The sequence below is a fragment of the Streptomyces sp. NPDC003248 genome, assembly GCF_055563235.1.
On record NZ_JBVHDT010000006.1, the window covers coordinates 227,143 to 283,942 of the forward strand.

The window sequence follows — 56,800 nt, forward strand, 5'->3', positions numbered from 1 at the left end:
CGGTCCGGACCGGCGTGTAGCCCTTCACGACCTGGAGGTAGTAGGTGAGGAAGAGGAAGAGGCCGAACATCGCGATGATCGCGAGGCCGAGCGAGAGGTAGACGCCGCCGCGGTTGCGTTCGGTGACCACCCGCAGGGGCAGCAGCGGGGCCTTCACCTTCGCCTCGACCAGCACGAAGGCGGCGAGCAGCACGGCCGACGCCACGAACATGCCGACGGTCACGGCGTCGCCCCAGCCCTCGGACTCGGCGCGGGTGAAGCCGTAGACCAGGGCGACCAGGCCGAGGGTGGACAGGACGACGCCCGGGATGTCGAGCGGGGAGCGGTTGCGGCCGCCCTCGGGCTCACGGATGACGAAGTAGGCGCCGGCCGCGGCGACGACGGCGAAGGGGATGTTCACGAAGAACGTCCAGCGCCAGTCCAGGTACTCGGTGAGGAACCCGCCCAGGATCAGACCGACGGCGCCACCGCCGCCGGCGATCGCACCGTAGATGCCGAACGCCTTGGCGCGCTCCTTGGCATCGGTGAACATCACGGCGAGCAGGGAGAGCGCGGCGGGGGCGAGGAGGGCCCCGAAGACACCCTGGAGGGCGCGGGCGCCGAACATCATCGCCTCGTTGGTGGCCGCGCCGCCCAGCGCGGAGGCCGCGGCGAAACCGGCCAGGCCGACGACGAAGGCGCGCTTGCGGCCCCACAGGTCGGCGATCCGCCCGCCGAAGAGCAGCAGCCCGCCGAAGGCGAGCGCGTAGGCGGTGACCACCCACTGGCGGTTGCCGTCGGATATGCCCAGGTCCTGCTGGGCGGAGGGCAACGCGATGTTCACGATGGTCGCGTCGAGGACGACCATCAGCTGGGCGAGCGCGATGAACACGAGCGCTTTCCAGCGGCCCGGATCCGCCTCGCGGACACCGGGCGACGACGCCTTGGTGGTGACTGTTTCAGACATGGGTGTACCCACTTCGGGACTTCGTGACGGAAAAAAGTGTGAGGAGCGTGCTGAGGAGCGCGGGAGCAGAGAAAAGGGACTCAGGGAGCGATAGGAAGCGATAGGAACGATAGGGAGCGATCAGCCGGACCCGCCGCCCCCGGATGCGATCACCACGGGGACTGAAGTGCCGGAAGCCGCCCAGTAATTGACCGGGGGTTGCTGGAACTGCCGTCGAGCTGTCGTCAAGCTGTCGTCGAACTGCCTCTGAACTGCTGCTGATACGGCCGCTGAACTGCTGCTGTTACGGCCGCTGAACTGCTGCTGCCGGTGCGGCGGCTGACTGCCGGGATTCACTCAGGCCTTACGCAGGTCCTCCATGGTCACGGCCGCACCCGGCAGGGCGGAGCGGGCGGGAGCCCGCAGCCCGTCCAGGAACAGCTGGAGATGACGGTGGACGAAGCGGTCGGCGCTGAGGCAGCCGGTGCCGGCCGGGGGCCGGCTGAGCTGGGCCACGGCGACCATCAGGTCACCGATGCCCACGTCGTCGCGGAGCTGACCGGCCTGCCGGGCACGCTCCATGACCTCGTCGACGAGGTGCTCGGCGCGCAGCCGGGCGGCCACGAGATCCGGATGGTTCTCGTCGAACGTGCTGGCGACCATCGGGCACAGGGCGCCGACGCGTTCGTCGGCGGCGACGTGCACGAAGCGCTCCAGCGCGGCGAAGGCGTCGCCCGTCTGCGCGAGCGCCTGCCGGGCCGCCTCGGCCGTCCGGTCCATGACGGAGCAGACGACCTCGCGGACCAGCGCGTCGCGGTCGGGGAAGTTGCGGTACACCGTGGCGTTGCCGACGCCGGCCCGGCGGGCGATGTCGTCGAGCGGCACGTCGGGGCCGAGCTCTACGAACATCTCGCGGGCGGCGTTGACGATCCGCTCCCGGTTGCGCAGCGCGTCGGCGCGCGGCCGGGCCGTCCTGCGCTGCACGGAAGCTGCGGTCTGCACGGCGTACTCCTTGCGTGTCGAGTCGGTCGGATCTGTCGGGTCGGAGGGGCGATCCACTGCGAAGCGGACCACGGAGGCAAAGGCATCTGAGGCGGAAGCGGCGGAACCGATCCGGGGAAGCTCTCCCCGTTTCAGCCGGACACCTGACTAAACGGGGAAACGATCCCCGGTTATTTCCCGCCTCCGAACTCTTTTCATGTGACCTGAGTCACTCACCTACGGGGAAGTAACCCACGATCGGCCGCCCCGGCGAGCGCCCCCGCCGCCCCGGACGGAGGGTGATCGCAAGGGTGCAGTCGGTGACGACGGCTGCCCGGAGTGAGAGGTTCCCGCATGCAGCCGCAGTCCGAGCGCACCCGGGAGGCCCGGCCGGGCCCGCCCCGGGAGCCGCTCCGCCGCCGCATACGCACGCGCCCGCGCCGCGCGGCCGCCCTCACGGCCGTCACCGCGCTGACGCTCGCGGTCAGCACCTCGGCCGGCACCGGACACTTCGGCCCGGGCCCGGCACGGGCCGGAGCGGGGCCCGTCCCCCTGGCCCGCTCGGCCGCCCTCTCCCCCTGCATGATCAACGGCAGCACGGCCGTGCAGATGTCCGAGGGCGTGCCGACCTCCGCCGGCTACGCCCGCTCCACCGGCACCGTCCGCGCCCTCAACCTCATGATCGACTTCTCGGACGCCCCCGGCCGGGGCGACGCACGCGCCCGCCTCCGCGAGTTCTTCCCGAAGACCCAGCGGTGGTTCCGCACCGCCTCCTACGGCCGCCTCGACTACCGCCCCGAATCACCGGTCGGCCGCTGGCTGCGCATGCCCAAGCCGTTCAAGGAGTACGGGATAGAGCGTGGCGCACCCTTCGACCCCGGCTACCGGGACCTCGTCCAGGACATCGTGGCCGCCGCCGACCGTACCGTCGACTTCCGGGCGTACGACCTGCTGAACGTGCTGGTCACCCCCAACGCCGGACCGTCCGCGCTCGACACGGTCCTGTCGGTGACGTTCGCCGGCAACACCGAGGCGCCGGTGGCCGACGGCGTCCTCGTCGCGAACGCCTCCTTCGTCTACTCCCGCCAGGACGACGGCTCCGGCTCCTACGCCGAGACCGGCTACCGCGTCCTGCCGCACGAGAACGGCCACGTCTTCGGCCTGCCCGACCTCTACACCCAGGAGGGCGGCGGCGCGGTCGGCCACTGGGACATCATGAGCGAGGACTGGGGCGCCAACAACGACCTGCTCGGCTGGCACAAGTGGAAGCTCGGCTGGCTGGACGCCAAACAGATCAACTGCGCGGCGACCCACGGCACCCGGGAGTACACCCTCACCCCCCTCTCCCGGCCCGGCGGCCCCAAACTGGTCTTCGTCCCGCTCGACCACCGCAGCGGCTACGCCGTCGAACTGCGCACCCGCGGCGGCAACGACGAGGCCGTGTGCCGCCCCGGCATCCTCATCTACCGGGTCGACGCGGACATCGACACCGGCATGGGCCCGGTGACGGTCTACGACTCCCGGCGCGACAGCGGCGGCTGCACCCGCAGCCCCAACGTCCACGCGGAACTCTCCGACGCCCCCTTCGCCCCCGGCCAATCCTTCGAGGACCCGAAACGGGGCGTACGGATCGCGGTGACGGCGGCCGACCTCAAGGGCGACTACCGGGTACGGGTGACCCGACGGTAGACCGCGGCACGACACCGGTCCGCACCACCGCGGGCCCGCACGACCGACACACCGACGCACCGACGCACCGACGCACCGACGCACCGACGCACCGACGCGGGGATGCCCTCCGAGACGCCCACGGCCTCCCCCACCGCGAACAGCCCCACACCGCCTCCCTCACCACCCGCTCCGCTGTGCCCTGACCCCCACACCCCACCCAGGAGATCCGGTACGCTGACGCCTGTGGCCCACCCGGCCACCACCTCGCCTTCGTAGCTCAGGGGATAGAGCACCGCTCTCCTAAAGCGGGTGTCGCAGGTTCGAATCCTGCCGGGGGCACAGGAAAAGGGCCAGCTCAGGAGGGTTTCCTCCCAGGCTGGCCCTTCGTCGTGTTCGAGGCCGTGCCACTCTCGTGCCAGTTAGTCCACTATCAGTCCACATCCCCTGGCCGGAGAGCCTCTCCCCCACCCTCACGGATCGTGGCCCCGAGCCGATCGGCGATGGCCCGGTCACGGTCGCTGGTCATGTGCTGATAGATCAGCGCGGCGTGCGAGCTGCTGTGGCCCCTGCGGGTCATCAGCTCTCGGGTGCTGGCGCCGGCGGTCGAGGCCAGGGGTGTTGCCGGTGTGGCGAAGGTCGTGGAAGTGCAGCTCTGTCGTGACCCCTGCCGCCTCCCTGGCCGCCACCCGGTCGTCGCGGAAGTTGCTCCGCCGGAGCCGGCCGCCCCGTGAGCCGACGAAGACGTGGCCGTCGCGGCCAGTGCCGCGAACTGTTCCAGGTGGCGTGTCACGTCGTCGAGCAGCTCGGCGGGGAACGAGATGGCACGGACACCGGCAGCGGACTTCGGCGCCTTGTCGAAGAGCCGAGGCTCCTCTGGTCCGCCGGGACGGGGATCACTTCCCGATGCCGCGCTTGCGCAGTGTTCGAAACGCGATCGCATCGATCCGACTCACCCGGCACTGCTTTCCCTGGGCTCACCCGTCCCGGTGTCCACCTGCCTGGATGCACGGGGCAACTTCACGGTGTCCTTTCCGGTCGGCTCGGTCAGCGTGGTATCTGACGGCCTGACCTGAAGACGTGCTCTCATGAGCATCAGGGCGAAGCGCCGGCTCAATGCGATGTCCGCGCCGGCCACGCACGCAGGTTGCCACAACTGTGAAGAAGGGCTGTTGAAGTGAGTCGATGGCTGTTGAGCCATATGCCCGGGCCGACACTCGTCTTGCTGATCGTCGGAGTCTTCGCCCTGACCGGGGCCATTTTGCTCGCCGTCGTACGCCGATTCGTGAAGCCATATCTCCCTAAGCTGAACGAAGGGCTGCCGGTTGCTCTGGGTTTATATGGAGCTATTTACGGCGTGATTCTGGCTTTCAGTATTGTTGTGCTATGGCAGGAACTTCAGACGGCACGGACAGATGTGGCCGGGGAGGCAACAGCACTTTCACAGCTGGTCCGGAACGCGCAAGTTTTCGACGGTGAGGCACGCACGGCCATCGACGGTGCCGTGGATTACTATGTTCATGATGTCGTGGAGGGCGAGTGGCCAACCATGAAGGCTGGGAAGAAAGTGGCCGTAGCCAGCCAGCCGCTCGAGAATCTCATCTCCACAATTCAACGGCAGACACCTGACTCAGCCAAGGAATCCGTATTCTACGGAGACATGGTAAAGAATCTGGACGAGGTAATCCTCAACCGGCGCCAACGGATCGAGCGGAGCAACCATAGCCTGCCTCCCATCTTTTACGCCCTAGTTCTCGGCGGCGGCCTGGCGGTCACACTCCTCGTCTGCATGCTCGAAATTGAAAGTCTCGTCGCCCACCTTTTTCTGGCGATGGCAGTGAGCACACTGCTCGGTTTCTGCGCGGCCCTCATTGTAACGCTGGATCACCCGTTCATGGGTGACTTGGCGGTGAGTCCGCATGTATTCAAGGAAGGAGTTCTCCAGCGTTTCTGGTAATGCTTGGTGGAGATGCCTTCAAGCACCTTTACTGCCCTCATGCGTGTGCTGATCGAGCCAATTTTTCGGTTAAGAAGACTGTCGCAAGCGCACTTTCGCTGACCGCCCTAACTGGTTGGCAGGGGCGCTACCGGACGGACCGCGGTGAGGTTCTGGAACTCATAGCGGGTGGCGGAGAGCAACAGCAGCCACTCGTCGCAGCCCTGCCACGAGAGAGGTCGCCGGCGCCTCCACGCACCACCCGCGGTCCGTCCCCCGTGCGGGGATACGCATCCACCGGCCTCAAGGAGCCGTCGATCACCGGACAGGGCGCCCGCGTCGGGAGTTTCGCCCGACGTCACCTCGGACGGAACGTAAAGCTGGGGAACGTCAGCCAGTAGCCCAATCCGGGCATGGTCCTTTACTTCCCTTACTTTTAACGGTCTCGCCATTTTCATCGAACCAGTCCATCGCCCTGACCTGGTCTTCGAGATCTGTTCGCTCTTGGAATAGTTTGGGAGGCCAGCATGTTTTCTTGTTCGCCTGCGTACGATGCATTGCCTTGACGCTCCTCATCTCCGCACGGCTGAGATTTGCGCTGAGCAGCAGGGCGTCGGAAAGGTCGGCCCTTCGAAAGCTGGCAGTTTCAAGGTTGGCGCCCGTGAAGTCAGCTCCACGTAAGTCGGCGTTGTCGAAGTCGGCACCCAGAAGTTCGGCGTCACGGAAGCTCATACCCCTCAGATCTAGACCAGTAAAATTAGCTCCATTCAACTTCTTGGCAGTGAAGTGCATCCCCTCCAGCGAACGCCGCCCAGGGGTAAATCCGGGAATACTTTCGGCGATCTCGACGTTGGCGCGCCAAACTGCTCGTTCCTGTGCCGCCACAAACCCACGTTCCAAAAACAACACACTCAGTCCAACGGCGAAGCCCGTGATCAGGCCACCTCCCATACCGGAGAGGACCTCCACTCGTGCTGTCGTCCCTTCTGGCCCTTTGGCCATGCGCCACCCGTAGATCGCCAGTGCGACTCCGATGCTGATCAAGGCGAGTACAGCGGCCAATTGCGCCGGGCCAACACCACCCATGATCTTCCCTTCAGCGAGACGGTCAGGCACCTTGATCCATCACCGGGCACTTCCTTCTTGCAACGAGCCAATCGGATGAAGGGGTGGGCTCGCGCCGCCGACTGGTGATGCTCGCCAAGACGTGCCGACTCCTGACGGGAACCACCGGGAGCGCAACAGCAGCGGATCTTGTCAAGTGCGCCTGTGGCGGCTGACACCACCGCCTGACAGTGAGGAGATTGGCCATGGCATCGCTCGGAGGTCTGACTCTCCGCCTGACTGACGCTTCGGTTGTCCTTTTGGTGCATCGTCGGCCTGCCGGGCGGTGTCGTGGCGCGTGGCCGGTCGGACTTCCGTGACTACATAGGAGCCTGGCCAGAGGTCCCATCACTGTCTTGTCCGTCTGCCCGACCGGCCCGTGCCCTCCCGCTGGTGCGTTGGAAGGGCAGCACACAACGCCCGGCTCCGGCGGGCGCCACCGGGTCAGCTCATTTCTCGCGCGCCTCCGACGCCCCGCTCGCACTCGTCTGGAATTCGCGTTCGGGTCCACGCACGTTGTTCAGGACATCCTTTCCCTGACGGTCCACCAGTCGCGTGACGCTCTCCTGCAATATGCCGAAGATGATGGCCCACGCGATGATCTGAGGCCCGCTGTCCAGGTTCGAAAGGCCTGGGATGAATCCGCCGTGTATCAGGACGAGGCCCATCAGGGCGGCCAGGGCGCCCACCGGGATCCGGAGGAGCACCAGCAGCAAGGGGACCGAATACGGGGTGGAGGTCCCCTGGATTCCCTTCAGGGACACCGCCGCCGCGAAAGCCGCCGCGGCCGAACCGAACACCATCACGATCAGCATGTCCTGGCCGGTTTCCGTGGTGCCGATCGGGCACACCTGCGGCTTGGCCGGATCCGGGGTGAAGCAGATGTTCGACGCGATCGACGACGGGGACAAGAAGCCCCATAAAATGAATGTTCCGGCGATCACCGCCGTGGCGACCACGGACGCCATCAGGATGTTCCTGAAGCTCCGGGCCCTCGCCCGCTCCTGCTCCTCTGCCGTCTGAGCGGCCAGCAACGTCGTGACGGCGAGTTCGCGCATGTCCTTGCTGAGCCTGTGACCGTTGGCCTGGAGCAGCTCTTCCAGTTTGACGCGCCGAGGGTCCTCGTCGCCCAGGTGCTGCCGGGCGTTCGCCAGCACGAACGGCCCCAGTTCACCCAGCTCGTCCTCAGGCGTGAGGCGAAGAATCTTCGCTTCGGCCCGGTGAATGTTGGCCAATGCGCGATCGATGTCCGACCCGGAGATCATGGACCAGGGGTTCCTCTTGCGATCGGCCGCCTGCCGTGCCGCGTTGAGGTGAGTTTCGATCTTGGTCGCGATCTCTTCCTCGTGCGGCTCGAAACCGTGAGGTCTGAGCGACTTGATGCGGTTGAGTTGACACTGGAGTTCCGCCACGTGCGCAACGGTGCGCTGCCACCATGACGACCTGGAGTATCCGGCCACGTCCTTGTCCGCATCCAGAAATGTGTTCCTGGTGGACGGCATGGCTTCCGCCTCCCCTCGACGCCGCGCTGACGGGCCGTCCGGTCCGGACCGGCGGACGCGCGTACTACGCGCCGTCGCCGGCCTCCCTGTGCATCCCCGCGCACAGTGCCCGGATGACGAAGACGTTGACGGCCACCGGCGTCAAGGCCCACAGACGACGAAGATCATCAGTGCTGCCGCGAAGACGGTGGTACCGGACGTGGGCCCGTGCCACGGGCGCGGATCGGCGTCGGCCCATCCGGGGCGGGTGGCGTCACTGGACACGTCGGCCTCCCTGGGGTGGCAGGGCCGTCCGGTCGGCAGAGCGTCCCGGACCGGATCGCACTCTCGTCCCAGCGTGGCACGACGGCACTCCGTCGGCACTCCGAAGCCGCGCCGCGCCGGGCGCCACGGCCGGAGCGTTCCGGCTCCGGCCGCTCCGGCCGCTCCGGCCGCCGCGACCGGAGCGCCGCACTCAGGGACGCCTCGGTCAACGACACAGCGGTCAACGACACAGCGGTCAACGGCACAGCGGTCGACTCGGCACCCGCACCGGAAAGCCGGCTCTCTCCTCGGCGGTGAACGGCTGGTCGCCGATCAGGTCGCACAGTTCGCGCCGCCACTGCGCGGGGTCGAGGCGCAGGGGTCCGCCGCCGTTGTTCGCGTCCTGGTAGATCACGTTCTTGCCGTCCGGGGTCATGTCGCGGAAGACGTACGAGCCGTCCGACAGGATGCCGTCGGAGGGCGCGCGCCCGAAGTCGTACGACTCGCGGGAGACGCTGCTGCCGACCTCGTAGATCCGCACGGAGCTGTTCGCGGCCACGGCGAAGCCGCCCTCTGCGTCGATGAATCCGGCCACGTACGGCGTCGCGGAGGTCTCGGACACGCTGCGCAGCGGGCCCAGTTCCTTGCGCAGCGGGTCGCGTCGCCACAGTTCCACGATGCCGCCGCTGCGCAGGACGGCGAAGTAGCGTCCGCTGGGGTCGAACTGCGTGGCGACGGCGTCCTCGGGCACCTTCACGGTCGTCGTCGTGCGTCCCGTCCCGAGGTCGACGACACGGACCGTGCGGTCGCCCCAGAGGAGCACGGCCACCTGGTCGTCCCCGGGGTAGAGGGCGACGTGCGTCGACGCCGGGGTCTCCGCGCCGGGGCTCTTGGCGATGAGCGTCTTGATGTCGAACTGGGCCAGTTCCTCGCCGGTGCGCGCGTTCCACTGCTGCACCGTCGTCCCGGAGACGGTCACGAGGTGTCCGTTCCGGTCGAAGAAGTAGTGGAAGTCGGAGGTGGACGGCGGTTTGGGGACGGTGATCCGGGCCGTCCTCGCCAGTGTGGACACCTTCCGGACGGAGAGGGTGTTCTCCGCGTCCCAGTCGGCCAGGAGGGTCCGGTCCGGGTTGAGCACGAGCTGGTAGCCCTCGGGGTACCAGTACGGTCGCGGGCGGCTCGCCTCGGCCAGCGGCGGGTCGACGGCGGTGGCCTTCACGGAGTGGACCTGGAGGCTCGCGCCGTCGTCCACGAGACTGATCATCTCGCCGCCGTCCGCGCTGAGCTTCTGTTCGCTCACGTGGAGGACGTTGGGCTCGGTGGGCAGTTCGACGAAGTTGATCAGTGAGTCGCCGTGTCCGGCGACGTACAGTGAGCCGCCGCTGGACACGAGGTCCCACGCGGTCGCCGTGACCTCGCCGAGCTGGGTGGCCTGGCTGATCAGCTCGCCCTGGGAGAGGTCCACCAGCGACAGGGTCTCCCCGTCGGCCGTGGCGATGCGACGCCCGGTCGGGTCGACTCCCTCGGTCTGGCAACTGCCGTAGTCCTCCTCGTCGTAGCGACGCCCCTGCTGGGCGCCGTCGGAGATCCGCCGCAGGGTGTACGACGCGGCGGAGTCGCCTCTGTGGCAGACGACGACGGACGACCGGTCGCCCGAGACCAGGACCTCGTCGGCGTCGCGCACGACGGTCCGGCTCCTGCCGGTGGCCATGTCGACCTCGGCCAGGCCGATGCGGTAGTCGTCCCCTTCGAAGGCGGAGGTCTCCACCAGCAGGCTCCGGTCGTCCTGGCCGATCCACAGTTTGCCGCTCGTGTCCGCCGGCGCGGGAACCGTGCCGCCGACGGTGCCGCGGTCCAGGTCCCACCAGACCAGGCCGTCCTCCGTGCGGGCGGCGACGATCCGTCCGTCCGTGGACATCGCGAACCCGTTCCTGCTCTCGAAGGTGTAGACGAGCAGGTCCTCCACCGGGGGCAGTTCGTGCACCGTGCCGATGAGCCGGTCGGCTTCCGGGTCCACCTCGAACCAGCCGGCCGTCTCGTCGTCGCAGATGAAGGCGACACGGCTGCCGTCCGCCGACACCATGACTCTGATCACCGCCTTGCGGGAGAACTGTTCGCTGCGCACGGTGCCGGTGAGGGAACGCACGAAGAGCGTCGCGCGGCCCAGCGTCGACCGGGCGAAGACGACGTTGCCGTCCCGGCTGGTCTGGAACTGCTCGACCGTCCCGAGCAGGCCGGAGAGCACACGGGTAGAGCTCGAGAAGGCCAGGTACTGCCGCAGCAGCTGACTGCGCGCCTCCTGCGTGGGCGCGGTCTCGTACGCCGCGAGCGCCAGCTTCACCGACAGCACCGGGTCGAAGTCCGCCTGGTCCTGGGAGAACTGGGTCAGGGAGCGGGAGTCGGCGAGCGCCCGGCGTTCCTCGCTCTCCTGCCGCGTGTACGCGAACAGCGTGCCGAGCAGCAGCGCGAGCACGGCGAGGATGCCGAAGCCGGACCTGAGCGCCCGGCGCCTGCGGGTGCGGGTGCGGTGATGTGCGCGGCCGAGTTCCAGGTACTCGTGCTCGGCGGCGGTGAGTTCGGCTCCCCGGTCGTCCAGCCAGGGCCGGGCGCTCGCCAGGGCGGCGGCGGTGGGCAGCAGTTCGGGTGAGCGTCCGCCGTCGTCCCAGCGGCGCCGGTCGTGGTGCAGGGACTCCCGCCAGATCAGGAAGGAACGGTCCTCCGCGGCCCAGTCCGCCAGTTTGTCCCAGCTGGAGATGAGGGCCTCGTGGGCCAGTTCGACGGTCTCGGTGCCGTCGGCGTCGCGGCCGGTGACCAGCAGGCGGGTGGTGGCGAGCCGTTGCGCGACGCGCCATTCCGCGTCGTCCAGTTCGGTGCGCGTGACGACCCGCCGGGTGACACCGGCCGATTCCAGGGGGACGCGGATGAGCTGGGTGAACAGCCGGCGCGCCGCCTCCTCGTCGGACTCCGGGACACGGGTGGCCCAGACCTTGACGAGGTGGTCGTGCAGGGCGCCGGCGACGCCGCCGATCTTCTCGTAGGCCGCGTGGGTGAGCCGTCCGTGGGTCTGCTGCTGCTCCCGCCAGAGCTGGTCGAGGGCGAAGCCGAGCAGGGGCAGCGCACCGGGTTCGGCTCCGGTGTCCTCCAGGATGCGGTCGACCAGGTGGGGCTCGTAGTGCACGCCGGGGACGGCGTCCACCGGCAGGGTGACGATGTCACGGAGCTGGTCGGCGTGCATCGGGCCGAGGGCGTACGCCCGCCGCCCGTCGAACGCGTGCCCGAGGCGCGGGTGGGCGAGGACCGCGCCCAGGAAGTCGGCCCGCAGGGTGGTCAGGACGCGGACCGTGTCCGGCAGGGTCTCGTCGAACAGCACCCCGGCCAGATCGTCGACGGCCGCCGCGTCACGCGCGAGCAGTTCCTCGAACTGGTCGATCACGACCAGCAGCCGCCGGCTGCCCTGCCGCTTCAGCAGCCGTGGGACGGCATCGGCCAGGCCGTGCTCCCGGGCCAGGACCCGGGTGAGCGTGGGGACGCGGTCGAGCCGTTCCGTCTCGGACAGGCCGGGCTCCAGCAGCGACAGCAGTTCCAGGGCCAGGCCGGCCGTCGGGGTGCTGCCCGCCGAGGGCCGCAGCACGATCACCGAGGTGCCGTCCGGCCGCAGCCTCGGTACGACCCCGGCCCGGGCCAGGGAGGACTTGCCCGAGCCGGAGGGGCCCACGATCGCGGTCCAGCGCTCGGCGGCGACCATCCGGGCGACCGCGTCGGACTCCGCCACGCGGCCGTGGAAGACCGCGGCGTCGGCCTCCTCGAACGCCGACAGCCGTCGGAACGGCGACGGCGGCAGCACCAGGGGCCGCAGTGCGGGCCAGGCGTCCAGCAGACCGGCCGCCGGGATCAGATAGCTCGCCGGGGGCTCGCCCTCCTCGGCCAGCGCCATCATGCCGACGACGCCCTTGAGTTCCTCGTCCCACACCGGGCTGCCGCTGAAGCCGCCTGACACCCGGTAGCCGCCCTCCGCCAGATCGGCCTGGACCCATCCGTCGGCCTGCCGCGCGCGGAGCAGGGCCGAGTGCCACACACCGCCGGGGCGACCCACGGGGAAACCGAAGACCCGGGCGGGGTGCTGCCACACATCCGGTTCGTCCACCAGACGGACGGGCCGGCTGCCCGGCACCACGGCGCTCAGGCGCAGCACGGCCACGTCTCCGGCGCCGGACGGCTGCGGGGGAACCCGGTGCTCGACCCTCGCCGTGACGTGCGGCGCGCCGGCCCCGGCACCGTCCGGCGTGCTTCCGGCCGGGGCCCGGAGCAGGGGGAACGTCACCTCGATCCGGGCGTGGTCGGCGGGCTCGGTCCCCGGGGCCGTGCCGAGCGCGGCGTCGATGACGTGCGCGCAGGTCAGGGCCAGCTCGTCGGTGACCAGGAAGCCGAGCCCCACCGGCTCGCCCCGCTGGTCCCGGATCCGGAGCACGGCCGCGTCCAGGGCGTGGATGCCCGCGTCGGCGGGGGCGGAGGCGGAGGCGGAGGCGTGGACGGGAGCCGCAGGCGCCGGGGAAACGGCAGCCGCAGGCGCCGGGGAAGCGACAGCCTCGGTCGCCGCAGAAGCGACGGCCTCGGGGCCCGTAGAAGGAACGGCCTCAGGCTCCGCGGGAGCAACGGCCTCGGGCTCCGCGGAAGCAGAGGCCTCGGGCCCCGCGGAAGGAACGGCCTCGGGCCCCGTAGAAGCAGCAACCTCGGGCCCCGCAGAAGGAACGGCCTCAGGCCCCGCAGAAGCAGCAACCTCGGGCCCCGCAGAAGCAGCGGCCTCAGGCCCCGGGGACTCGACAACCTCGAACCCCGGAGACTCGACACCTCCAGGCCCCGGGGAAGAAGCCGCCTCAAGCCCCAGAGACGGAGCCGCCTCAGGCCCCGGAAACGAAGCCGCCTCAGGCCGCAGGGAATCAGCCGCCGAAGCATCGAACCCGGAGGGGTCGGGCGTCGCCCGGCCCGGCCCGATCGCCGTCACGGCGTGGGCTCGTCTCTCGTCGGGGCGCCCGCGGGTTCAGCGGCGGGCTTGTGCCAGACGAGAGCCACCTTGAAGTTGGCCTGCGCCGCGGTGCTCGAGATCACCACATCGGCTTCGGCCGACAGGGCCAGACCGAACTCGACGCTGATCTCGTCGGGCGTGCGGGCCATGTCCCGGAAGCCGTCGACGAAGTTCTGGGCGACCGGTCTGACCGCGGCCACCATCTCGCCCAACGAGCGAGTGGCCCGCGCGACGACCTGCCCCGGTCTCGCGACCCTGACCAGGCCGTCACCGTTCGCCTCGATCTGGACCTTCACCACCTCCGACGCCCCGTCCGCCCCGCTGACCGGCACTTCCACGAGATAGGCCACCGCTTCCCCCCTTCGTTCGCGCCCGCACACTGTCGGTCCGCTGTCCCGCACTGTCCATCCTGTACCTCAACTCCGCGTGAGTCAGCGGGTGTTCACCCATCCTGTGTGGCGATCCCGTGGAGGTGTGCCGACCACCGGGGTTCACCGGGTCGCCGGAGCGAACACCGAAGATCACGTTGTTCGAGGTTGTGCAGGTTGTGCGATGTCGTGTCCGTCACCATGGCCGGGGGTGCTGCAATGCTGATGAAATTCCGCTGATGTACGGGACCGGGGGCCGAAACGAGAACGAGAACGAGAACGGGAACGGGAACGGGAACGGGAACAGCAACAGGAACGGGAACGGGAGCGGAGGCTTCACGGTGGATGGGGGAACACCTTCGCTGCTTCGGATCGCGCTGCTCGGACCCTTACGGGCCTGGCGTGGTGGCACGCCGCTGGACCTGGGGCCGGTCCGGCGGCAGGCCGTACTCGCCGCGCTGGTGCTGCGCGCGGACACACAGGTGAGCCACGAGCAGTTGCTCGACGACCTGTGGGACGGACGGCCGCCGGGATCGGGCCACAAGGTGCTGCCGAGCCATGTCCACCCCCTGCGCAAGGCACTCGACGTGGCGGGCGCCGGGCCGGCGGAGTCGGTGATCCGCAGCGGCAAGGGGTGGTACCGCTTCGTCGGCCACGGGGTGCGGCTCGATGTGACCGAACTGGACGAACGAGCCGCCGAGGCACGGCACGCGAGGACGTCCGGCGACGTGACCACCGCGATGGACCGGTTCTCCGAGGCGCTCTCCCTGTTCGACGGCGAGCCCCTGACCGGCCTGCCGGGACAGCGCGCCCGGGCGGACCGGCGGCGGCTGCTGGAACGCCGGCTCTCGCTCCGGCTGGGGAGACTCGAGTGCCTGGTACTGCTCGGCCGGTCCGCCGACACCCTGGACGAGCTCGCCGCCCTGTCCGCGTCCGATCCCCTCGACGAGTCGGTACTGGCGCTGCGGATGCGCGCGCTGTACGGCAGCGGACGCCAGGCGGAGGCCCTGAACTCCTACCAGGACATGAGGGCGCGCCTGCGCGAGGAGCTCGGCATCGATCCCGGCGAGGAACTGCGCCGGACGTACGACGCGGTGCTGCGCCAGGACGACGTACGCCTCCTCGGTCCGGCCGCCGTACGGCTCCGCACCCCACGCGCCACGGCGCATTCCACCGCTCCCCCCGCTACCGCCCCTGCCCCCGCCCGGCCGCGGCGCGCGGTCAACGACCTGCCGGGCGACGCCGGCCGTCTGATCGGGCGGGAGGCCGAACTGGCCCGGCTGACCGCGCCGTCGGATCCCGCAGCCGTGTCGATCGTGACCGTGGACGGTACGGCCGGGGTCGGCAAGACCGCGCTCGTCGTCCGCGCGGCCCGTGAGCTCAGTGCCCAGTACCCGGACGGCTGCCTGTTCATGGACCTGCGCGCGCACAGCACGCAGCGGCGCCAGTCGCCGGAGCAGGCGCTGCAACGGCTGCTGCGGTCGCTCGACCCGGCCATCGGCGAGTTGCCGGGCGATCTGGAGGAACTCACCGCCGTCTGGCGCGCGACGACCAGCCCGCTACGGCTGCTGCTCGTGCTGGACGACGCCCTCGACGCCGATCAGATACGGCCGCTGCTGCCCGCCGGGGCGGGCAGCCGGGTGCTGGTGGCCGGGCGGCGGCGGCTGGCCGGACTGGACGCCGACCGACGGGTCACCCTGGAGCCCCTGGCCGGCGGGGACGCGGTGTCCCTGCTCCGGCACATCATCGGGGAGGAGCGCGCGGGCCGGGAGCCGGAGGCGACGCGCCGGCTGGTCGGGCTGTGCGACGGGCTGCCCCTGGCGCTGCGCATCGCCGGGTCGCGGTTGCAGAACCGCGCGACCTGGACGGTGGAGTACCTGGTGGGCCGTATGGCGGGCGACGAGCACCGGCTCGGCGAACTGAGCGCCGGGGACCGCAGCGTGGAGGCGGCCTTCCGGCTGTCGTACGACCAGCTCGCACCCGAGCAGCGGCGCGCGTTCCGCGTCCTGGGTCTGGCGCCGACGGTCGAGTTCGACGTGCTGACGCCGGCGGCCATGCTCGGCCGGCCGTCGTACGACACCGAACGGCTCCTGGAGAGCCTGGTCGACACGAGTCTGGTGCAGGAGCCGCGGCCGGGCCGTTACCGGCTGCACGATCTGGTCCGGGTGCACGCACGGCGCGTCGCGGAGGCCGCGCCCGCCGAAGCCGCCGCCGCCCGCCGGGCCGCGTTCCGCCTCTTCCTGGACGCGGGGCGGACCGCCAGCGACTGGGGCGCCGCCGGTTTCCCCACCGGGCCCGGGCCCACGGCGACGCCGTTCACGGACTGGCGGGACGCGGAGGGCTGGCTGGAGGCGTACGGCAACGAGCTGTCCGACGTCGTCGGACACGCCGCGGCCCTGGGCGAAGCCGACCACGCCTGCTGGCTCGCCGAGGCGTTGTGCGACCACCTCGTACGGCAGGGCCGCTACCAGGAGAGCCAGACGGCCCTGGAGATCGCGCTCGCGCACGTGGACGAGGCCACCGACCAGCGGATGGCCGCCGCCCTGCGGAACTGCATGGCGTACACCGCCATCCACCAGCGCCGGTACAGGCAGGCCGGCGTCCACGCCGCCGAGGCGCTGGACCTCAGCCGGCGCCGTGGCGACCCGGGGGAAGAGGCGCGGGCCCTCCTCGGCCAGGGGGCCCTCAGCCTGAGCGTGGGTGAGGGCGACCGGGCGATCCTCCACTGCTCCATGGCGGCGGACCTGGCCGGCCGGCTGCGCAACGGCTGGGTCGCCTGGATGGCGTACGTCATCCTCGGCCTCACCCACCAGTTCCAGGGGCGGGACGAGGAGGCGCTGGCCTGCTTCGCCGACGCCCTCGCCCACGCCCAGGAGGGCGGCAGACCCCACATGCTCGGCAGGGTCCTGAGCTGCGCCGCCGACGCCCACCTCCGCCTCGGCCACTACGGTGAGGCCAGGAGCCGGTTCCGGGAGGCGATCGACCTGGCGGAAGAGGTCGGGGACGTCTTCCTCCGCGCCCGCAGCCTGACCCGGCTGGGTACGGCCGAGCAGGGCGCCGGGGACACGAGCGCGGCCATCGCCCTCCACCACCAGGCCCTCCTCCAGCACCGGCTGCTGTCGCCGCTCACCGAACCGAGCTACGACTGGCTGGAGATGGACATCCGCAGCCGACTGGGCCACGCCTACGTCGCGGCGGGCCGCGTCCGCGAGGCGAGCGCGCAGTTCCAGGCCGTGCTCGACACGCGCGCCCGCGCGCGCCCCGCCGGCCGTGGGCCGAGGTCGGGCGAGCGGCGGTGAGACCGGCCGGGGCCCGGGCGGCGGGCCCCCTGTCAGGCACCCCTACGGCGCTCCGGGCCCGTCGGGCGTCATGGACCGGAGCCAGCGCGTGAAGGCGGCGAAGGCGGCGAAGTCGGCGTCCGTGAGGCCTTCGGCCGGGTCGACGCGGTGCAGCAGTGACCGGCCTTCGTGTTGGCCGGAGACCCAGAGGCAATCCACGGGGCCGATCTCGTCGTCGGCCCAGATGAACGGGCGGCCGCCGGCCCACTCGACGATGCGGCGGGTCTTCCAGTGCAGGCCGCGCGGGGCCGGGTCGGCGGGCGTCTCCAGCCACCTGACGACGGGCAGGGGCGGCAGGCCGATGCGCGGGGCGACGGCCTCGTTCGCGTCGTCCATCCAGGTCGTGGCCCACACCAGGTCGCACCCCAGCGCCAGCAGGCGTGGGCCGACGGCGGGGTCGAGGCGCTCCAGCAGGGGGTTCCGCGGGCCGGGGGACGCCGTGGGAGGGGCGGCGGCGGGGGCCCTGCACGGTCGGCCGGACGGCGGGCCGAACGGGATGAGCGGTCCGTCGACGTCGAGGAAGAGAAGGGGGCGCTCCGTGCCGGCCGAGCGGGTCACCGCGTGCCGCGCCCCGGCGGAGCCGGTCACCGCGCGCCGCGCCCCGGCCGAGCCGGTCACCGCGCGCCGCGCCCCGGCAGGGTCCCGCGCCGGGTCCCGTCCGTGGTCGCTCACGTCCGTCCGCTCCTTCCGGCCTCGGTGGCCGGCAGCCTAGTGCGAGGTGCCGGCCGTGGGGCGGTCGAGGTGGTCGAGGGTCACGGCCCGGGCGATCAGGCCCGCGAGCAGGCGGGTGCGGGGGATCATCCGCGTGGTGTCGACGTGCTCGGTGTCCGCGTGGGCGCCTCCGCCGACGGCGCCCAGGCCGTCCAGGGTGAGGCAGCCCGCCGCGGCGGTGTCGTTGCCGTCGGAGGCGCCGCCGACCGCGGTGTCCCCCGGGGGTTCCTGGCCGAGGTCCTCGGCCACGCGGCGGGCGAGGGCGAAGAGGGCGGCGGAGGCGCGCGGTGACAGGGGCGGCCGTCCGGCGCCGCCGCGGATCTCCAGGCGCGCTCCGGGCGTGCGGGGGGCGAGGGCCCGTACGAGCTCGTCGACGCGGTGCTGCGCCGCCTCCGTCGGTACGCGGACGTCCACCGACACCCGCGCCAGGGCGGGCACCGTGTTGCGGGAGCTGCCGGCCGACAGCAGGGTCGGGGTGACCGTCGCCGCACCCAGTACGGGGTGGGTGGCGGCCGCGCCCACCGCCGACCCCAGGTCGGTCAGGGCCAGCACCTGGTGGGCGGCCTCGACGGCGGCGTTCACGCCCTTGTCGGGTTCCTGGCCGGCGTGTGCGGCCCTGCCGTGGACCACCACCTCGTACCGCGAGGTGCCCTTGCGTGCCGTCTTGAGGGTGCCCTCGGCGTCGGCCGCCGCCTCCAGCACGAAGGCGGCGGCGCAGCGCCGCGCGGTCTCCTCGACGAGGTGCCGGGAGGTCGGGGAGCCGACCTCCTCGTCCCCGTTGACCAGGACGCACACCCCGTCCGGGGAGGGCAGCGAGGCCAGGGCGTGGAACATCTGCACCAGGCCCGCCTTCATGTCCAGGACCCCGGGTCCGCGGGCGATCCCGTCGGTCACCGACCAGGGGCGGGAGCGGAGCGAGCCGAGGGGCCACACCGTGTCGTGGTGACCGATCAGCAGCACGCGCGGGGTGCCGAAGGTCCACCGCAGGTGGGTGACCCCGTCGACGACGATCGTCTCCGGTTCGGCGCCCAGGAGTCTCGCGCTGAGGGCACCGACCACCTCGGCGCTGCGCGCCACCGCCGCGTGGTCGGCCGAGAAGGATTCGCAACGGACCAGTTCCCCCAGGTCCGCGAGCATCGTCGGCAACAGCATGAGGTCCTCGTCTCCCTTCCCCGCCCCTGGCGTCCGGGGATGCCGGGTCCCGTGGCCGGCGGGAGGCGGAGCCCGCTTCCCCGCGCCGGGCACCACCGCCCCGCTTCCGACGCTAGGCCCTGTCCTCAAGATCCCGCCCGCCTGGCCGGTCGGGGGGCTGCTGTCCGGGTCGAGCGGAGGGGAAAGGCCCGCAGCCGTGTGCCCGGCCTCACCTGACCTCCCCGGACCTCCCCTCACTCCCGCACACGCGTGTACGGGACCGGCACACGCGCCCGGTTACGCTTCCCGTATGGGCAGAGCCGCAGGTGAGCAGATGGGGGTCGTGACCGCGCTGGTGCGGTCGACGTTCCTGGTGAACGCCGTGTACGCCGAGTCGAGTCGGGCGTTCGGCATCACCCCCCAGCAGGGCCAGCTGCTGTGCGTCCTCATGCCCCAGCCGTACGGCATGAGTGACCTCGGGGAACTGCTGGGGCTCGCCAAGTCCAGTCTGACCGGGCTGGTGGACCGGACCGTGCAGCGCGGTCTGGTGCGGCGCGAGGGCGACCCGCGGGACGGGCGGGCGGTGCGCGTCGGGCTCACGGAGGAAGGGGCCCGGCTGGCCCGGGAGTTCTACGACGCGACGCGCCGGCGGATCGCGGCCCTGCCCGAGGGACTCACCGGCACCGAACGCGAACGGCTCGCCGCGCTGCTCTCCCGCGTCGTCCTCGACAACAAGGTGCCCGAGGTGTTCACGGACCCCACGAACCCCACCAGCCCCGAGATCACCCCTTCGGGCCCGTAGGGCCCGTAGGGCCCGTACGACCCGTACGACCCGTACGACCCGTAGGGCCCGTAGGGCCCGTACGACCCGTAGGGCTCGCAGGACCCGTAGGGGCCGTAGGGGCCGTAGGGGCCGTAGGGGCCGTAGGGGCCGTACGTTGCGCAGGTTCCATAGGGGCCGTAGGGCTCGGATCGCCCGTGCCGTCCGGGGCGTGAGGTCGGCCGTTGTCGCAGCCGCCCCGGCCATCACGGCCACCCCTGCCATCGCGGCCATCGCGGCCATCGCGGCCGGCGAACGCCAGTGTCAGCGTCACCGTGATCGAGGCGAGCGCCATCAGGCTCATCGCGGTCGCCGGTGAGGTGAGTTGGGCCGCCCCGCCCGCCAGGGCCGCGCCGATCCCTTGCAGGGTGAGCATGCCGGCGGAGTGCAGGCCCAGGGCGTGGCCGCCGAGGGCGGGCGGGGTGAGGGCCATCAGGCGCTCCTGCTGCACCAGGCCCGCTCCGAAGCCGGCGGAGGCCAGGGCGGCGCACGCCGCCGCGAGCGGCGGGGCCGGGCGCAGGGCGAAGAAGGCGTACGGGGTGGCCAGGAGCAGCAGCAGGGGGGTGGTCAGGCGGGCGCGTACGGCGGGCGGGAGCAGGCGGCCGACGGTGAGGTCGCCGGCCAGCATGCCCAGCGCCGCGCACGCGAACAGGGTGCCCGCGGCGCCGGGGGCGTACGGCACGAAGAGGGCCTCGCAGCCGACGACCAGGCCGTTGGGGAGCCACAGGCCCAGGTAGAGCAGGCGGCGCGGGCGGGAGGACCACAGGAGGGCGTTGGTGCGCCGGGTCGCCGCGACCGAGGGGCGGCCGGCGGCCCGGGGCGGACGGGCGGTCAGGCCCAGGCGGGCGGTGGCGCCGGCGGTCACGTACAGGAGGGCGGCCAGGAGGAGGACGCGGTGCGGGGAGAGGGCGGTGAGCAGGGCGCCGCCGGTGGCGTAGCCGGCGATCTGCGTGAGGCCGCTCATCATGTTGAACACCGCCCGGCCGGGCAGGTAGCCGTCCGCGGGCAGGATCTCGTTCAGCAGGCCCCAGCGGACACCGCCGCCGAGGGCCGCGACCAGGCCCTGGGCGAGGACCACGGCGAAGACGGCGGCGACCGGGAGGCCGGGGACGGCCAGGACGGCCGTGGCGGCGGCGAAGGCGACGGAGAGACCGGCGAGGGCGGTCCTCGGGGGCAGCCGGTCGGCGCCCGAGAGGAGGAGCGTGGCGCCGAGGACCTGGGCGAGGGACGGGCCGAACATGCTGACCGCCGCGAGGAGCGGGGAGTCCGTCGCCCGGTAGACCAGCGTGGCGAGGGCGAGGCCCGCGGCCGTCTGGGCGGCGGTGTGCGCGGCGGAGGAGAGGAGGAGAGGCCTGAACTCCGGTGTCGTGAAGAGCTGTCGGTAGCTGGTCATGCGCGGAGTCTCGGGCGGGGACGCGGCCGGTCGTTATTGTTTCGCGGGCGCGCGAAAGGTCAGCGCGAACGGTCCGGGCAAGGAGTCAGACCGGAGGACCAGGGCCGGGGCAAGGGGTAAGGGCGAAGGGCCGGGGCAAGGGGTCGGGGCGAGAGGCCGGGGCGGCGGGCGGGTCGTACGGGCGGGAGGGGGCCGGTTCATGGGCTGGTGGCAGGTGAACGCGGACACGCTGGCGGGCAGCCGGTTCGTGGTCTCCGCGTTCGCCGAGACCTTCGCGGCTGTGAAACTGCTGCACGCGGGGGTGGCCGCGCATCCCGGGGAGGACGCGTGGCTGCGGGCGCATCTGCCGGGGTACCGGGAGCGGCTGGCCGCCGATCCCGTGACCGCGTCCCTGATCCGGGCCGGGCTCGGGCGGCACTGGATCGCGGACTTCCTCACCCCCACTCCGCGCGACGGCGAGCGGTTCGACGAGGCCGTCGCCCGGGTGCGCGCGGCCCGCCCCGCCGACGTGCGGGCGCATCTGCGGGTCTCCCTCGCCGGGGAGCTGCCGCCGGCCCTGGACCGGGACGACCTGGCCGAACGGGCGGCCCGGCTCCTGGAGTACGTCTGGGACGCCGCCGTACGGCCTTCCTGGGAACGGCGGCGCCGGGTGCTGGAGGCCGATGTGGTCGCGCGGACCGCACGGGTCGGCCGGGGCGGGTGGGCGGCGGTCCTGGACTCGTTGCGGCCGGGGACGCGGTGGCTCGGGGAGAACCGGTTCCAGGTCAACCCGCACGCGTATCCGCCGCGGGAGGTCGCCGGGGCCGAGCTGCTGTTCGTGCCGGTGACCCCGCGGACGGGGTGGGTGTCGTGGGAGGAGGGGAGGGAGCGGTACGCCGTCGTCTACCCCTGTACCGGCGTCCTCGCCGAGGACCACCGGGAGCGGGCCGCGCCGGCCGCCCTGAGCGCTCTCCTCGGGCCGGCCAGGGCGGGTGTCCTGACCCTCCTCGGCGAGGGCCCGCTGAGCACGACCCAGCTCGTCGCCCTGACCGGGCAGGGGCTCGGCTCGGTGGGACGGCACCTGCGGGTCCTGCTGGACGCCGGCCTGGTGGAACGGCGGCGGGCGGGCCGCTCGGTGCTGTACTCGCGGACGGCGGCGGGCGAGGCGCTGGCGGGGGCCAGCCGAAGAACCTCGTGAGCCCCCGAGCCCCCGGTTCCCCGCTCCCCCGGTCCCCCGAGGCCCCGGTTCCCCGCTCCCCCGAGCCCCCGGTCCCGTGGCCCCGGCCCGTCCGGCCATCCCGGCTCGCCGCTCCCGTCCGGCTGCCCCGGCCCGCCACCCCCGGCCGTCCGGCCTCCGGGGCTAGAGTCCGGGCATGACTACGAACACCGGTACTTCCCCCCTGGACGTCGAGATCGGTGCGCTCACGGGCGGTTCCGCCGGGCTCGCGCAGTACGCGGGCCGGGCCGTCCTCATCGTGAACGTCGCGTCCAAGTGCGGCCTGACCCCGCAGTACACGGGCCTGGAGCGGCTCCAGGAGCGGTACGCGGACCGCGGCTTCACCGTGCTCGGGGTGCCCTGCAACCAGTTCCTCGGGCAGGAGCCGGGGACCGCCGAGGAGATCGCGGAGTTCTGTTCGGCCACGTACGGCGTGACCTTCCCGCTGACCGAGAAGGTCGAGGTGAACGGGGAGGGGCGGCACGCGCTGTACGAGCGCCTCGTCGGTTTCGCGGACGCGGCCGGTCACGCGGGTGACATCCGCTGGAACTTCGAGAAGTTCCTCATCGGGCGGGACGGCGGCGTCGTCGCCCGGTTCTCGCCGCAGACCGAGCCGGAGTCCGCGGAGGTCGTCGCCGCCGTCGAGGGCCAGCTGGGCTGAGCGCGGTGCGCGCGCCGCTGTCGACGAGGGCGGCGGCGACCTGGAACAGCCGGGCCCCCTCGGCAAGGACGGCGAGCTCGTCGAGAGGGCTCCGGTGGTGTCGGTGAGGTGGTGCCGGCCCGACGGGGCCCTGAGGCGCCCGTGGGGACCCGCCGTGGGGCGGGGTCCGGGAGGATCCCCGCCCTACGCCTTGACCGAGGCGACGAAGAGGTTCCACGCGTCGGCGGGGAAGTCCAGCACGGGCCCGTCCTGGACCTTGGAGTCCCGTACGGCCATGGCCGCGACGACCGGCGACTTGACCTCGACGCACGCGCCGTTGCCGGTCGAGTAGGAGGACTTGGTCCAGGTGTCCGTGCTGCCCTGACGAATTGCCATTTTTTTCGCTCCGCTTTGCCAGTGAGATGAGTTGCTGTCGCCGTACGCAGGGCACGACTGCGGGCCCACGGCACGGTTCGCGCCAACGGTGGTGTCCGGTGGCGTGATCGACGCTACTGGCTGACATCGACTTCCGAAGCGACTATTCACTCGACCGGTTGGCATATTCCAGGTGGGCCTTCCATACCGGCCGGGTGACGTGTATGGTGCGGCGCTTTTGCGCCGAGAACGCCCTAACGGGCGTAGTCCTTCGCGATGTCGGCGATGAACTGGCGGGACTGGTCCACGTTCAGGGCCTGGGCCCGCAGGTGCTCGTACATCACGCTGTACTTCTGCACGTCGTTCGGCTTCTCCAGGTAGAGGTCGCTGGTGACGCCCTCGATGTAGACGACACTGGAGTCGGACGCGTCGGGGAACTCCAGGATCGCGTACTGGCCGTTCAGACCCGGGTGCGCGCCCATCTCGAAAGGGATCACCTGGACGGTGACGTGCGGCAGCTGGGACTGCTCGACGAGGTACTCCAACTGGTCGCGCATGAGGGAGCGGTTGCCGACGACGCGGCGCAGCGCGGCCTCGTCCATCACCGTCCACAGGCGCAGCGGGTTCTCCTCGGCGCTGATTCGTTCCTGCCGCCGCATCCGTACCTGCACCCGCTTCTCGATCTCCGTGGGCACGGTCTCCGGCAAGGCTCCCGAGATCAGCGTCTCGGCGTACTGGCGGGTCTGCAACAGGCCGGGCACGACCTGCGGGTCGTACACGCGCAGGCTCGCCGCGTCCGTCTCCAGGCCGATGTAGACGCTGTAGGGGACGTCCCCGAAGGCGTGCCACCAGCCCTGCTGGCGCGAGTCCTTGGCCATCTGCATCAGCGAATCGACGATCCGCTGGTCCTCGACCTCGTAGACCCCGCACAGATCGCGGACGTCGCGCTGGCTGATGCTGCGGCGGCCGTTCTCCAGGCGGCTGATCTTCGACTGGGACACGAGCAGGCGGTCGGCGACCTGTTCGGCCGTCATGCCCTTGTCCTCGCGGAGCTTGCGCAGCTCCTGGCCCAGCCGGCGCCGCCGGACGGTGGGATTGACATTGGACGCCACGGGACGTGCACCTCCGGCTGCATGCCTGTCATTGACACTTTGCGTATCTGCTGTTGAGCAGACTGCCACCAAGGTGCTCACTACCGCTGGAAAACGGTGGATATGCGGCCGGTACACGTCACTTGGGCGTTTCCGCGGTTCCGCTCCCACCGCTTCCCGCCCCCGCCGCTCCCCGCCCCCGCCCTCACTTCCGCCACTTCCGCCGGACATGCGTCCGCGCGGGGCGGTGGCGCCGGGTGTCCCGGAGGACGTACGGCTTCACCGCCCCGCGCGGCCGCGCGGCTCCCGAACGGGTTCTGCGGGTCTTGCGGGGGCGCAGGGGACCGGCGCCTGCGCACCGGGTCCCTTACGGGTCGTACGGGTCATGCGGGTCGTACGGGTCATGCGGGCGGCCGTGCGTCCACACGGCCCGCGCCCGTACGGGCCTTACGGGTCCTACGAGCCTTACGGACCCTAAGGGCCTTACGGGTCTTGCAGGCGGTACCGGCGGTACGGGCTGTGTGCACCGTACCGGCTGTGCGGGCCGTACGGGTACGGCGTGGGACGGCGGCTCAGTGGGCCACGACGCGCGCCATGGGGCCTCGGCCCGGCTGCGCCGGAACGCCACGAGCGGGTTCCGGAGCGGACCTGCCTCCCGGTCCGGCCTGGCGGCCGGGCGCCTGGGCCGGGTTGCGGCGCGGCTGGGCCCCGGCACCGTTCTGAACGTCCATCACGGCGTGTGCCACGAGGCCGCCCATGGGGTCGTGCCGGATCAGGTCCCGCAACCGGGACCGGGACGAGCGCCCCTCGTTGCCCGGGTACAGGTGCTTGCCGAGACCCACCGCGTGCGCCAGCGCGGCGAGCGCCGCGGTCCGCGGGTCCGGCGGCACGCCGGTGCGGATCGCGGAGTCCAGCCGGGTCCTGATCTCCCGGCTGATCGCCGTGTCCGTCGCCTGGTAGCGAGTCGTCGGCAGCACTCCGCACATCTGGCCCGCGACGGCATGCACCATGCCGCACCGCTCCAGATGCGAGAGGTAGGTCTGGCGTAGCCCGAGACGCGGCCCGCCGATCCAGTGGACGGCCCGCACCGGTGCGCCGCGCCTTCGCAGCAACTCCAACGCGCAGTCCAGTGTCGGATCTCCAGTCGGCCGTGGGGACACCACGGCGATACGATCCCCGTCTGGGGCTATCCGTCCGGCCAGCGCCAGCTCCACTAGCTGTGCTCCGGCCAGACCAAGGTCGAGCGACTGCGGCTGTGCAGTGGTACCCGTGGTCGGGTCCAGTGCCAGCAACAGAAGCTCCTCCGGAAGTGTTCTGCGGCTCCTGCCCATCCATGCCTCCCCGCGTGGATGAATGACAGGGTGACCCCTCTCACATTCATCTGTCGAGGGTGCGTGACCTGTTCGTAGTGGAACCAGTAGGTATGTCGTTCTCGTCTACCGCTGGAGCCGAGCCCTCGACACAGGACACTGGTACATGGTTCGGACAGCCCGTGAGGCGGTGTCCCGGGCGGGCGGTTCATGGTTCGACAGGCGCGCGGTGGCGTGCGGCACATGGAGGAGGCATCGGTGGCGGGCGAGTCCCCCGACAGGTCGAAGCAGCGTGAGTCGTCGGAGGAACCGACGTCGGGGAGCGCGGGAACGGTTCCCGAGGCCCGGGATCCGCGGATCCCGGTGACGCGGGAGAACGAGGCGTCGGCTTCGGCGCCGGGCTCGTCCCGGGGCGGAGTGGACACGGCGACCCGGGTGTTCTCCGTGCGCGACCTGAAGACCGAGGGCGAGGGCGAGGACACGGCGGAGGACTCCGCGGGCGGCGCCGACCCCGCCGAGGGCGCGTCGGCGGACACCGGGGGCCGGGAGAAGCCCGAGGGCACCGGGAAGGCCTCCACGGACCCCGAGGCCGCCGAGACGGCCGGAGAGGCGCGCGAGGGGGCGCACGGGGCGGACACAGCGGCCTCCGGCGGCTCCGGCGCCCCCGAAGGCGGCGACGCGCGCCTGAAGGCCGCCGTGGCCCAGTGGGTGACCTCGGCGGACGACAGGGGCGAGAAGGGCGGCGCCGGCGCCGGAGAAGCCGACGGGTCCGACGACACCGACAAGTCCGGCAAGTCCGGTGATGACACCGCCGCCGACGACGACGCGGACGCCGGTGCCGACGCCGGGCCGGAGCCCGAGGCCAAGTCCGCGCCGAAGGCCGCCCCCAAGTGGGCCACGGGCCCCGACGGGAACGCCGAAGCCGAGTCCGGGTCCAAGACCGACGCCAAGGCCAAGACCGACGCCAAGGCCGAGGCCGACGCCAAAACCGAGGCCGACGAACCGAAGTCGGGCGAGCCGAAGCCCGCCGCGGCCGACGCCTCCAAGTCCGGCACCCCCAAGCCCGAGGGCGCCAAGTCCGAGGACCCCGCCTCCCCCGTCGACCAGCCCACCGCCGTCTTCAAGGCCGTACGGCCCCCCGCGGCCGCCGTCGACCAGCCGACCACCATGCTGAAGCTGGGCGATGCAGCGAAGCCGGGCTCGAAGACCGACGCGAAGCCGGGCTCGAAGACCGACGCGAAGCCCGACGCGAAGTCCGGCGCCGACGCGAAGCCCGGCGCCGGCAAGCAGGGCAGCCGGAAGGACGAGCCCGAAGCCGAGGCCGAGCGGACCAGCAAGTTCGTCGCGCTCAAGCCGCTCGACGACCCGTCCACCCGCAAGCCGAAGCCGGCGGAGCCCGCCACACCCGGACAGGCACCCGGAAAGGCCCCCGGCAAGGCTCCGGGCAAGGCACCCGGAACCGCTCCCGCCGAAGCCACCGCCGTCGTCCCGCAGATCGGCCCCGAGCGGACCACGCAGCAGCCGCTGCCGCCGAAGCCGCCGCTGGACCTGCTGGCCGAGCTGACGAACACCCCGCCGCCCCCGCCGACTCCGCTGCGGACGTTCGCCCGCCGGGTCAAGATCTGGACGCCGCTGGTCATCCTGCTGGTCATCGTCTTTGCGATCGTGCAGGCGGTGCGGCCGCTGCCGGCGACCGCGCTGACGCTCACCGCGAAGGACTCGTACACGTTCGAGGGCGGCGAGCTGTCGCTGCCGTGGCCGGACGAGGGCCAGGGCTGGATGGACGTCGACGGCATCGGCACGATGGACGGCTTCGGCGACCAGGAGCCGGTCGCCATCGGCTCCGTCGCCAAGGCCATGACGGCGTACGTCGTCCTCAAGGACCACGCGCTGAAGTCGGGCGAGGAGGGGCCGAGCGTCCCGGTCGACGCCACCGCCGAGAAGGAGGGCGGCTACGACGCGGACGGCGAGTCCACCCTCAACACCGTCAAGGAGGGCGACAAGCTGACCCTGCGCCAGGCGCTCTCCGCGATCATGATCCCGTCGGCGAACAACATCGCGCGGCTGCTGGCCCGCTGGGACGCGGGCACCGAGGCGGAGTTCATCGAGAAGATGAACGCCACCGCCCAGGAGCTCGGGATGAAGAACACGACGTACACCGACGCCTCCGGGCTGAAGGAGACCACCGTCTCCACCGCCGAGGACCAGGTGAAGCTGGGCAACGAGCTGGTGAAGATCCCCGCGCTGATGGAGATCACCAGGCTGCCGGAGTGGACCGACCCGTCCGGCCAGAAGTGGCGCAACTACAACACGCTCGTCCCCTACAACGGCGCCATCGGCATCAAGACCGGCTCCACCACCAAGGCCGGCGGCAACCTGCTGTTCGCGGCCACCAAGGAGGTCGGCGGGGAGACGGTCACCCTGGTCGGCGCGGTCCTCGGCCAGCACAAGCCGTCGATCATCGACACGGTCAACGCGGTCAGCAAGACCGCGCTGCTCGCCGCGCAGGACGCGCTGGTCTCGTCGAAGATCCTGACCAAGGGCGACGTCGTCGGGTACGTGGACGACAAGCTGGGCCACCACACCCCGGTCGTGGTCACGAAGGACGTCGCGGCGGTCGGCTGGGCCGGGCTGACGACGAAGCTGTCGTTCGCCGCCGGGGAGGTGCCGCACACCGCGAAGGCGGGCACCCAGGTGGGCACGCTCACCGTGGGCGACGGCTCCGGCGGCGCGGTCGAGGTGCCGGTCGCCCTCCAGACGGACCTGGTCGAGCCCGGCTTCACGGACAAGTTGACCCGCGTCGGCTGACCCGCCGGCCGCGCGCGGCCCCTCTCCCACCCCTACCGCACCCCGCCAGGGCCACCGCCCGGCGGGGTGCGTGCTAGCGTCACGAAACGGACAGGTCGGCGGTCGCGGCGACGCGGCCGTGAAACGGGCGCGAACGGGACGCGGCCGAGAAGAGAAGACGGGACACGGGGAGTTGCCTTCAGGTGGCCACTGCGGAGCCGACACGCGCCGACGACACCGATCCGGGCCCGGACACCGGCCCGCGGCTGCACCTGCCCGCACCTCAGGCCGGTGACCACGACCGCGACACCGGCGACCGTCACGTCGACGACCGCGGTCCCGGTGACGGCGGCCCCGTCGGCCCCGGCGACCGCGATGAGGGCGACCGCACCCCCGGCGACAGCGACGGCTACGGCGCCGGCGGCCCCGGCGACGGCGACAGCGGCCCCGGTGACCGCCGCACCGGCGAGCGGGAGCCCGCTGCCGGGGCATCCCGCGTGAGGGGGCTCCTCGGCCGCACCGCCGCCTGGCTGCGGCGGCATCTCGTGTTCTCCGTGACGGTCCTGTCCGGCGTCCTGCACGTCGTCTGGTTCTTCGCGTTCGCGAACAGCGGTGGGGATCTGGCGGCGCAGGACGCGTGGGCCGAGTTCGTCGGCCGTCACCCCGACTCCGCGTACAACCTCGCCTGGTACGGCGGGATGCACCCGGTCTCGTACAGCGTGGTGTCGCCGTATCTGATGTCCGTCCTCGGCGTCCGGACGACGATGATGATCGCCGGGACGCTCTCGGCGGGGCTGCTGACGCTGATCCTGCTGCGCTGCCGGCCGGTGCGGAACCCCCTGTGGCCGGCGCTGGCGGGGGTCTTCGCCCTGCTGTGCAACGCGGTCTCGGGACGGGTGACGTTCGGGCTCGGCAACATGTTCGCGCTGGCGGCGGTCGCCGTCGTGTTCTGCTGGCCGTACCGCTGGCGCTACAAGCGGTGGGCGAAGGCGCTGTGCGCGGCGCCGCTGGCCGCGCTCGCCACCATGGGGTCGCCGGTGGCGGGCCTGTTCGTGGGGCTGGTGGCGGCCGCGCTGTTCCTCCAGAAGCGGCGGCCGGGCGCGTGGGCGCTGGGCCTGGCGCCGAGCGCGGTCGTCGCGGTCTCCGCCTGGCTGTTCCCCTTCTCCGGCACCCAGCCGATGTCGTTCGGCTCGGCGTCCCTGCCGCTGCTGTTCTCGGTGGTCGTCTTCGCGGTCGTGCCGCGCGACTGGAAGACGGTACGGATCACGGCGGCGGTGTACGGGCTCGCGGTGCTGCTGGTGTGGGTCATCAGCTCGCAGATCGGGTCGAACATCACGCGTCTGTCGATGCTGTTCGCGGGCGTGGTGCTGATGGCGGCGCTGCCGTTCGCGGTGCCGCGCAGCCGCAAGTGGTACGTGATCGTCCTGTCGTCGGTGCTCTTCGTCGGCTGGATCGGCTACAAGTCGGTCGACGACATCGTCCGCACGACACCGGCCGCGTCCTGGGCGCGTGAGCTGGCGCCGCTGGTCAACGAGTTGCAGGAGGTCGGCGCGGAGAAGGGCCGGGTGGAGGTCGTCCCGGCCCGCTCGCACCGCGAGGCCTCCGCGCTGGCGCCGTACGTCAACCTGGCGCGCGGCTGGAACCGGCAGGCGGACATGGAGCGCAACCCGCTCTTCTACGACGACACGCTCAACTCGGCGAACTACCACGAGTGGCTCCAGCGGTGGGCCGTGCACTTCGTGGTCGTCCCCAAGGACGAGCCGGACGGGGACGGCGGGCAGCGGGAGCGGGAGCTGGTGCAGCGGGGGCTGCCGTATCTGGAGCAGATCTGGGGCGACGCCAACTGGCAGCTCTTCCGGGTCACCGACCCCGCGCCGCTCGCCGAGCCGAACGCGGTGGTGGAGCTGGCGGCGCAGGGCGAGATGAGGATCGACGTGCGCAAGGCGGGGCGGATCCTGATCCGGATCCCGTACTCGCCGTGGCTGGGCCTGGTCGACGCGGAGGGCGAGGGCCTGGAGCCGCCGCAGGAGACGGAGGCGTCCAAGAACCGGGCCGAGGGCGAGCCGAAGACGTACGAGAACGTGAACGGCTGCCTGTTCGAGACGGAGGAGGACGCGGACGGCGACCGGTGGACCATGCTGGTCGCCCCGTCGGCGGGGACGTACCGGCTGGCGGCGCCGTATCAGCTGCGCCGGGGGACCCCGTGCCCCGACGAGCTGAAGTGACCCTGAATCGCCCCTGAGCCGACCGCTCGGCCGCGCCCCTGAGCCGACCGCTCGTTTTCGGCCAACTCCCGCACCTCACACAGCCGTTCAGATCCATGAATCCAGGTCACCACGGAGAACTATTTTACCCGCTCTTGACCTACCGTGCGCTTGCCGCGGCCATGTCACCGAACCCAGAGTTCACATGCCTGACCCTGGCGTGCGAACCCTGGAAGGGGGCACATGAACGGTCTCGACTGGGCCGTGCTCATCGGCTACTTCGGTGTGATGGTCGCCATCGGAGTCTGGTCCCACAAACGGGTCGACAACGTCAGCGACTTCTTCACCGCGGGCGGCAAGATGCCCTGGTGGCTGTCCGGCATCTCGCACCACATGTCGGGCTACAGCGCGGTGATGTTCACCGGCTACGCCGGCATCGCCTACACCTACGGCGTCACGTCCTTCGTCACCTGGTCCTTCCCCATCGCCCTCGGCATCGCCATCGGCTCCAAGCTGTTCGCGCCCCGCATCAACCGGCTCCGCTCCCGGCTCCACGTCGCCTCCCCGCTGGAGTACCTGAAGAACCGGTACGACCTGAAGACCCAGCAGGCGCTGGCCTGGTCGGGGATGCTGCTGAAGATCGTGGACGTGGGCGCCAAGTGGGCCGCCATCGCCACCCTGCTGTCCGTGTTCACCGGTATCTCGCTGAACCAGGGCATCCTCATCACCGGCGGCATCACGGCGGTCTACTGCACGATCGGCGGGCTGTGGGCGGACGCGCTGACCGAGCTGGGACAGTTCGTCATCCAGCTCCTCGCCGGTGTCGCGATGTTCATCGCGGTCGTGCTGGAACTCGGCGACCGCAACATCGGGTTCCTCGGCGCGTGGGACGAACCGGCCTTGCAGGGCCACGACAAGCCGCTGGTCGGACCGTACGGCACGGTGTTCCTGCTGGCGTTCCTCTTCATCAAGCTCTTCGAGTACAACGGCGGCATGCTCAACCAGGCCCAGCGCTACATGGCCACCGCCACCCCGCGGGAGGCCGCGCGCTCGGCCCGGCTGTCGGCGGTGCTGTGGCTGGTGTGGCCGGTGGTGCTGTTCTACCCGATGTGGATGTCACCGCTGCTCGTCGAGTCGCAGAAGCCGGACGGCTCCGACTCCTACGGCCTGATGACCGAACAGCTCCTGCCGCACGGTCTGCTGGGGCTCGTCATCGTCGGATTCTTCTCCCACACGATGGCCATGTGCTCCTCCGACGCGAACGCCATCGCCGCCGTCTTCACCCGCGACTGCGCACCGGTGATCTCGGCCAGGGCCCGCGCGTGGAACCAGCGCTCCGGGCTGATCGCGGCCCGGATCGCGACGGTCGTCTTCCTCGCCCTGTCGATGGCGGCCGCCACCCAGGTCAACTCGCCCACCTTCAAGGACATCATCACCGTCGTGATCAAGTGGGTGGCCGGGCTGATGGGACCGATGGCGATCCCGATGATGCTCGGCCTGCTGCGCCCGTTCCGCCGCTCCGGCCCGACGGCCGCCCTGACCAGCTGGTCGATGGGACTGCTCGCCTTCTGGCTGGTCAACTACCCGATCAACTGGAACGTCGAGGGCGGGGTGCCGCTCCAGTACCAGGTGTCCGTGCCGCTCGCGGTGTCACTGGTGCTGTACGTCCTGATCGGCTTCCTCAAGCCGGAGGACACCCCGGAACGGCTGGCGATCATCGACCGGATCAACTCGGACGGGGACGGCCCCGGCGTGGCGGGGGCTGCGGTCCCGCTCCCCGCGGAGCCCGTGCAGGACGTCGTACGGGCCCCGGCCGAGGACCGGTGAGGGGCGGCCCTCTCAGGTCGCCCACGCGAGCGCGCCGGTCATGGCGCTGTGCAGGAGGGGCCCGTCGGCTCGCTGGTCGGGTACGGCCTGGGCGAGGCCGGCGCGTCCCCCGAGATCAGCCTGATCAGCGGCATGGCCGCCGGTGCCACCGCGGTCGTGGCGAAGCCGGCGGGTGACCGTCCCCGGGTGCCGAGGTCCGACTTCACGGTGCGGGTCGCGGCAGCACCCGAAGTCGTCCTCCCGCCCGGCCCCTGAAACCGGCGAGGCGGCTTCCGTTCAGCTCCCCGGCGGTTCCTGCCGCGCTTCCGGCACGGCGTAACCGGGCACGGACGGCCACCGGACGGTCAGCACCACCGAGTCCTCCTCCGCGCACCACGAGTGGTCGACCCCGCGCCCCCACACGACGTAGTCCCCCTGCCGCTCCAGCAGGACGCTGCGGCCGGGGACGTCGACCCGGAAGCGGCCGCTGACGAGGACGAGGAGGGCCGTGCGTTCCTCGCCCCGTACCCACCGCACCCGCTCGGCGCCACGGGGGTGGACGCCCCATTTGATCTCCACGGCCGCACTGTGGCGCGGATCGCCGGGGTCCTTGAAGTGCCCGAGGAGCCAGCCCCGGTCCAGTGCCGCGTCCTCGCCCGCGTTGCCCACGTACACGTTGTCGCTCACCGACCGGGACGCTAGCAGCCGCCCGCGTGTCCTGCTTCGGACGCCCCCGTGCACCTCGCCTGCCGCAACGGCCCGCGCCGGTAGGCCGGTTCGGGCCGCCGGCGCGGTCGCGGGCCTACGCTCTGTCGCCCCGGGGATAGCGCGCCAGCCAGCCCGGTGACGCGCCCGTGGGGGTGTGGAGGGCCGGGCCCTGGGTCATCTCCATGGCGAAGTCGTCGGCGAGTTCGAGGATCGTGGGACGGCCCTCCAGTTCGGCCAGCCAGGCCGGCGGGAGGGCCGTCTCGCCGTGCAGGGCGCCGAGCAGGCCGCCGGTCAGGGCGCCGGTGGGTGCCGAGGGGGCGCCGTGGTTCACGGCGAGGCGCAGGCCGTGGCGGACGTCCTCCGCGACCAGGGCGCAGTAGACGGCGGCGGCCAGGACCGCCTCGGCCGTGCCCGCGCCGGCCAGTTCCTCCACCCGCGCCGGGCCCGGCAGACCCTGCCGTACGGCGCCCAGCGCGTGCTGGAGCGCCTGCGACACCGCCTCGTGTCCGGGCCGCGCGGCCAGCAGGGCGAGCGCCCGCTGCACCGCGCCGTCGAGGCTGTCGCCGCGGGCCAGGGCGTGCACGGTCACCGCGTACGCGCCCGCCGACAGACAGGCCGTGGGGTGGCCGTGGGTCTGGGCCGCGCACTCAACGGCGAGCTGGGCGACGAGTTGCGGCTCCCAGCCGACGAGGAGGCCGAACGGCGCCGACCGGACCGTGGCCTCCGGGCCCGTGGCGCCGGTGTTCTTGGGCGACTCCAGGGTTCCCATGGTGTCGTCGCCGAGCCCGAGCAGCAGGGGCCGGGTCGGGTCCCGGCGGGCGTACAGCCACTCCTCGCGGGCGAGCCAGCCGTCGTCCTTGCGGCGCAGGTCGGGGCCCCAGTCGCGCTGGGTCGCCGCCCAGCGCAGGTACGCCCGGTGCAGGTCGGTCGGCGGGTGCCAGGCGCCGGTGTCGCGGCGGACCTGGGCGCGGATCAGGCCGTCCACGGTGAAGAGGGTGAGCTGGGTGAGGTGGGTGACGGCGCCGCGGCGGCCGTAGGCGGGGGCGAGGTCGACGAGGCCCTCGGGGCCGTGGGCCCGGCGGATCTCCTCCAGGTCCATCAAGTCGACGGGTGCCCCGAGCGTGTCCCCGACGGCCGCGCCCAGCAGCGTGCCACGCACCCGGCTGCGGAAGTCCTGCTGTTCGCTGCGGCCCCAGACGGCGCCGGTTGTCGCACCCACCAAGTCCTCCCGGCACCGTCCGTACGTACGACGTTCGTCACTGTAATCGACGGAGGCGACGGGGGGCCGTCGAGCGGGTGGACCCTTGGTCCACGCGCCGGGGGCCTTCCGTCGCCGCCGGCGCCATTCTGGCGTGATGTGTGCGGGAGGCCGCGCCCCCCGCCGGGCAGATCTCCCCCATGACCACGACCACCTCACGTTCCACATCGACCCCGACCGACCGCGCCCGCACCACGGCGACCACGGTCCTGACCGCAACGGTCGCCCTCTACATCACCCTCGTCGCCTTCGGGAACATCACCGACTTCGGGACCAACCAGCAGTTCGTCAGACATGTCCTCGCGATGGACACGACGTTCAAGGACGACGACCTGATGTGGCGGGCCGTCACCAGCGAGTGGCTCCAGGACGCGGCGTACGTCGCGATCATCGCCTGGGAGACCGTCTCCGCGCTGGTCCTCCTGGCCGGAACCTGGCTGTGGATACGGCGGGACGAGGCACGTGCCCGTCAGGTCTCCACCTACGGGCTGCTGATGCTGATGCTGCTGTTCGGCGGCGGGTTCATCGCGATCGGGGGTGAGTGGTTCGCGATGTGGCAGTCCGGCGACTGGAACGGGCTGGACGCGGCGCTGCGCGTCTTCGTCCTCAGCGGGATCGTGCTGATCGTCCAGTACCTGCCGGCGGGCCGTACGCCCGGAGGCGACGCCTGATCAGCTCACCGTCCGGGCGGGACGCCTGATCAGCTCACGGTCCGGGTGGGACGTCTGATCACTCCACGACGCGGACGATCGTCCCCGTCGCCCCGAACGCCCACAGGGCCGCCCCGTCGGCCTTGGCCATGCGGATGCCGCCGGTCCGGGTGCCGGCGGCGGGGGGCGGGGAGGAGCCGTCGACGGCGTTGGAGAAGGCGATGTTGACGCCGGACTGGACGGAGAAGTAGATGATGTGCTCGATCGCGACGCCGTCGGAGCCCGTGGTGGCGCCCTTGCGCACGGAGACCGTGTAGCTGCCGGGGGCCGGGTTCACCGTGCCCGGCCAGACCGTGAAGGTGCGGCGGGCCTGGTCGTCGGCGTCGACCAGCCAGACCCGCTGCTGCTCCAGCGAGTAGACGACGCGGCGGCCCGTGCCGGAGGCCTCCGGCACGGACTGCTCCGTCGGGCTCGCGGAGGGGGCGGGGGCGGGCTTCGTCCCCGCCGAGGCGGAGGCGGAGGCGGACGGTTCGACCGACGCCGCCGTCGGATGCGGGCCCTGTTCGGCCTTCACCGTCAGAGCACCGACCACGACGATCGCGCCGGCCGTCAGACCGGTGACCCAGGCCCACGAGGGAAGCCGTCGGGCAGCCACGGGCACGCCTCTCCTCAGTCTTCGGCCCCCGGGTGCCCGGGGGTTGGATCATCCTACTGTGGGGTCCCTGTCCGCCCGCCTACGGTCCGGTCCCGGCTGAGAGCCCTTGTCGCCGGTCCCGGCTTCGAGCCCTTGCCGCCGGTCCCTCAGTCCAGCACCGGCAGCAGTCGCGGCAGGTGGCCGTCCGAGGCCTGTGCCGCGCGCCGCCGTTCCTCGGGGACCTCTCCGTAGAGGGTCGTCCGCGGCTTCGCCGGGCGGCCGGCCGCGTCGGCCACGGCGACGAGGTCCTTGACCGACTTGTAGGAGCCGTAGGAGGAGCCCGCCATCCGGGAGATGGTCTCCTCCATCAGGGTGCCGCCCAGGTCGTCGGCGCCGGAGCGGAGCATCTCGGCCGCGCCCTCCGTGCCCAGTTTCACCCAGCTGGTCTGGATGTGGGGGATGTGGGGGTGGAGGAGGAGCCGGGCCATCGCCGTGACGGCCCGGTTGTCCCGCGTGGTCGGGCCGGGGCGGGCGATGCCGGCCAGGTAGACGGGGGCGTTGGTGTGGATGAAGGGGAGGGTGACGAACTCGGTGAAGCCACCGGTCTGTTGCTGGATGCGGGACAGGGTGCGCAGATGGCCGAGCCAGTGCCGGGGCTGGTCGACGTGGCCGTACATCATGGTCGAGGAGGAGCGGACGCCCAGTTCGTGGGCGGTGGTGACGACCTCGATCCAGGTGGCCGTCGGCAGCTTGCCCTTGGTGAGGACCCAGCGGACCTCGTCGTCGAGGATCTCGGCGGCGGTGCCGGGGATGGAGTCGAGCCCGGCTTCCTTAGCGGCCGTGAGCCATTCGCGGACCGACAGTCCGGTGCGGGTCGCGCCGTTGACGACCTCCATGGGGGAGAAGGCGTGGACGTGCATGCCGGGGACGCGGTCCTTCACCGCCTTGGCGATGTCGAAGTAGGCGGTGCCGGGCAGGTCGGGGTGGATGCCGCCCTGCATGCAGACCTCGACCGCGCCGACGTCCCAGGCCTGCTGGGCGCGGTCGGCGACCTGTTCCAGGGAGAGGGTGTAGGCGTCGGCGTCCGTGCGGCGCTGGGCGAAGGCGCAGAAACGGCAGCCGGTGTAGCAGACGTTGGTGAAGTTGATGTTGCGGGTGACGATGTACGTCACGTCGTCGCCGACGGCCGCCCTGCGCACGTCGTCCGCGATCCGGGTGAGGGCGTCCAGCGCGGGGCCGTCGGCGTGCAGGAGGGCGAGGGCCTCGTCGTCGGTGAGCCGCGTCGGGTCGTCGGCGGCCGTCGCCAGCGCCGCCCGTACGTCGGTGTCGATGCGCTCGGGTGCCATGCCGGGGGCGGCGGCCTCGCGCAGGGCGCCCCAGTCGCCGTAGACCTCGTCGAAGTCGTCGCGGCGGTCGGAGGTGCGGCCCTCGGTGTCGATCGTGGTGTGCAGGTCGGTGCGGCCGGTGGCGGTGAACGCCTCCTCCGGCTCCTGCCACGGCCGGCCCTCGACGACGGCGTCCGGGCGGGCCAGGCCCGTCTCGGGGTCGGCGAGCGCGCGGACGTGCGGGATCAGCCGCGGGTCGAGCCAGGGTTCGCCGCGGGTGACGAACTCGGGGTAGACGCAGAGCCGTTCGCGCAGCTCGAACCCGGCCGTCCGGGAGCGCTCGGCGAGTTCCTCGATCTGCGGCCAGGGGCGTTCGGGGTTGACGTGGTCGATGGTGAGCGGGGAGACGCCGCCCCAGTCGTCGATGCCGGCGCCGATGAGGCGTTCGTACGCGGAGTCGACGAGGTTCGGCGGTGCCTGGAGGCAGGCGGAGGGGCCCATGATGTGGCGGGCGACGGCCACCGTGGCGACCAGTTCGTCGAGTTCGGCGTCGGGCGTGCCGCGCATCGCGGTGTCCGGCTTGGCGCGGAAGTTCTGGATGATCAGTTCCTGGACGCCGTGGTAGGCGCGGGAGACCTTCCGCAGCGCGAACAGGGACTCGGCGCGCTCCTCGTACGTCTCGCCGATGCCGATGAGGATGCCCGAGGTGAAGGGGACGGAGGAGCGGCCGGCGTCCTCCAGCACCCGCAGGCGGACCGCGGGCTCCTTGTCCGGGGAGCCGTGGTGCGGGCCGCCGGGCTCGGACCAGAGCCTCTCGGCGGTCGTCTCCAGCATCATGCCCATGCTCGGCGCGACGGGCTTGAGCCGCTGGAAGTCGGTCCACGTCATGACGCCCGGGTTGAGGTGCGGGAGGAGTCCGGTCTCCTCCAGGACGCGGATCGAGATCGCGCGGACGTAGGCGATGGTGTCGTCGTAGCCGTGCGCGTCGAGCCATTCGCGCGCCTCCGGCCAGCGGTCCTCGGGCTTGTCGCCGAGGGTGATCAGGGCTTCCTTGCAGCCGAGGGCGGCGCCCTTGCGCGCGATGTCGAGGACCTCGTCGGGGGACATGAACATCCCGTGCCCGGCCCGGCGCAGCTTCCCGGGCACGGTGACGAAGGTGCAGTAGTGGCACTTGTCCCGGCACAGCCGGGTCAGCGGGACGAAGACGCTCTTCGAGTACGTGATGACACCGGGGCGGCCGGCCGCCTCCAGGCCGGCGTCCCGCACCCGGGCGGCGGACGCGGCGAGGTCCTCCAGGTGCGCGCCGCGGGCCTGGAGCAGGACCGCCGCCTCGGAGACGTCGAGGGCGACGCCGTCCCGGGCCCGTTTGAGGGCGCGACGCAGGGCGTTCTCGGTCGGGCCGGTGCCGCCGGGGCGGTCGGTGGGGCCGGTTCCGGAGCTCGCGGAAGTCGTCATTCTCCGAGCATACGATCACGTTTTCCGGGCGTTCGCGGGCGTGGGTCCGGCGGGAGGGGCGGGGCTCCCGGGATCTCCGGGCCGGCCGGGTTCTCCGGGCCCTCCGGGTTCTCCGGTCTCCGGTTCCTCCGGGTTCTCCGGTCTCCGGGGTCTCCGGGTCCTCCGGGTTCTCCGGTCTCCGGGTCCTCCGGGTCCTCCGGGTCCTCCGGGTCCTCCGGGTCCTCCGGGTCCTCCGGGTTCTCCCGGAGCGGTGGGTCTGAGTACGCGTGCCCACCCCCCGTGCGCTGTCGCACCGATACGCCGCGCGCCCCAGCCGTTCTACGGTCCCCGCATGCCCGAGGAGATCACCGCCGCCCCCGCCCCCGCCCCGACCCGCACCACCGTCGCGCGAGCCGTCGGGATGGGCTGCGCGGCGCTCGTCGCCGTGCCGCTGCTGATCGTCCTCGCCCTGGTCGTCCGGCTCGCCGTGGTGACGAAGGACGCGTCGGACTTCCCCCGCGTCGCACCCGAGGAGATGGCGGGCCGTGCGGTGGACCGCTCCCAGGAGGCGTACGACGTCCTCGGGTTCACGCGTACCGTCGAGCCCGGCGTCGAGGACCCGGGGGTCTCCCCCGAGAACACCCTCGCCGCGGACTACTGCCACGCGGGCGGGGTGACCGACGAGACGGTCGACGGCGCCTACCGCGTCAGCCACGGCTGGGCGCTCGACGACGTGCCCGCCGAGCAGGCGGTCCCCGGCCTGCGCCGGCTGCACCGGCACCTGGAGGACACCGGCTGGGAGATCTCCTCGTACCGGGAGAACGTGTCCGGCGGCCAGTGGGACCTGTTCGCCTCGCGCGCGGACGGCGAGGAGCGGGTGTCCTTCCACTGGTACGCGGACCGCGGCTACTTCACCGGCGGCGCCTCCACGCCCTGCGCCGTGGACCCCGGGTGGCGGGCGGGCGAGGAGCAGCCCGCCGAAGCCGAGCTGACGCCGCCCGCCTTCGGGCCGTCGGCGTAGGCGGGTCCGGTCCGCCGGCGGGTCAGGACTGCTGGAGGTACGGCGCGTACCCGTCCAGGGCCCGCAGCACCTCCGCCTCCCCCGCCGGGGGCAGTTGTACGACGGTCTCCTCGATGCCGAGGTCCGCGAAGTGCGCGAGCTTGCCGGGGCTCGGGTGGACGGCGTAGGGGACGACCTGGAGGGCGGACGGGTCGCGGCCGGCGTCGGCCCAGGCGGCACGCAGGGCGGGCAGTGACTCGGTCAGGCCGCGCCCGCCGATGGGCAGCCAGCCGTCGGCGTACGCGCAGATGTCGGAGAAGAGCCGGGGCCCGGCGGCGCCGCCGACGAGGGTGCGCGGGCCGGTGACGGGGCCGCGCGGCTTCCGGACGGGCTTGGGATGGGCGGTGCTGGCCCGCACGCCGCCGAACTCGCCCTCGTAGGCGGTGGGTTCCTCGCTCCACAGGGCGCGCATCAGGGCCATGCGCTCCCGTACCAGCTCGCGCCGGGTGCGCCACTGCACGCCGTGGTCGGCGGCCTCCTCCACATTCCAGCCGAAGCCGACGCCGAGGGTGAGGCGGCCGCCGGAGAGGTGGTCCACGGTCGCGACCTGCTTGGCCAGGTCGATCGGGTCGTGCTGGGCGACGAGGGTGATGCCGGTGCCGAGGCCGAGGTGTTCGGTGACGGCCGCCGCCTGGCCGAGGGCGACGAACGGGTCGAGGGTGCGGCCGTACTCGCGCGGCAGCTCGCCGCCGCCGGGGTAGGGCGTGGTGCGCTCCACCGGGATGTGCGTGTGCTCGGGCAGGTAGAGGCCGGCGAAGCCGCGCCGCTCCAGCTCACGGGCGAGGCGGGTGGGGGTGATCGTCTCGTCGGTGAGGAAGATCGTGACGGCGATGCGCATGGGGGGCCTTTCGTACGCGGGTGGACGGCGCGGTCGGGCGGCGCGGCTGGGGAGCGGGGTCGGGCGGGTGGACGGTGTGGGTGCCCGCAGGTGCACGGGTGTTCCTCGGTACACGGGTGAACCTGGTGGGTGCACGGGGGGCGTCCCTTGGCGGTGTCTGCGGTCATCTGTACCGCCCTGGACGCCGCCTGTCGATACCGACCGGTCGGCATCCGCGCCGTGACGGGTCCTGCATTCCGTGCTCATGACATTCCGCCGCCCGCGGATCCCCCGTGCTTCCACGGGAGTTCACCCCCGGCCGCCACACTGCCGGACATGTGTGACGACGCCCAGGGAATCGGAAGACGCGCACTGTTCGTGACGGGCTCCGCCGCCGCGCTTACGGTGGGAGGCGTGAGCTTCGCGGCGGCGTCCGGCCGGGAGCCGGAGACGAGGACCGTCCGGGGCACCCTGCCCACCGGGTCGCCGGACTTCGTGTACGTGCCCGTGGAGGTCCCGCCGGGCGTCCGGGAGCTCAGGGTCGCGTACGCCTACGACCGCCCCTCCGTCCCCGCCGGCACCCCCGGCAACGCGCTCGACATCGGCGTCTTCGACGAACGCGGCACCGAGCTGGGCGGGGAGGGCTTCCGGGGCTGGTCCGGGGGCGCCCGCACCGAGTTCTTCCTGCGGGCGGACGAGGCGACGCCGGGGTACGTCGCCGGTCCGGTGCGGCCGGGCACCTGGCACATCGCCCTCGGCCCGTACACGGTGGCGCCGCAGGGGCTGGCGTACGAGCTGACGATCACCCTCACGTACGGCGAACCGGGGGAGGCCCCCGCGCCGGTGTACCCGCCGGAGCGGGCGCGCGGGCGGGGCGGGGCCTGGTACCGGGGCGACTGCCACCTGCACTCCTGGTACTCCGACGGCCGCCGCACGCCCGCCGAGATCGGGGCGCTGGCGCGCGCGGCCGGCCTGGACTTCGTCAACACCTCGGAGCACAACACGCACGCCGGGCACGGCCACTGGGCCGACGTGGCCGGGGACGACCTGCTGGTCCTGCTCGGCGAGGAGGTCACGACGCGGAACGGCCACGTGCTGGCCGTCGGGACGGACCCCGGGACCTTCGTCGACTGGCGGTACCGGGCACGGGACAACCGCTTCGGCCGGTTCGCGCGGCGGATCCGGCGGGCGGGCGGCCTGGTCGTCCCGGCCCACCCGCACGCCACCTGCGTCGGCTGCTCCTGGAAGTTCGGCTTCGGGGACGCCGACGCGGTCGAGGTGTGGAACGGCCCCTGGACGCCCGACGACGAGGTCGCCCTGGCCGACTGGGACGCGATGCTGGTGGCCGGGGTGCGGGAGGGCCGGCGGGACTGGATCCCGGCCCTGGGCAGCAGCGACGCGCACCGCGACCCGGACGTGGTCGGCCTGCCCCAGACGGTGGTGTGGGCCGAGGACCTCACCCGCCGCGCGATCCAGGACGGCATCCGCGCCGGGCGGTCCTACGTCGCCGAGTCCGCCAGGCTGTCGCTGACCCTCACCGCGACCGGCGCCCGGGGCGAACACGCGGGCCTCGGCGAACGCCTGGCCGTCGCCCCGGACACCCCGGTGACCGTCCGCCTGGAGGTGACCGGCGCCCCCCGCTGCACGGTCCGCCTCATCACCGACCAGGGCGTCCTGCTCACCGGCGACCCGCTGCCGGTGGCCGGCTCCGGGGCCGTGGAGTGGCGCACGACGGCCGCGTACGCGGCGTACGTACGGGCCGAGGTACGCCACGAGGTGGCGGCGGGGCCCCTGCCGGGGGCGTTGGCGGCGTTCACCAATCCGGTGTTCCTGGGGCGGTGACCGGGGCGGGTCAGCCCACCACCTGCGGGTCCCGGAAGTAGTAGACGACCGTCACTCCCATGCCCGGGGTGTGCGTGTACACGACCGTGATCGCCTCGGCCGAGTCACGGGCGAGAGGAGTGGTGTACGTGTACTCCACGGACGGCGGCCGCCAGCCGGGGATCTCACGGCCCACCGCCGGGTCGCGCCCGATCGCCGTGAGCGCTTCGCGGACCGCCTCCCGCTCCCCCTCCGTCAGGTCACCGAACGCCTTCCTCGCGGGCTCGGCCTCCTCCAGCGGGACTCCGTTCACGTACCGCCGCCTTCGGCCCGCGCGTCCTCCAGGGCGGCCATGATCTCGGGCGAGTTCCTGATCAGGATCCGGTGCCGGTAGGCCCGGACGACCGCCGTAGCGCCCTCGAAGTCGTTGGTCGGCGAGGCTCCTATGGCGGCCGCCAGCTCCTCCTCGAAGCGCTCCCGGTCGCCCGGGAAGCCGTAGCGGCTGAGCGCGCTGCGCAGGTCGTCCACCGTGCGGATCGCCGGGAGGGGCATCGCTCCCCCGCCGTGCTCGGGCTGTGCGCTCATGGTCTGCTCCTGCTGAACGGACGTGGCTCCGCCTTCCAGTATGGCTACGCCCGGCCAGGACGGGCACCGCGTGCTCACCACGTCCGCCCACCCCCGCAGTCCGCCCACAGCAGCTTTCCGCACCTGGACGCGCCCAGGTGCCGCAGCACCGACACGCCCACCTCGTCCGCGCAGGCCCGCACCAGGTGCAGGCCCCGGCCGCCCTCCGCGTCGAGCGGGGCCGGGGCCGCCTTGTCGTCCGAGAAGCCGGGCGGGACGCGGGGGTCGGTGTCCCACACCGCCACCCGGACGCGCCCCGGCCGCGGCGACAGGACCCGCAGGGCGTACGGACCCTCGGTGTGGCTGTGCGAGTTGGTGAGCAACTCGGCCGCGAGCAGCTCCGCGGTCGCGGTCAGCTCGCCCACCTCATGAGCGGCCAGGATGAGGCGGAGGGCACCTCGTGCGACACCCGGTGCGCGTGGATCGCGGGGAAGGTGCAGGGTGTAGTTCCAGGACGGGGATACGGTGGCCATGGAAGTCTCCGGTCACTGAGGGGAGTTGGACGAGTGCCTGGTGTTCCGGGCGGGACGCCTGCTGATTAAGCTAGCGGTCGGCCACCTAATACATTTCCCATAAAGGCAATCACGTGAGGTTTTCGCTCGTGTGGGTGACACGAACGCGAATGGCCTGAGGAGAGTTGGTCCATGGCTCCCAAGACCCCCACGAGTGCTCGCCGCCTCCGACTCGGTGCAGAGCTGCGGAGGCTTCGGGAGCGCGCGGGCCTGTCTGTCACGGAAGGCGCCCGTCAACTTGGCGTCAGCCAGGCCCAGCTCAGCAACATCGAGGCCAGTCGGTTCGGCGTGAGTCCCGACCGCTTGCGAGCCCTGGCACGTATCTACCGCTGCTCCGACACCGCCTATATCGACGGCCTCGTCGAGCTGGCCACCGACCGGAAAGGCGGCTGGTGGGAGACGTTCAGGGAGGTACTCCCCGCAGGGCTGCTCGACCTGGCCGAGATCGAGCACCACGCGGTCCGGCTGCAGGCGGCCAACACGGCTCACGTTCCTGGCCTACTGCAGCTCGCCGACCACGCCCGCGCGATCTACGAGTTGGCGGTGCCAGAGTTCAGTCGGCGCGACATCGAACACCGGGTGAACCACCGACTCCAGCGTCAGGCCCTCCTGGACCTTGATGACCCGGTGCCGTACCAGGCGATCATCCATGAGGCTGCACTCCGGGTGCCTGTGGGTGGACCGGCGGTGGCCAAGCGGCAGTTGCAGCACTTGCTGGTCCAGAGCGAGCGAGACAACGTGACGATCCAGGTCATCCCCTTCACCATCGGCGCCTACCCGGGTTCGGGACAGACGCTCCTTTACATCCACGGCCCCGTCCATCGGCTCGACACGGTCTCGCTGGACCAGTCGCACGGACCCGCTCTGGTCGACGCCGAGGCCCAGTTGGAGACTTACCGGAGTCTCCTCCAACGTATGGAGGCCGTTGCGCTCTCCCCGGAGAGAACCCGTGACTTCATCCGCCACTTGGTCACCGAGTTCTGAGAGGACCGACATGACCACCTACGCATGGCAGAAATCGTCCTATTGCGCCCAAGGCGAATCCTGCGTCCACGTCGCCGCAAGAGCTCAGAAGTCGTCCTACTGCGCCCAAGGCGAGGCCTGTGTCCATGTCGCCGCCACGGCCCAGAAGTCGTCCCACTGCCAGGAGGGCGAGGCCTGCGTCCACATATCCGCCGCCCACGCCCCCTCCCCCGCCACCATCCACCTCACCGAGTCCGCCGACCCCGCCGGCGCCGTCCTCTCCGCCACCCCCGCCGCCTTCGCGGCGCTGCTCGCCTCGGTCAGTCGGTGAGGTCGGCGACGACCGCCGCGTGGTCCGACGGCCACACCCCGTCGACGGGACCGTCGCCCGCCCGCCGCACCGCCCGTACCCGGCCCGGCGTGCCGGGGACGGCGCCGACGTGGACGTAGTCGATGCGGGCGCTCGGTGAGCCGCCGCGCGCGACGTACGGGTTGGCGGCGTCCCAGGTGGCCCAGGGGGCGGCCGGGTCGGCGTACTCCCAGGCGTCGAGGAAGACCTGGCCCGGCACCACCGGTGCCGTCAGGTGGCCGCCGAAGAGGCGGATCTCGTCGGAGTCGGGCCGGGCGTTGAAGTCGCCGGTGACGATCGGCGGGAAGGGGGTGGAGCCGCGGTGGCGGGCGACGAACTCGGCGAGGGCGGTGACCTGGTGGCGGCGGACGGCCGAGGCGTGGAGCTGTGAGCTGAGGTGGGCGGTGAAGAAGGGGACGTCGTGGGCGGGGGCGGCCAGCCGGGCGTAGAGGGCCGGGCGGCCGTCGTCCAGGTCGGCGGGGGCGGGCAGCGGGAGGACCGCCGTCTCCGCCACCGGCCACCGGCTCAGCACCGCGTTGCCGATGTCCACCGGCGCGCCCCCTATCCGCCGCCGCCAGCGCTCGGGGGCGTGGGACGGGGCCCAGGCCCAGTGCAGGCCCAGCTCGCCGGCGAGCCACGCGGCGAGGTTCTCGCCGTCGGCGGCCCACACCTCCTGGAGGCCCACGACGTCGGGGCGCAGGTCGCGCAGGGTGGTGAGGATCGCCTTCTGCCGGTCCTCCCAGGGCCCGAAGCGCCACCACAGGTTCCAGGTCACGACCCGCATGCCCACCACTCGCCTTCGTCTCGCACATCGGCCGCCATTGAAGCAACGGCCGGTGTCCGCGCGGTGAATGAGGCGTGGGGTATCAGTAGCGCTGGGCCTTGGCGACGACGGCGGTCAGCTGCGGCTCGGGGGGTTTGCGGCTGATGGCGAGGGGGTGGGCCCGGTCGCCGGGTCCGAGGTTCTCGGCGCCGACGTAACGGGTCTCGACGACCTTGCCGTCGGAGTCGCGGAAGTCGACCTGGACGGCGTAGGAGGCGGCGTCGTCCGTGCTGTTGGTGATGTTCACGACGACGGCGAGGAGGCCGCCCGTCTCGGAGCGCGGCTTGCCGGTGAGCGACACGTCGGCGGTGGCGTTGCCCTTGCCCGCGACGTCCTTCAGTTCACGCTGGGCGGCGGCGTTGGCGCGGGCGACCTCCGCCGACACCGACGCCTCGAACTCCGAGGCCCGCGCGGAGGCCGAGGAGGCCGCGGCCGAGGCCGCCGCGCGGGCGGACTCCTTGACGGACGCGCCGAGCGAGGCGAGCGCGGAGGGGACCGCGCCGGAGAAGGAGACGGTGTCGGCCCCCGTGGGCGTCGGGGTGAACGTGGCGCCGCCGCCGTCGCCGCCGCCCGTACCGCACGAGACGAGCGCCACCGCTCCCGCGCAGCCCAGGGCCAGCCCGGCGAACGCGGTGGCGGCCCCCCGGGCGCGGGCCCTGGCTCGTCGCGGTGGTCTCTTCCCGTCCGACGTGTCGGCGCTCATGCCGCAGGATCCCTTCACAAGATGACTGACTGCACCTTTTGTCCTGGTACATCGTGCACGGCAGGTGACGGGACGGCCACTCCGGGCCCGTCCCGCGGGGTTCCGCCCTCCCCGCGCGCGCCCACCGCTCACCGCATGTGTGCGCAGAGCGTGTGCGCGGTGTGTGTCTCCCGCGTGCCGCCTTGTGATCGGCGTCTCGCACGGCTGACGGTTCCCGCACGGACAGGGCAAACTGACCCCCGTTGGTCATGACGCCTAGGGAGACCCCGATGGACGACCGTGTACCGCGCGTGCCGGAGCAGAGGCGTCCCGGCTTCTCCGAGAAGCCGGCGGCGTTGCGCTTCGACGTGCTCGGCCCGGTGCGCGCCCGGCGCGGCGAGGAGCCGCTGGCCACCGGGTCCCCCCAGCAACGCGCCCTGCTCGCCGCCCTGTTGCTGCGCGAGGGCCGTACGGCGACGGCCGCCGAACTGATCGACGCGCTGTGGGGCGAGGACCCCCCGTCGCAGGCGCTGGCGGCGGTGCGGACGTACGCCTCCCGGCTGCGGAAGGTGCTGGACCCGGGCGTGCTGGTGAGCGAGTCGGGCGGGTACGCGGTGCGCGGGCTCGGGGAGGGCGTCCTGGACCTGGCGGTGGCGCAGGAGTGCGCGGCCGAGGCCGAGAAGGCGCGGGCCGCCGGCGACCTGGACCACGCCCGGCAGGTGCTGAACCGGGCGCTGGCGCTGTGGGACGGCGAGGCGCTGGCGGGCGTGCCCGGCCCGTACGCGGAGGCGCAGCGCGTCCGGCTGGAGGAGTGGCGGCTGCAACTCCTGGAGACGCGCCTGGAGATGGACCTGGAGCAGGGCTGCCACGCGGAGGCGGTCTCCGAGCTGACCGCGCTCACGGCGGCGCACCCGCTGCGCGAGCGGTTCCGCGAGCTGCTGATGCTGGCGCTGTACCGCAGCGGCCGGCAGGCGGAGGCGCTGGCGGTGTACGCGGACACCCGGCGGCTGCTGGCGGAGGAGCTGGGGGTGGATCCGCGGCCGGGGCTGCGCGACCTCCAGCGCCGGATCCTCCAGGCCGACCCGGACCTCGCGGAACCGTCGGCGCCGGCGGCGGAGGCGCAGTCCACCCCGGCACGCCCGGCACAACTGCCCGCGACGGTCCCGGACTTCACCGGTCGCGCGTCCTTCGTGACCGAGCTCAGCGAGGTGCTGGCCGGGGCGTCGGGCGACGGCGGGGACACCGGCCGGGTGATGGCCGTGTCGGCGCTGGCCGGCATCGGGGGCGTCGGCAAGACGACCCTGGCGGTGCACGTGGCCCACCAGGCCCGCACGGCCTTCCCGGACGGGCAGCTGTACGTCGACCTCCAGGGCGCGGGCGCCCGGCCGGCGGAACCCGAGACGGTCCTCGGCTCCTTCCTGCGCGCCCTGGGCACCGCGGACTCGGCCATCCCGGACTCCCTGGAGGAGCGGGCGGCCCTGTACCGCTCGGTGCTGGACGGCAGACGGGTCCTGGTGCTGCTGGACAACGCGAAGGACGCCGCGCAGGTACGTCCGCTGCTGCCCGGGACGGCGGGGTGCGCGGCGCTGGTCACGTCCCGGGTGCGGATGGTGGACCTGGCCGGGGCGCACCCGGTCGACCTGGACGTGATGTCCCCGGACGAGGCGTTGCAGCTGTTCACCCGGATCGTGGGCGAGGAGCGGGTGGCGGCGGAACGGGAGGCGGCCCTCGACGTGGTGGCGGCCTGCGGTTTCCTCCCGCTCGCCATCCGCATCGCCGCCTCCCGGCTCGCCGCCCGCCGCACCTGGACGGTGTCGGTCCTGGCGGCGAAGCTCGGCGACGAACGCCGGCGCCTGGACGAGCTCCAGGCGGGCGACCTGGCCGTGAAGGCGACCTTCGAGCTCGGCTACAGCCAGCTGGAGCCCGCCCAGGCGCGCGCCTTCCGCCTGCTGGGCCTGGCGGACGGCCCCGACATCTCCCTGGCCGCCGCCGCGGCCGTACTGGACCTGCCGCCGGAGGACACCGAGGACCTGCTGGAGTCCCTGGTCGACACCTCCCTGCTGGAGTCCGCGGCCCCGGGCCGGTACCGCTTCCACGACCTGGTCCGGCTCTACGCGCGCGCGTGCGCGGAACGCGACGAGTGGCCGCCGAGCGAGCGGGAGGCGGCCCTGTCCCGGCTGCTGGACTTCTATCTGGCGACGGCGGCGGGCGTCTACGCGATCGAACGTCCCGGGGACCGGCTGGTGGATCACCTGGCGACGCCGGTGTACCCGGGCCTGACCTTCCAGGACCGGCACCGGGCGCAGGACTGGCTGTACGCGGAAGCGGTGTCGCTGCTGGCCTGTGTCCGCCAGTCCGCGGCGTCGGGACTGCTCGGGCGGGCGGTCGACGCGCTGTGGGCGGCCGTCGACCTGGCCGAGTCCGGCACCAACTCCAAGGCGTACGAGGGGGTCGCCTCGGCCCTGCGCGAGGCGGCGCGGGAGGGCGGGGACCCGCGCGCGGAGGCCCGGGCGCTGATCACGCTCGCCTACGCCCACAGCGTCACCGGCCGGTTCGACCTGGCCGACGAGGAGGCGTCCCGCGCCCGCGAGCTGACCAGCGCCGCCACCGACCCGCTGGCCAGTTGCTGGTCGTCCAACGTCCTCGGCGTGATCGCGCTCTACCGGAGCCGCCACGACGACGGCGAGGCCCACCTCACGCACGCGATCGAGAGCTTCCGCGCCTGCGACGACCGCCCCGGTGAGGCGAGCGCCCTGTGCAACCTCTCCCGCATCCACCTCGCCACCGGCCGGACCGACAGCGCGGTGTCCCTGGCGCGGCAGGGCACGGAGATGTACGACGCCATGGGGCACGCCCTCAAGGGCGCCAACGGGCGGTACGCACTGGGTCTCGCCCTCACCCAGCACGGCAGACTGGGTGAGGCGGCCGCGCGCCTGCACGAGGCGCTGAAGGTGTTCCGGGACAGCCGCCAGCGCCTGTGGGAGGGCATGTCCCTGTTCCGGCTGGCGGAGGTCGACCTCGCCGCGGGACGTCCGGCGCAGGCCGCGTCGAGCGCCGAGACCGCCCTCACCGTCCTGCGCGGCATCGGCGGCGACTGGCGCCGGGCCAACGTGCTGCTCGTCCTCGGCCACGCCCTGAGCGGCATCGGGCAGCCCGGGCGGGCCCAGGTGTGCTGGCGCGAGGCCCTGGAGTCGTTCGAGGCGCTGGGAGCGCCCGAGGCCGACTCCGTCCGCGCCCTGCTGAAGCCGCTCGCCATGGCGTGAGCGCGGCGACACGGCCCCGCGTGCGGTGAGGCCGTGACACGGCCCCGCGTGCGGTGAGGGCGGGGCACCCGGCCGGACGTTCATCGTTCGTTTATCGCCGCCCGGCAGGCTCGTCGTGTCGTTCCGTCGCGTCGGGGGGCAGACGGGGCGACCTGGGCCGTTGCACTACGGTGAGCGGTCACCACCACCTGTCCGGCGGCCCGCGGGGGAGCCGCCGGACAGGTGATCATTTCAGGGCACCCGAACTGTCAGGGGAGGCACTCGCCATGAGCGACACCATCGGCACCGAGAACATCCACGCCACGGACGCCGCGGCCACGGCCGTGGAGACGAAGAACATCCACGCGACGAGCGAGCCGCTCGTCGCCGCGAACCCGGTCGAGGCGGCCGCCGTGACCGCGGAGCCCGCCGAGCCCGCCGAGCCCGCGGCGACCGCCAAGACCCCGGAGACCACCGAGACCGGCACGGAGAACATCCACGCCACGGGCGAGCCGGTCTGACCCGGACCTCACCGGAACGGGTATCGGCCGCGGCGGCGCGGAGGGGAGCCGCCGCGGCCGACGTGTGTCCGGAGTCCGTGGGCCCGGTCTCCGGTCGGGCGGCCGGTCAGCCGGTCAGGCCTCCGGCTGGGCGGTCGGTTCGGTCTCGCAGTGGTCGGGGGTCTCGCCCGCCGCGTCGGCGTCGAACGCGACCCGGACGCTCTTCGTGCCGTGCGCCGGCACGGTCACGGTCGGCTGGGCGGCGTCGAGCATCGATGCGTTCGCGTCCAGGAAGTACACGTTGAGCGCGAAGTCGTGCGTCACGTCGTTCGGGTTGGTGACCTCGACGGTGGCGTACGGCTGGTCCGCCGTCGCACAGCTCACCAGTTCCACCGTGGCCGGCTCGGAGGTGGTCACCGAGGAGGAGCCGGAGCCGCCCGTGTCGGCGGTGTCGTCGTCCTCGTCGTCCTTGTCGTAGTCGCGGTAGCCGCTCGAACCGGACGACGTCGTTCCACCGCTGCTCGACGACGAGTCGTCGTGGTCCTGGCCGGAGCTGCTGCACCCGCCCCCGCCGCCGTCCGAGTCACCGTGGCTGCTGCTGCCGTGACCGCGTCCGGTGGAGAAACCGGTCAGCGCCAGCACCACCAGCGCGGCCACCGCGGTGAGCCTGAGCCCGCGTCGTCGTGCGTGTCCCCGTTGATTCATGATCGCCACTTTAGGCAACTTCTGTCACGGTCATGTCACCAGGGGTCGACCGGCGGGTGCCCGGCGGACACCCGGCGAGCCCACCGCACCGGGGCGGGCGCGAGGCCGGCGGACGCACGCCGCACCCACGTGGCCCGCCCGCGGTGTCACGCCGTGCGGGCCGTCCCCGTCCCCTTCTCCGCGTCCAGCGCGTACACGCACCGGTCCTTGCTGCACGCGTACACCACCCCGTCCCGGACCACCGGGGAGCCGGTGATCTCGCCGCCGGTCGCCAGCTTCCAGCGGAGCCGGCCGTCGTCGGCCTTCAGGGTGTACAGCAGGTGGTCGGTGGAGCCGAAGTGGATACGGCCCTCGGCGACCGCGGGCGCGCCCACGATGTCGCCGCCCGCCTGGAAACGCCACTTGGGCGTGCCCGTGACCGCGTCCAGGGTGTAGAGGCCCTTGCCGCTGCCGACGTGGACGTGGCCCGCGGCGACCAGCACCGGGTCGACCGAGGTGCGGGCCTCGGTGGCGATGCGCCAGCGGTCGCGGCCGTCGGCGGCGTCGAGGGCGTAGACCGTGCCGAGGTAGTCGGCGAGGTAGACGCCGCCGCCCGTGACGGCGGGGCCGGGCACGAAGGCGGGCGGGGAGAGGAAGACCGCCGGGGCCTCGAAGTGCCAGCGCACCATGCCGCTCGCCACGTCCACGGCGAGCACACGGGTGCCGGCGGAGACGTAGGCGTAGCCGTCGGGCGCGGAGGTGACACGGACGGGGACGCCGCCGCAGGAGGCCGCGTCGCCGATCGGGTACGACCAGCGCTCCTCGCCCGTGCGGGCGTCCAGGGCGCGCAGCCGGGCGTCCTGCCAGACGTAGACCGTGCCGTCGTGGAGGGCGGGACCGGCCTCCGGGGACTCGAAGTCGGCCTGGCAGCCGGTGACCTCCCACAGCTTCTGGCCGGTGGAGGCCTCCCAGGCCTGGACGCCGCCGCCGCGGGTGCCGGTGACGACCGTGCCCCGCTCGGCCCTGAGGCAGTACACCCAGGCGTCCGTGGGCAGCCGCCACAGGTCGGTGCCCTCGCGGGCGTCCAGCGCGAAGAGGGTCGGGCCGTCGGAGGCGTGGACGCGGCCGTCCGCGACCGCCATCGACCAGGCCACGTCCCGCGTCTTGAAGCGGCGGCGGCCGGTGGCCACGTCGAGGGCGTGCACCTCGAAGGAGGTGACGTAGACGAGGTCGCCGTCGACGGCCGGGGTGCCCCAGACGTCGTTCGACATGCGGAACCGCCAGGGCCGCCAGCCGGGCGGGTTCTCCGGGGGCGCCGGCGGGGCGGCCGGGGCGGTGGTCTGGTCGGCGCCGTTGACGCCGGGGCGCGGCCGGGACCAGGAGGCGACCAGACCGGGCTCGGGCACGGGCGCCTTGACGGCGGCGGTGGCGCGGACGTCGGCGACGACCGGGCCGGGGCCGATCGGGACGGCCGCCCCGGCCAGCCGTACGGGGCCGGTGTCGGGGGCGCCGACCGCGACCGGCGCGGGCGCCGGTACGACGGGGTCGTGCGAGGGCGGGGGCGGTACCGCCGGGCGGGCCGGCGCCGGGGCACCGCCGCCGCGGCCCGCGGCGGGCGCGGCGGGCTTGGCGGGCGGGCGGCCGCCGCGGCGGGTCTCGATGAGGGCGACCGCCTTCTCGGGCAGCCACGCCGACGCCGTACCGCTGTCGTCGGAGCCGGAGCCGAAGAGGTGGGGGGCGAGCTGGGCCTGGAGGTCGGCGGGGCTGGGGCGGCCCGCGGCCTCCATCTGCATGCAGGAGTCGATGAGCGGGCGCAGCTCGTCGGGCAGGCCCGCCAGGTCCGGGCCCTCGCGCAGCAGCATGAAGACCGTCTCGACCGGGTTGGCGCCGTGGAACGGGGGGTGGCCGGTGGCGGCGAAGACCAGGGTGGAGCCGAGGGAGAACACATCGCTGGCGCCGGTGACGCTGCGCGAGTCCTTGGCCTGCTCCGGGGACATGTAGGCGGGGGTGCCGACGGCGACGTTCGTCATCGTCAGCCGGGTGTTCGACACACCGGAGGCGATACCGAAGTCGATCACCCGGGGGCCGTCCTCGACGACCAGCACGTTGGACGGCTTCAGGTCGCGGTGGACGAGCCCGGCGCCGTGGATGGACTGGAGGGCCTCCGCGACGCCCGCGGCCAGCCAGCGCACCGCCTGGGCCGGGAGCGGCCCGCACTCGTTCACTATCTCCTCGAGCGAGGGCGCGGGCACGTACGCGGTGGCCAGCCAGGGCACGGCGGCCCGCGGGTCGGCGTCGACGACCGCGGCCGTGTAGAAGCCGGAGACCGCCCGCGCCGCCTCCACCTCGCGCGTGAAGCGCACGCGGAAGAGCTGGTCCTCGGCGAGCTCGGTGCGGACCGTCTTGATCGCCACGCGCCGGCCCGAGGCCGAGCGTGCCAGATAGACCAGCCCCATGCCGCCGGCCCCCAGCCGTCCCAGCACCTCGAACGGCCCGATCCGCCGCGGATCGTGCTGCGTCAGCTGATCCACCACTTGCCTGCCACCTCCCCGTACGAGCCGCGCCACCCACATGTGTACGCGACCGAAGTGCAGCGTCTCACCACCGCACCGCCATGGCGGCACGCACCCCGATTCTTCCTGGCCGGGCCACCGGTTGCGAACCCGCGGACAATCGGGGTGTCTCCTTTCATATACCGGCAAAGAGCGCGGTTGTCCCGGCGAACGCGACGCTTGCACCGGACGACGACACCGCCGACGACACCGCCTACGACACCGGACGACGACACCGGACGACGACAACGCCGACGACACCGGCGGCGGCGCCGCTCAGCGCTGGAGCAGCGCGAACGACGCTCCCTGATTGTCGGTGACGACGGCCACCGTTCCATAGGAGGCGGTGAACGGGCCCGCCTGTACGCGTCCGCCGAGCCGGCTCACCGTGCCGAGCGCCGCCTCGCAGTCCTCCACGCCGAAGTGGACGAGGAAGTGGGGCGGCATGACCTCCGGGAAGACGTCGGCGACCGGCGCCCGGCCGAAGTCGGGGTCGGCTCCGGGGCCGAACAGGGCGTCGTGGAAGAGGTGGCCGTAGAAGGTGTTCACGGTGTCGGTGTCGCGGGCGTAGAGCTGCGCCCAGGCGAAGGCGCCGGGCCGGTGGCGGACGCCGAAGCCCCGGTGGCCGCCCGGCTGCCAGAGGCCGAAGACCGCGCCCTCGGGGTCGGTGGCGAGGGCGGCGGTGCCCAGGCCGCCGACCGGGAACGGCGCCGTGACGAGCTGCCCGCCGGCCGCCAGGATGCGGCGGGCCGTGGCCTGCGCGTCCGGGGTGGCGAAATACACCGTCCAGACGGTGGGCATCCGGCCGTCCGTCTTCGGGGCGAGCGCGGCGACCGGCTCGCCGTCCAGCCGGGCCCACACGGAGGCGCCGTCCATCGAATCGAACGTCCATCCGAAAAGCTCGCCGTAGAACCGGCGCCCCGCGTCCACGTCGGGGAGCTGCGCGTCCACCCAGCAGGGGACGCCCTCCGTCACTCCCTGTGCGCTCACCGATGCCCTGTTTTCGGCCATGCAGCCAAACTAACGGCGGTTCCCGCAACCCGCAGACCAGGCAAAGCCTCGCCCGCGCCCCCTCGCACCCCATTTGCAGTCGGCCGAATCGCGCTCAGATCACCCCTCGGTAAGCTGACGGCATGACAGGACAAGTGCGTACCGTCGACGGCCGTGTGGCCGGTCGGCGCGGGCAGGCGACGCGGCAGAAGTTGCTCGACTGCCTCAGCGACATGCTCAGCTCATCGCCTTACCGGGACGTCAAGGTCATCGACGTCGCCCGGAAGGCGGGCACTTCGCCCGCGACCTTCTACCAGTACTTTCCGGACGTCGAGGGCGCCGTCCTGGAGATCGCCGAGCAAATGGCCGCCGAGGGCGCCGAATTGACCGGACTGGTCGGCGGCCGGTCGTGGGTCGGCAAGGCCGGCTGGCAGACCGCGCAGGAACTCGTCGACGGCTTCCTGGAGTTCTGGAAGAAGAACGACGCCATCCTGCGCGTCGTCGAGCTCGGCGCCGCCGAGGGCGACAAACGCTTCTACAAACTGCGCATGAAGATCCTGAACTCGGTGAACAGCTCCCTCGCGGACGCCGTCGCCGAGTTGCAGTCCAAGGGCAGGGTCGACAAGGACGTCAACCCGGCCGCGATCGCCGGGGCCCTGGTCGCCATGCTCGCGGCGGTGGCCTCGCACCAGAAGGGCTACCTGGCGGGGGGCGTCAAGCAGGCCGAGATCAAGCCCAATCTGGCACTGTTGGTGCACCTGGGCATCACCGGCAGGAAGCCGACGAAGTAGCCGCGGCGGCAGCGCTCCCGCTTCCCCTTTTTTTCTTTTTTTTCCAGGCCTTTCCAGGCCCCAAGTCCTGTCTGGCAGGCGGTGGTCACCCGGTCGCTCCGGGTGACCACCGCCTGTCGCGTTGTACGGCGGCCGACGCGTGGCGGGTGGGCTGTCGCGCTTCCCGGCCCCTGCCGCGGGAAAGGCGCCCGGGCGGGCGTGCGTTCACGCGGGCAGCGGGCGGTCCTTCACCACGTGCTTCATGACCAGCGTGGACGTCAGCCGCTGCACCCCCGGCAGCGTCGCCAGCCGCTCGTCGTAGAGCCGCTGGAAGGCGGCGAGGTCGGCGGTGGCCACCCGCAGCAGGTAGTCCGGCTCACCGAACAGCCGCTGGGCGTCGAGCACGTGCTCCAGCTCGCCGACGGCCCGCTCGAAGTCGGCGACCGTGTCCCGGTCCTCCTGCCGCATCGAGACGAAGACCAGCGCCTCGAAGGTCAGCCCGACGGCGGCGGGCTCCACCACCGCGCGGTATCCGCTGATCGCGCCGGACCGCTCCAATTCCCGCAACCGCCGGTGACACGGCGAGACGCTCAGCCGCACGCGCGCGGCCAGCTCGGTCACGGTCAGCCGCCCGTCCTGCTGGAGCTCGGCAAGGATTTTCCGGTCCACGTCGTCCATGAGGCAGATTTTCCCCCTGGGGAGCCGTGTCCGTGAAAACTTCGGGAACACCTTTGGCCAAAACGTGACTAACCTCCCCGGCATGGACTCCGCACCCCTGATCTCCTTCCTCGCCGTGGACCTGCTGCTGGTGTGCGTGCCGGGCGCCGACTGGGCGTACGCGATCTCCGCCGGACTGCGCGGCCGCTCGGTGGGCGCCGCGGTGAGCGGCCTGGTGAGCGGCTACGCCCTGCACACGGCACTGGCGGCGGCCGGCCTGGCGGTCCTGGTCGCCGGCTCGCCCGCGCTGCTCACCGCGCTGACGGTGGCGGGCGCGGCGTACCTGGTGTGGCTGGGCTGGGGGGTGCTGCGCCGGCCGGGGGTGCCGGAGGCGGGGGAGGCGGTCGAGGAGAGCCGACGGCGGGTCTTCCTGCGCGGGGCGGCGATCAGCGGCCTGAACCCCAAGGGGCTGCTGCTCTACCTCTCGGTCCTCCCCCAGTTCCTCGTCACCCGCGACTCCCGCCTGCCGGTCCCCGCGCAGACCGCCGCCCTGGGCCTGCTCCACATGGCGTGCTGCGCCGCGGTCTACCTGGCGGTCGGCGTCCTGGCCCGCTCCCTGCTCGGCGCCCGCCCGTCCGCGGCCCGCGCGGTCACCCGGACGTCGGGAGCGGCGATGCTGGGGATCGGGGCGTTCCTGCTGGTGCAACGGCTGGCCCTCGGGGGGTGAGCCGCCCATGACCACCCCGGCACTCGCGACCGCCCCGCGACCGCCCCGCGACCGTCTTCGCGCCCCGCGACCCCCCTGGCACTGCGCAACCACCCCCACCGCCCCGCGACCGTCTTGGCGCTCCGCGACCTCCCCGGGGCGATACTCGGGCCATGGGAACGGATCTTCACGAACTGCTGAGGTCGCTGCGGGTGTGGGACCCGGAGGTGACCGAGCTGCGGCCGTTCGACCCGGCGGCGGCCCCCGCCGAGCCGCTGCCGCTGTTCGCCCGGTGGCTGGCCGAGGCCGCCGCGGCCGGCGAACGCGAGCCGCACACGATGACCCTCGCGACCGCCGGCGAGGACGGCCTGCCGGACGCCCGGATCGTGATGCTGCACGGCGCCGACGCGCACGGCTGGTCCTTCGCGACCCACGCGACGAGCGACAAGGGCCGCCAGCTCGCCGCCCGCGCCTACGCCGCCCTCACC

The 56,800-nt window shown here is 72.5% G+C and carries 46 protein-coding genes, 1 tRNA gene and 1 pseudogene (2 of these 48 running past the window's edge); 21 read left to right on the top strand and 27 right to left on the bottom strand.

Features of this window, described 5'->3' with window-relative positions; translation table 11 throughout:
- A protein-coding gene (locus tag ACZ3KJ_RS17125) for an MFS transporter (RefSeq protein WP_467527721.1) crosses the window boundary here: on the bottom strand, positions 1–946 show its 5' portion. The gene continues 611 nt to the left of window position 1, outside the view; only the first 946 of its 1,557 coding nucleotides appear in the window; the start codon lies at positions 944–946; its stop codon lies off the left edge, out of view.
- A gap of 336 nt (positions 947–1,282) precedes the next feature.
- On the bottom strand, positions 1,283–1,927 hold the full coding sequence (locus ACZ3KJ_RS17130; RefSeq protein WP_467527723.1) for a TetR/AcrR family transcriptional regulator: 645 nt from the start codon (positions 1,925–1,927) through the stop codon (positions 1,283–1,285).
- A gap of 333 nt (positions 1,928–2,260) precedes the next feature.
- On the opposite strand from ACZ3KJ_RS17130, the gene ACZ3KJ_RS17135 reads away from it, so the two are divergent.
- Together ACZ3KJ_RS17135 and ACZ3KJ_RS17140 are read left to right on the top strand one after the other, a co-directional pair.
- A complete protein-coding gene (locus ACZ3KJ_RS17135) occupies positions 2,261–3,595 on the top strand; it encodes a M6 family metalloprotease domain-containing protein (RefSeq protein WP_467527724.1) in 1,335 nt (444 codons plus the stop codon).
- Positions 3,596–3,843: 248 nt separating this feature from the next.
- Positions 3,844–3,916 (top strand) — tRNA-Arg (locus tag ACZ3KJ_RS17140).
- A 91-nt stretch (positions 3,917–4,007) separates the two neighbouring features.
- Here ACZ3KJ_RS17140 and ACZ3KJ_RS17145 read toward each other — a convergent pair.
- A pseudogene (locus ACZ3KJ_RS17145) lies at positions 4,008–4,451 on the bottom strand (tyrosine-type recombinase/integrase); the annotation flags it as partial.
- 345 nt (positions 4,452–4,796) lie between these two features.
- Here ACZ3KJ_RS17145 and ACZ3KJ_RS17150 point away from each other — a divergent pair.
- A complete protein-coding gene (locus tag ACZ3KJ_RS17150) occupies positions 4,797–5,531 on the top strand; it encodes a bestrophin-like domain (protein ID WP_467527726.1) in 735 nt (244 codons plus the stop codon).
- Between the two features lie 369 nt (positions 5,532–5,900).
- Here ACZ3KJ_RS17150 and ACZ3KJ_RS17155 read toward each other — a convergent pair whose 3' ends face one another.
- From ACZ3KJ_RS17155 to ACZ3KJ_RS17170, 4 genes are all read right to left on the bottom strand, one after another.
- Entirely contained in the window at positions 5,901–6,626 is a 726-nt protein-coding gene (locus tag ACZ3KJ_RS17155; RefSeq protein ID WP_467527728.1) for a pentapeptide repeat-containing protein, read from the bottom strand.
- A gap of 437 nt (positions 6,627–7,063) precedes the next feature.
- Entirely contained in the window at positions 7,064–8,116 is a 1,053-nt protein-coding gene (locus ACZ3KJ_RS17160) for a hypothetical protein (RefSeq protein WP_467527730.1), read from the bottom strand.
- Between the two features lie 499 nt (positions 8,117–8,615).
- Positions 8,616–12,827, bottom strand: a complete 4,212-nt coding sequence (locus ACZ3KJ_RS17165) for an nSTAND1 domain-containing NTPase (RefSeq protein ID WP_467527731.1) — start codon at positions 12,825–12,827, stop codon at positions 8,616–8,618.
- A gap of 530 nt (positions 12,828–13,357) precedes the next feature.
- Positions 13,358–13,732 (bottom strand): CU044_2847 family protein, encoded by a 375-nt coding sequence (locus ACZ3KJ_RS17170; protein ID WP_467527733.1) that lies wholly within the window; start codon positions 13,730–13,732, stop codon positions 13,358–13,360.
- Between the two features lie 359 nt (positions 13,733–14,091).
- Between ACZ3KJ_RS17170 and ACZ3KJ_RS17175 the strand changes: the two genes are divergently transcribed.
- Entirely contained in the window at positions 14,092–17,049 is a 2,958-nt protein-coding gene (locus ACZ3KJ_RS17175; protein WP_467527735.1) for an AfsR/SARP family transcriptional regulator, read from the top strand.
- Between the two features lie 42 nt (positions 17,050–17,091).
- On the opposite strand, the gene ACZ3KJ_RS17180 is transcribed toward ACZ3KJ_RS17175, so the two are convergent.
- Together ACZ3KJ_RS17180 and ACZ3KJ_RS17185 are read right to left on the bottom strand one after the other, a co-directional pair.
- A complete protein-coding gene (locus tag ACZ3KJ_RS17180) occupies positions 17,092–17,646 on the bottom strand; it encodes an HAD domain-containing protein (protein WP_467528068.1) in 555 nt (184 codons plus the stop codon).
- A 150-nt stretch (positions 17,647–17,796) separates the two neighbouring features.
- Positions 17,797–18,936, bottom strand: a complete 1,140-nt coding sequence (locus tag ACZ3KJ_RS17185; protein WP_467528070.1) for a M20/M25/M40 family metallo-hydrolase — start codon at positions 18,934–18,936, stop codon at positions 17,797–17,799.
- A 328-nt stretch (positions 18,937–19,264) separates the two neighbouring features.
- Between ACZ3KJ_RS17185 and ACZ3KJ_RS17190 the strand changes: the two genes are divergently transcribed.
- Positions 19,265–19,732 (top strand): MarR family winged helix-turn-helix transcriptional regulator, encoded by a 468-nt coding sequence (locus ACZ3KJ_RS17190; RefSeq protein ID WP_467528072.1) that lies wholly within the window; start codon positions 19,265–19,267, stop codon positions 19,730–19,732.
- On the opposite strand, the gene ACZ3KJ_RS17195 is transcribed toward ACZ3KJ_RS17190, so the two are convergent.
- Entirely contained in the window at positions 19,713–21,143 is a 1,431-nt protein-coding gene (locus ACZ3KJ_RS17195) for an MFS transporter (RefSeq protein ID WP_467527736.1), read from the bottom strand. The genes ACZ3KJ_RS17190 and ACZ3KJ_RS17195 overlap by 20 nt on opposite strands.
- A 199-nt stretch (positions 21,144–21,342) precedes the next feature.
- Here ACZ3KJ_RS17195 and ACZ3KJ_RS17200 point away from each other — a divergent pair, with 199 nt between their 5' ends.
- The gene (locus tag ACZ3KJ_RS17200) at positions 21,343–22,320 is read left to right on the top strand and encodes an ArsR/SmtB family transcription factor (RefSeq protein ID WP_467527738.1); all 978 of its coding nucleotides are present in this window, start codon (positions 21,343–21,345) and stop codon (positions 22,318–22,320) included.
- A gap of 175 nt (positions 22,321–22,495) precedes the next feature.
- Positions 22,496–22,999, top strand: a complete 504-nt coding sequence (locus ACZ3KJ_RS17205; RefSeq protein WP_467527739.1) for a glutathione peroxidase — start codon at positions 22,496–22,498, stop codon at positions 22,997–22,999.
- Between the two features lie 183 nt (positions 23,000–23,182).
- Here the strand turns inward: ACZ3KJ_RS17205 and ACZ3KJ_RS17210 are convergent, their stop codons facing one another.
- From ACZ3KJ_RS17210 to ACZ3KJ_RS17220, 3 genes are all read right to left on the bottom strand, one after another.
- The gene (locus ACZ3KJ_RS17210) at positions 23,183–23,374 is read right to left on the bottom strand and encodes a DUF397 domain-containing protein (protein WP_389521569.1); all 192 of its coding nucleotides are present in this window, start codon (positions 23,372–23,374) and stop codon (positions 23,183–23,185) included.
- A 233-nt stretch (positions 23,375–23,607) separates the two neighbouring features.
- Entirely contained in the window at positions 23,608–24,465 is an 858-nt protein-coding gene (locus ACZ3KJ_RS17215; protein ID WP_467527741.1) for a helix-turn-helix domain-containing protein, read from the bottom strand.
- A gap of 551 nt (positions 24,466–25,016) precedes the next feature.
- A complete protein-coding gene (locus ACZ3KJ_RS17220; RefSeq protein WP_467527742.1) occupies positions 25,017–25,775 on the bottom strand; it encodes a GOLPH3/VPS74 family protein in 759 nt (252 codons plus the stop codon).
- A gap of 222 nt (positions 25,776–25,997) precedes the next feature.
- On the opposite strand from ACZ3KJ_RS17220, the gene ACZ3KJ_RS17225 reads away from it, so the two are divergent.
- The 4 genes from ACZ3KJ_RS17225 (at position 25,998) to ACZ3KJ_RS17240 (ending at position 32,827) form a co-directional block, all read left to right on the top strand.
- A complete protein-coding gene (locus tag ACZ3KJ_RS17225; RefSeq protein ID WP_467527744.1) occupies positions 25,998–28,562 on the top strand; it encodes a serine hydrolase in 2,565 nt (854 codons plus the stop codon).
- A gap of 182 nt (positions 28,563–28,744) precedes the next feature.
- Complete coding sequence (locus ACZ3KJ_RS17230) at positions 28,745–30,766, top strand: MFS transporter (protein WP_467527746.1); 2,022 nt, start codon at positions 28,745–28,747, stop codon at positions 30,764–30,766.
- Between the two features lie 222 nt (positions 30,767–30,988).
- Positions 30,989–32,572: a sodium:solute symporter family protein gene (locus tag ACZ3KJ_RS17235; protein WP_467527748.1), complete on the top strand. Its 1,584-nt coding sequence runs from the start codon at positions 30,989–30,991 to the stop codon at positions 32,570–32,572.
- 48 nt (positions 32,573–32,620) lie between these two features.
- Positions 32,621–32,827, top strand: a complete 207-nt coding sequence (locus ACZ3KJ_RS17240; RefSeq protein WP_467527750.1) for a hypothetical protein — start codon at positions 32,621–32,623, stop codon at positions 32,825–32,827.
- 21 nt (positions 32,828–32,848) lie between these two features.
- Here ACZ3KJ_RS17240 and ACZ3KJ_RS17245 read toward each other — a convergent pair whose 3' ends face one another.
- Entirely contained in the window at positions 32,849–33,238 is a 390-nt protein-coding gene (locus ACZ3KJ_RS17245; RefSeq protein ID WP_467527752.1) for a signal peptidase I, read from the bottom strand.
- A 115-nt stretch (positions 33,239–33,353) separates the two neighbouring features.
- Positions 33,354–34,478 (bottom strand): ADP-ribosylglycohydrolase family protein, encoded by a 1,125-nt coding sequence (locus ACZ3KJ_RS17250; RefSeq protein ID WP_467527754.1) that lies wholly within the window; start codon positions 34,476–34,478, stop codon positions 33,354–33,356.
- Positions 34,479–34,657: 179 nt separating this feature from the next.
- Here ACZ3KJ_RS17250 and ACZ3KJ_RS17255 point away from each other — a divergent pair, with 179 nt between their 5' ends.
- A complete protein-coding gene (locus ACZ3KJ_RS17255; protein ID WP_467527756.1) occupies positions 34,658–35,188 on the top strand; it encodes a DUF2165 domain-containing protein in 531 nt (176 codons plus the stop codon).
- A gap of 58 nt (positions 35,189–35,246) precedes the next feature.
- Here the strand turns inward: ACZ3KJ_RS17255 and ACZ3KJ_RS17260 are convergent, their stop codons facing one another.
- Complete coding sequence (locus ACZ3KJ_RS17260) at positions 35,247–35,828, bottom strand: hypothetical protein (RefSeq protein WP_467527758.1); 582 nt, start codon at positions 35,826–35,828, stop codon at positions 35,247–35,249.
- Positions 35,829–35,968: 140 nt separating this feature from the next.
- A complete protein-coding gene (locus ACZ3KJ_RS17265) occupies positions 35,969–38,581 on the bottom strand; it encodes a bifunctional FO biosynthesis protein CofGH (protein ID WP_467527760.1) in 2,613 nt (870 codons plus the stop codon).
- Positions 38,582–38,912: 331 nt separating this feature from the next.
- On the opposite strand from ACZ3KJ_RS17265, the gene ACZ3KJ_RS17270 reads away from it, so the two are divergent.
- Entirely contained in the window at positions 38,913–39,581 is a 669-nt protein-coding gene (locus tag ACZ3KJ_RS17270) for a hypothetical protein (protein ID WP_467527762.1), read from the top strand.
- Between the two features lie 22 nt (positions 39,582–39,603).
- Here ACZ3KJ_RS17270 and ACZ3KJ_RS17275 read toward each other — a convergent pair whose 3' ends face one another.
- Positions 39,604–40,458, bottom strand: coding sequence for an LLM class F420-dependent oxidoreductase (locus tag ACZ3KJ_RS17275; protein WP_467527764.1), 855 nt, complete (start codon positions 40,456–40,458; stop codon positions 39,604–39,606).
- Between the two features lie 315 nt (positions 40,459–40,773).
- Between ACZ3KJ_RS17275 and ACZ3KJ_RS17280 the strand changes: the two genes are divergently transcribed.
- Positions 40,774–42,279 carry a CehA/McbA family metallohydrolase gene (locus tag ACZ3KJ_RS17280; RefSeq protein WP_467527766.1) on the top strand — a complete coding sequence of 502 codons (1,506 nt, stop codon included), beginning with the start codon at positions 40,774–40,776 and terminating at the stop codon, positions 42,277–42,279.
- 10 nt (positions 42,280–42,289) lie between these two features.
- Here ACZ3KJ_RS17280 and ACZ3KJ_RS17285 read toward each other — a convergent pair whose 3' ends face one another.
- The 3 genes from ACZ3KJ_RS17285 to ACZ3KJ_RS17295 form a co-directional block, all read right to left on the bottom strand.
- Positions 42,290–42,571, bottom strand: a complete 282-nt coding sequence (locus tag ACZ3KJ_RS17285) for a hypothetical protein (protein WP_467527768.1) — start codon at positions 42,569–42,571, stop codon at positions 42,290–42,292.
- On the bottom strand, positions 42,568–42,843 hold the full coding sequence (locus tag ACZ3KJ_RS17290; RefSeq protein WP_467527770.1) for a hypothetical protein: 276 nt from the start codon (positions 42,841–42,843) through the stop codon (positions 42,568–42,570). Before ACZ3KJ_RS17290 ends, ACZ3KJ_RS17285 begins: the two co-directional genes overlap by 4 nt.
- A 74-nt stretch (positions 42,844–42,917) precedes the next feature.
- Positions 42,918–43,355, bottom strand: a complete 438-nt coding sequence (locus ACZ3KJ_RS17295) for an ATP-binding protein (protein ID WP_467527772.1) — start codon at positions 43,353–43,355, stop codon at positions 42,918–42,920.
- Between the two features lie 171 nt (positions 43,356–43,526).
- Here ACZ3KJ_RS17295 and ACZ3KJ_RS17300 point away from each other — a divergent pair, with 171 nt between their 5' ends.
- Together ACZ3KJ_RS17300 and ACZ3KJ_RS17305 are read left to right on the top strand one after the other, a co-directional pair.
- A complete protein-coding gene (locus tag ACZ3KJ_RS17300) occupies positions 43,527–44,378 on the top strand; it encodes a helix-turn-helix domain-containing protein (protein WP_467527774.1) in 852 nt (283 codons plus the stop codon).
- A gap of 10 nt (positions 44,379–44,388) precedes the next feature.
- Positions 44,389–44,688, top strand: a complete 300-nt coding sequence (locus ACZ3KJ_RS17305; protein WP_467527776.1) for a DUF397 domain-containing protein — start codon at positions 44,389–44,391, stop codon at positions 44,686–44,688.
- Here the strand turns inward: ACZ3KJ_RS17305 and ACZ3KJ_RS17310 are convergent.
- Both ACZ3KJ_RS17310 and ACZ3KJ_RS17315 read right to left on the bottom strand, forming a co-directional pair.
- Positions 44,678–45,490, bottom strand: a complete 813-nt coding sequence (locus ACZ3KJ_RS17310; RefSeq protein ID WP_467527777.1) for an endonuclease/exonuclease/phosphatase family protein — start codon at positions 45,488–45,490, stop codon at positions 44,678–44,680. The two genes, ACZ3KJ_RS17305 and ACZ3KJ_RS17310, sit on opposite strands and share 11 nt — an antisense overlap.
- A gap of 82 nt (positions 45,491–45,572) precedes the next feature.
- Positions 45,573–46,232: a hypothetical protein gene (locus ACZ3KJ_RS17315; RefSeq protein ID WP_467527779.1), complete on the bottom strand. Its 660-nt coding sequence runs from the start codon at positions 46,230–46,232 to the stop codon at positions 45,573–45,575.
- A gap of 269 nt (positions 46,233–46,501) precedes the next feature.
- On the opposite strand from ACZ3KJ_RS17315, the gene afsR reads away from it, so the two are divergent.
- Both afsR and ACZ3KJ_RS17325 read left to right on the top strand, forming a co-directional pair.
- Positions 46,502–49,474: an SARP-family global regulator AfsR gene (gene afsR / locus ACZ3KJ_RS17320; protein WP_467527781.1), complete on the top strand. Its 2,973-nt coding sequence runs from the start codon at positions 46,502–46,504 to the stop codon at positions 49,472–49,474.
- Between the two features lie 266 nt (positions 49,475–49,740).
- Positions 49,741–49,974 carry a hypothetical protein gene (locus ACZ3KJ_RS17325; protein ID WP_467527783.1) on the top strand — a complete coding sequence of 78 codons (234 nt, stop codon included), beginning with the start codon at positions 49,741–49,743 and terminating at the stop codon, positions 49,972–49,974.
- A 114-nt stretch (positions 49,975–50,088) separates the two neighbouring features.
- Here ACZ3KJ_RS17325 and ACZ3KJ_RS17330 read toward each other — a convergent pair whose 3' ends face one another.
- From ACZ3KJ_RS17330 to kbpA, 3 genes are all read right to left on the bottom strand, one after another.
- A complete protein-coding gene (locus ACZ3KJ_RS17330; RefSeq protein WP_467527785.1) occupies positions 50,089–50,658 on the bottom strand; it encodes a hypothetical protein in 570 nt (189 codons plus the stop codon).
- A gap of 146 nt (positions 50,659–50,804) precedes the next feature.
- Positions 50,805–53,171, bottom strand: a complete 2,367-nt coding sequence (afsK, locus tag ACZ3KJ_RS17335) for a protein serine/threonine kinase AfsK (RefSeq protein WP_467527786.1) — start codon at positions 53,169–53,171, stop codon at positions 50,805–50,807.
- A 294-nt stretch (positions 53,172–53,465) separates the two neighbouring features.
- The gene (kbpA, locus tag ACZ3KJ_RS17340) at positions 53,466–54,200 is read right to left on the bottom strand and encodes an AfsK-binding protein KbpA (protein WP_467527788.1); all 735 of its coding nucleotides are present in this window, start codon (positions 54,198–54,200) and stop codon (positions 53,466–53,468) included.
- 134 nt (positions 54,201–54,334) lie between these two features.
- On the opposite strand from kbpA, the gene ACZ3KJ_RS17345 reads away from it, so the two are divergent.
- Positions 54,335–54,970 carry a TetR family transcriptional regulator gene (locus ACZ3KJ_RS17345; protein WP_467528074.1) on the top strand — a complete coding sequence of 212 codons (636 nt, stop codon included), beginning with the start codon at positions 54,335–54,337 and terminating at the stop codon, positions 54,968–54,970.
- A 204-nt stretch (positions 54,971–55,174) separates the two neighbouring features.
- On the opposite strand, the gene ACZ3KJ_RS17350 is transcribed toward ACZ3KJ_RS17345, so the two are convergent.
- A complete protein-coding gene (locus tag ACZ3KJ_RS17350) occupies positions 55,175–55,627 on the bottom strand; it encodes an Lrp/AsnC family transcriptional regulator (protein WP_389521511.1) in 453 nt (150 codons plus the stop codon).
- An 82-nt stretch (positions 55,628–55,709) separates the two neighbouring features.
- Between ACZ3KJ_RS17350 and ACZ3KJ_RS17355 the strand changes: the two genes are divergently transcribed.
- Both ACZ3KJ_RS17355 and ACZ3KJ_RS17360 read left to right on the top strand, forming a co-directional pair.
- Positions 55,710–56,333 (top strand): LysE family translocator, encoded by a 624-nt coding sequence (locus ACZ3KJ_RS17355; protein WP_467527790.1) that lies wholly within the window; start codon positions 55,710–55,712, stop codon positions 56,331–56,333.
- Positions 56,334–56,485: 152 nt separating this feature from the next.
- A protein-coding gene (locus tag ACZ3KJ_RS17360; protein ID WP_467527791.1) for a pyridoxine/pyridoxamine 5'-phosphate oxidase crosses the window boundary here: on the top strand, positions 56,486–56,800 show its start. It continues 351 nt past the right edge of the window; the window shows 315 of its 666 coding nt (coding positions 1–315); it begins with the start codon at positions 56,486–56,488; its stop codon lies beyond the right edge, outside the window.

Coding starts and splice junctions, on each gene's coding strand:
- ACZ3KJ_RS17135 (WP_467527724.1), top strand. CDS start 2,261: ATGCAGCCGCAGTCCGAGCGCACCCGGGAGGCCCGGCCGGGCCCGCCC.
- ACZ3KJ_RS17220 (WP_467527742.1), bottom strand. CDS start 25,775: ATGGGCAGGAGCCGCAGAACACTTCCGGAGGAGCTTCTGTTGCTGGCA.
- ACZ3KJ_RS17310 (WP_467527777.1), bottom strand. CDS start 45,490: ATGCGGGTCGTGACCTGGAACCTGTGGTGGCGCTTCGGGCCCTGGGAG.
- ACZ3KJ_RS17325 (WP_467527783.1), top strand. CDS start 49,741: ATGAGCGACACCATCGGCACCGAGAACATCCACGCCACGGACGCCGCG.
- ACZ3KJ_RS17265 (WP_467527760.1), bottom strand. CDS start 38,581: ATGACGACTTCCGCGAGCTCCGGAACCGGCCCCACCGACCGCCCCGGC.
- ACZ3KJ_RS17300 (WP_467527774.1), top strand. CDS start 43,527: ATGGCTCCCAAGACCCCCACGAGTGCTCGCCGCCTCCGACTCGGTGCA.
- ACZ3KJ_RS17160 (WP_467527730.1), bottom strand. CDS start 8,116: ATGCCGTCCACCAGGAACACATTTCTGGATGCGGACAAGGACGTGGCC.
- ACZ3KJ_RS17270 (WP_467527762.1), top strand. CDS start 38,913: ATGCCCGAGGAGATCACCGCCGCCCCCGCCCCCGCCCCGACCCGCACC.
- ACZ3KJ_RS17195 (WP_467527736.1), bottom strand. CDS start 21,143: ATGACCAGCTACCGACAGCTCTTCACGACACCGGAGTTCAGGCCTCTC.
- ACZ3KJ_RS17280 (WP_467527766.1), top strand. CDS start 40,774: ATGTGTGACGACGCCCAGGGAATCGGAAGACGCGCACTGTTCGTGACG.
- ACZ3KJ_RS17200 (WP_467527738.1), top strand. CDS start 21,343: ATGGGCTGGTGGCAGGTGAACGCGGACACGCTGGCGGGCAGCCGGTTC.
- ACZ3KJ_RS17355 (WP_467527790.1), top strand. CDS start 55,710: ATGGACTCCGCACCCCTGATCTCCTTCCTCGCCGTGGACCTGCTGCTG.
- ACZ3KJ_RS17190 (WP_467528072.1), top strand. CDS start 19,265: ATGGGGGTCGTGACCGCGCTGGTGCGGTCGACGTTCCTGGTGAACGCC.
- kbpA (WP_467527788.1), bottom strand. CDS start 54,200: ATGGCCGAAAACAGGGCATCGGTGAGCGCACAGGGAGTGACGGAGGGC.
- ACZ3KJ_RS17305 (WP_467527776.1), top strand. CDS start 44,389: ATGACCACCTACGCATGGCAGAAATCGTCCTATTGCGCCCAAGGCGAA.
- ACZ3KJ_RS17330 (WP_467527785.1), bottom strand. CDS start 50,658: ATGAATCAACGGGGACACGCACGACGACGCGGGCTCAGGCTCACCGCG.
- ACZ3KJ_RS17185 (WP_467528070.1), bottom strand. CDS start 18,936: ATGCTCGCGGACCTGGGGGAACTGGTCCGTTGCGAATCCTTCTCGGCC.
- ACZ3KJ_RS17275 (WP_467527764.1), bottom strand. CDS start 40,458: ATGCGCATCGCCGTCACGATCTTCCTCACCGACGAGACGATCACCCCC.
- ACZ3KJ_RS17210 (WP_389521569.1), bottom strand. CDS start 23,374: ATGGCAATTCGTCAGGGCAGCACGGACACCTGGACCAAGTCCTCCTAC.
- ACZ3KJ_RS17350 (WP_389521511.1), bottom strand. CDS start 55,627: ATGGACGACGTGGACCGGAAAATCCTTGCCGAGCTCCAGCAGGACGGG.
- ACZ3KJ_RS17315 (WP_467527779.1), bottom strand. CDS start 46,232: ATGAGCGCCGACACGTCGGACGGGAAGAGACCACCGCGACGAGCCAGG.
- ACZ3KJ_RS17205 (WP_467527739.1), top strand. CDS start 22,496: ATGACTACGAACACCGGTACTTCCCCCCTGGACGTCGAGATCGGTGCG.
- ACZ3KJ_RS17255 (WP_467527756.1), top strand. CDS start 34,658: ATGACCACGACCACCTCACGTTCCACATCGACCCCGACCGACCGCGCC.
- ACZ3KJ_RS17290 (WP_467527770.1), bottom strand. CDS start 42,843: ATGAGCGCACAGCCCGAGCACGGCGGGGGAGCGATGCCCCTCCCGGCG.
- ACZ3KJ_RS17235 (WP_467527748.1), top strand. CDS start 30,989: ATGAACGGTCTCGACTGGGCCGTGCTCATCGGCTACTTCGGTGTGATG.
- afsR (WP_467527781.1), top strand. CDS start 46,502: ATGGACGACCGTGTACCGCGCGTGCCGGAGCAGAGGCGTCCCGGCTTC.
- ACZ3KJ_RS17225 (WP_467527744.1), top strand. CDS start 25,998: ATGGAGGAGGCATCGGTGGCGGGCGAGTCCCCCGACAGGTCGAAGCAG.
- ACZ3KJ_RS17295 (WP_467527772.1), bottom strand. CDS start 43,355: ATGGCCACCGTATCCCCGTCCTGGAACTACACCCTGCACCTTCCCCGC.